We start from the raw sequence: 57671 nt of genomic DNA, 5'->3' as shown, positions 1-57671 counted from the left end.
AGGGCAGAGCGAAATGGAAGACTTGCTCAATGTGGAATTGGAAAAACTCGGCCGCTACAGCGCTCCCGAACCTAATCCTGTAGCTGGTTATTATTTCCGCTCAGACCACTTCAACTTTGCCAAAATCGGGATCCCGGCTTTGTATTTCGGAACGGGAATCGATCATTTCGAAAAAGGAAAAGAATACGGAAAATCACTGCAGGAAGACTATGTGGCCAATTATTACCACAAGCCAAACGAAGAATATGATCCCGAACGCTGGAATCTGGATGGAGCTGTAGATGATGTGCAGTTGCTTTACCACGTGGGAAAAAACCTCGCCAATTCAGACAAATGGCCGGAATGGAAAGCCGGGTCGGAGTTTAAAGCGGTAAGGGATGGGTATATGAAGAAATGAGCAATGGGCAATTCTCAATGACCAATGATCAAATTTTTGATACCCTTGAAAATTGTCCCGATGGTTCGGGATGAGTTTGAAAATTGGTCATTTCTCACCCCACCTTAATTCCCCATTTCCCCAACAATCCAGGCAAACCCTCCAAATCAAATCTGGCGCCTTTGATCCTATTGGTCTCAGGATCAAGGCGGTAGTTTTGGGCTTCACGGAAGTCGGCTTTTTCCAGATTGGTGCGGTCAAAAACGACTCCGCTGAGGTCCGAACCCTGAAAGTCTGCACCACTGAGATCAGCTTGGGAAAAGTCCACCTCCAGCATTCGGCAATTTTTGAAAATGGATTTTTTCAGTTTGAGGTTGAAGTAGTTGCAGTAGTCCAACTGACAGCCTTGAAAATTGAATTCCAGCAAAAATGGGTTGGCTACGTTGAAGTGCACACCGAGGATCTTGCAGGACTCAAATTTCACCTGCCTGAAACTGACCGAAGAGACTTTCGCATTGCTCAAATCACAGTTTCTAAACGTGCAATTCTCAAAGCTACTGCCTTGGAAATTGAAGTTTGAAAAGTTGCATCCGACAAAGGAGCAGGCCTCGTACTCGCCAATTTGGAAGTCAGTGGAGGAGAGGTTTTGGTAGGTTTGGTCGGAGAAAAAGGACATGTTTTTGTAATTATTTTTCTGAATCACTTCGCTATTCGATGTTCAACATTCGGCATTAATTAAAAAATATAGAATATCGAACGCTGAATGATGAATTCCGAAGATTACAATCCCGCCAAATCCCACTTCCTAATCGTCTCCTTGATCAATCCAGCGACCTTTGCATTCACTTTTTCGAAATATTCCTTGGCCTGTTTTTCATCAAAATTAGGATATCCCTGACCTTCCTGATACAATCCGATAGAAGAAGGAAAAGGAACTGCGGACCAAGTGCCTGTTTTAGGATAGGCTGTGGCTTGATCGGCGTTGTACCGCTCTTTGTGTACCAAAGTCGGGTCAATTGCCTGAATATAGGCTGTTTCATTCAGTCCGGCATGGCCACCGTCTTCTTTGAAAACTTCCAAGGTCACATCTGAGGCATAAGACCACCAGTTGATCACCAGTGTTCGGACCCCAAGTTCATTGGCAACTTCAGCGGCTACTTTTTGCAAAACCGCAGTTTGACCACCACCGTGTCCGTTGAGAATGATGATGTTTTTGAATTTGTTTTTCGCTAATCCTTTAAGGATATCACGAATAAAAGGAGCATAGGCCTCTTCAGAAATCTGAAAAGCGCCCTGATAGGCAGCCATCGAACCGGTGATCCCGTAATTCAGCGTGGGAGCGACCATTGCATTTAACTCCTCGGCAATGTCCAAAGCCATGGCAAAAGGTGCAGTGTTGTCTGCGCCATTATTGATGACACCATGAGGTTCGAGGGTTCCTGTGGGGAGAAGGACGGTCGTGATTTTTTCAGGAACAAATTCCGCAAACTCCATCCAATTGATCCGATTCATTTCTCGGGTAGAGAGTTGCTGCTGTGCAATAATCGAACTGGCAGTGAAGAGAAATAAAAAGGTAAACAAACAGGTTTTCATAGTTGAAGGAGTTGGCCTTAAAAGTAAATGCTTTCCCTCAAAATGTAGCTATCAGTCAAAAGGCATTTCGCGAATGCCTTGCTTGAAATCGGCGACTTCTTTTTTGGCAGTTTGCCACCTACGCCAAACCAAGAAAAACAAGCCCCCTCCGATGATATAACCTAAATATGAAATCACAAAAATGGCCAGTACACCCCCTAGTACGATCAAGGCCTGCATCCACAGATTGAGGAACATTTTATCGACCTCGTTTTCATCAAAGAATAGCTGATCAGTAGAGTGGTTTTTTACAGCGAGGTAGGATCCTTTGGACTTACCTTTTTTGATTCCCCAGAGGACACTCACTTGATTTCCTTTTCTACATGCCAAATTGAAATCCTGTAGCTGAAAGGAGCGCTCCTTGCCTTCGCTGTTTGTGAGGAAAAGCTGATCATGGATCACCGTAGTAGATGAGATGGAAATCGGAGCGCTGCCACCTGTGCCTTGATAGGTTGCACCACCGCCACCGCCGCCGCTAACTCGGGTTTCCATATTTTTACCGCTTTCCTCTACTATTCCGGAAAAGTGGTGTAGATCAAAGGCCGCTGTACTACTGGGATTGAACGTTTTCATTTGCAGTGATTTAAAATGTAAAAACTAACTTAAGCAGTGAGCTAAACCAAACTGGATGCGGTAGCTGCTGGGGTTTTGTGATTGGTTGCGGCAAAGAATTTATTATTCGACTTAGCTCATTTCCCAAGGATTTTTTCGGAAATATCCAAATCCCCTCAATCCAAAGAATCACACCACTTCGTAATTCTTTTAAATCAATCAAAGTCATGGATGAACCTGCTTTGATTTTTTGCAGAAAACGAAAACCGAGTGATTAACCTAAAACACACCAAAATGAAAAATGAACTGATCAAGCCACAGGGTTTGGTGAAAAATGCAAACAGACGTCAGTTTCTCAGAATGGGAACGATGACCGTAGCAGGGGCGGGCTTGCTTCTGATGGGATGTAATGATGACGATGACATGGTTCCGTCCATGCCGGGAATGGTCAATCTGGGCTCTGGTGATACAGGGATATTAAATTATGCGTATGCTTTGGAGCAATTGGAGGCTGCATTTTATGCCGCTGTACTGCAGGGGAGTTATTTCGCCAATGCCTCAGCAGAGGAAAAGACAATCATGGGAGACCTAGAGAAGCACGAGCGGGCTCACCGGGAGTTTTTTAAGGCAGCTTTGGGCGGCAGTGCTATCGGTGAACTCGAAGTAGATTTCAGTAGCATCGATTTTAGCAGCAGGACAGCAGTTTTGGCGGCAGCCAAGACGTTTGAAGATTTGGGTGTGGCTGCTTACAATGGAGCAGGTCAATTTTTGGAAAATCCTGATTTCCTTTTGATTGCAGGTAAAATTGTATCAGTAGAAGCCCGCCATGCGGCAGCTATCCGTGACCTGATTAATCCAGGTTCGGCTGATTTTGCAGGAGATGACATCATCGATGCCAACGGTCTGGAACGAACGCTGAACTTCACCCAGGTGCTTACTGCAGCCAGTACATTTGTCAAGACAGGTATTGATTTCAGCCAGCTACCTAGTTAATCCACACTTAAATCACATTAGACATGAACTTGATCAAATTATTAGATACGATGTGTCCTGACACAAAAAGTGCTGAGGACAAAGACCGATTTTATTCCCGTAGAGATGCTTTTCGCCAGTTTGGGGATTTCAGCAAAAAAGTAGCAATGGCTGCTGTACCTCTTGGGGTATTGAACGCCATTCCTCATGTAGCTAAAGCGAATACTGCCAGCTTGATCGGAGTGTTGAATTATGCGCTGACGCTCGAGCATTTGGAATACCGATACTATCAGATGGGATTGGATTCCAGCGTGATCGAAAATGCAGACCGCGTAATCTTTCAGAAAATCCGCGATCATGAATTGGCTCACGTGCTGTTTCTACAGGAAGTAATCGGAAACGTTTTGGGTGGCACCCCTGTCGCAGAGCCTGAATTTGACTTTACAGCAGGGGGCAATTTCATGCCGTTTTCGGATTACCCGACATTCTTGGCACTTGCCCAAGCTTTTGAAGATACCGGGGTAAGAGCATATAAAGGACAGGCCGCAGCGGTGCAGGAGAGTGACGTGGTGTTGACTGCAGCTTTGTCCATTCACTCTGTGGAAGCTCGCCATGCTTCCCAAGTCAGAAGACTGCGTACCAAAAAAGGTTTGGACACGGTGAAAGGTTGGATCACTAACGGTTCAATTGGTTCACTTCCAGCTGCAACCACAGCAATCTATGCAGGCGAAGAAAATCTAACACATGGCGGTGTAAATGTGTCCAATCTGACCGGAATCGATGCAGCAGCCGTCTCAGAAGGATGGGATGAGCCATTGAATATGGAACAGGTATTGGGAATTGCCTCGCTCTTTTTAGCTCCTTCCAACTAATAGCTGGGTTAGGGTTGGTGGAGTGGATGTCATCCTCGTCGAGGGGGTGGCATCTTTTTTTTGTCCATATTTTTTTTCACCACGGAGGTCAAGGAGAAAGGGAGAATTTGGAATCAATCCTCATCTTGATCCTTTGAAGCTGCAGATTCAATAAGACTTTTTTAAGGGCTCAGTGAGAAAAGCTTCGCTTTTTAGGTTAAAGAATCTGTGTTGATTTGCGACTTTTTCTGCGATGATCTGCGTGAAACTTTAACCGAGATGGTTTTTTGCCACGGAGAACACAGAGTAAATAGAGATTCAAGAATTAGTCCTTTTTTTGAACTTCAAAACTCCTGAGCTCAATCGGTCTTTTTCAAGGACACAGAGAGAAAGCTTCGCTTTTTAGGTTAAAGAATCAGTGCTGACTTGCCTGCTGCAAGCAGGTCTGAGACTTTTTCTGTGTTAATCTGTGGGAAATTAAAACCGATCAAAGGTTAATCCGATACAAGCTACAGCGCTGGATATCAGGGAAGCTATTGAGCTCTGAGTGGTCAAAGTCCTTCCAGAAGCTCATGCCGATCTTTTTCATGACCTGAATCGAGGCTCCATTTCCGATCGATGCCATGGACACCACCTCTTTTATTTGGTTTTGCTGCGCAAAGCTCAGGCAAGCTGACGCACCCTCTGAAGCCAGTCCTTGGTTCCAAAACTTTTTCCCAAGTCTCCAGCCGATGTCCACACAAGGCGTAAAATCCGATTCAAAGGTTTTCCAGCCCAGTCCAATTGTACCAATTAGTTCATTGGTCTCAAGCCAATCAACGGCAAAGTAACAATAGCCCTTTTCTTCAAACATCCGCTGCATGCGATTCATCATGGCTTGAGTTTCCTCGCGGGAAAGGGGCTTTTGGAAAAATCGCATCACTTCCGGATCTGAGTTGATAGACGCAAAATCATCTAAGTCAAACTCTTGCCAAGTGCGAAATCCAAGTCGGGGAGTGGTGAAGAGATAAGGGTTCATTGCATGCAAAATCTGTATTTCTTCGATCGAAATCGAAAATTTACAGGTTTATTTTCGGTTAGGATCGAGAATTTATACTTTTTGGATGTGGCTGAGTGATATTTTACAATTTAGAAATCAGGTTCCTAAACTGTGATAATTCCCATGCCTTGATTGACTAAATTACAAATCCTTTTTCCTACACCTCCATCCCATTAAAGGGATTAAACCGTCGTCTTCCCACACCCATGGCCACGGCTCGGCAGACGGTTTTTTCCCCGTATTTCACATTCAGCTTGTCGAGTGCCTGATAGAGGTTGATCTGCTCTTGGCTGTCTTCGAAGAGCTTGATCTGATAGTTGCCATACACGAGTGAGCTGAACCGCACACCGATCAGCCGGATCAGCATGCGTCGGCTGTAGAGTTTGCGAAAGAGCGCCTTCACCACAGGTAGAAGCGTATGGTCCGCCGAAGTGTAGGGAATGCGCTGCTGCACAGTATGCGTCTCAAAGTCCGAGTAGCGGATCTTCACACTCACGCAGGCGGAGAGTTGCCCTTTTTGGCGGAGTTTGGAGGCGAGCTGCTCGCACATGGCCGTCATTGTGGCTTCCAGTAGTTGAACATCGATGGTGTCTTGCTCGAAGGTATTTTCGGAAGAGATCGATTTGGCCTCGGAGTAGGGCGTGACTGGAGAGCGGTCGATGCCGTTGGCTTTTTCCCAGATCATCGTCCCGTTTTTCCCGAACGTGGCTTCCAGCAGTTCGGCGGGCATCTGCTGCAGGGTTTGGACTTTTTTGACGCCCATGTTGTAGAGCGTCTGGGAGGTTTTCTCACCGATCATGGGGATTTTACGCACGGATAGGGGAGCGAGAAAGGGCTTTTCCTGACCGAATGGAATCTGCTTTTCGTTGTTGGGCTTAGCTTCGCCGGTGGCCACTTTGGAGACGGTTTTGTTCTCGGATAGTCCCATGGAGATGTTCAGACCGCTTTGCTTGATGATTTTTTGGCGAAGCTCATGGGCCAGCTTGAAGCAGCCAAAGAAGCGGTCCATTCCTGTGAGATCGATGTAAAACTCATCCACGGAGGATTTCTCAAAGAGCGGAACACTTTCCCGGATAATCTCGGTGACCTCGTGGGATTTTTGGCTGTATTTCTCAAAATCCCCCCGCACGAGAATAGCTTCCGGGCAGAGTTGCCTCGCCGTCCGCATCGGCATAGCCGAGTGCACGCCAAACTTCCGGGCTTCGTAGCTGCACGAAGCCACCACTCCCCGGTCACCGGAGCCCCCGATGAGGATGGGTTTGCCATTCAGCCTGCTATCAAAAAGCCGCTCCACCGACACAAAAAACGTGTCCAAATCCATATGCACGATATTCCGCTTTCCTTCCATGACTTTTGTCTATATTATTAACAATTATTAGTCTATAAATTAAACAAAAAGAATAACTTTGGTTTCTTGAATTTTAAAGAATTGACCGAAGCTGTCTTATTTTATCGCTTATGTACCTCCATTCAAACATTAAGATTTTAAGAAAAAAGAAAGGATTGACTCAGCAAGCTTTGGCGGAGCGATTGGCAATCTCCCGATCCAAACTTGCTGGCTATGAATTGGCGATCTCTCCACCACTTGATGTGATCGTCCGCATAGCGGAGAACTTTAATGTCTCTATAGATACGCTGATCAAAGAAGATCTTGAGTCCTATTCTGAATTCAAACTCCGTGAACTCCTCGAGACGGATCAGTTTCTGCGTGGCAGGAAGCTGCGGATTCTGGCCACCACAGTCGATGATCAAGGACGAGAACTGATCGAAGTGGTCTCCCAAAAGGTCAAGGCAAGCTATTTGGCGGGATTTTCTGATCCGGAATTTATAGCCGAATTGCCCCGATTTGCACTGCCTTTTCTCCCGATGGATAAGAAGCACCGGGTCTTCCAAGTCGATGGAGACTCGATGCTCCCAATCCCAGACGGAGCCTGGATCGTCTGTGAATACATGGAGGATTGGACAGCCATCAAAGACGGAGAGCGCTATGTTATCGTCACCGAGCAGGATGGCGTCACGTTTAAGATCGTCTACAATCAGATCAAAGAAGCGCAGAAACTTTTGCTTTGCTCAGCCAATCCGATCTATGTCCCGTTTGAAGTAGAAGCAGAGCAGATCAGAGAAGTGTGGAAGTATCGACTCGCGATGAGTTGAGAAATGATCAATTATCAATGACCAATTAACCAATTAACCAATTAACCTTTTCATTTCATGCCCATCATCTTTTCCCCTTTAGGTAATATCCAAATGAGCTCCCGCGAAGGGTGTCTCTCTGAGCTGAAGTTTACCGAGGAGGAAACTGACGGGGAGATTTTGGATCAGGTACTTTTGAGTGCCAAACAGCAACTGGAGGAGTATTTTGCAGGAGAAAGGACGACTTTTGATATGCCGATCGGGTTGGGAGGAACTGATTTTCAGCGAAAAGTATGGCTGACGATGAATCAGGTACCCCTAGGTCAGACGACTACTTACCTGAAAATCGCTCAGAAGCTTGGCAACCCCGGTGCGATCCGGGCAGTGGGTGCAGCTATTGGAGCAAATCCTATTTTAGTAATTCTTCCCTGCCACAGAGTACTCGGAAGTGATGGCAATCTGGCAGGGTATGCAGGTGGTTTGGATAGAAAAAAGGCCCTCCTGCAGTTGGAAGGCCATGCTTTTCAGGGAAGTCTTTTTTAGTGCTCAGTTTGCAGTGGTCAGTATCCAGTACCATACCGGACGCTGATTACTGAGACTGCTTACTTATCTTCCAATTCCACAATCACCTCAATCTCCACCGCCATATTATTTGGCAATGAACCCACACCGACGGCGGATCGTGCATGTTTGCCTTTTTCTCCAAATACTTCTACCATCAAATCCGAAAATCCATTAATCACTGCGGGCTGTGCGGTAAACTCAGGAGTGGCATTGACCATTCCGAGCACTTTTACAAACTGCTTGATTCTGGACAGATCACCTGTAGCGGCTTTGAGTACGGCAATGATTTCCAGTCCGGTAGCTCGGGCGGCTTCATAGCCTTGCTCTGTGCTCAGGTCTCCACCGACTTTGCCATAGATCTTAGGTCCTGTGCCGGAGAGGTAGAGCAAGTTGCCCACTTGTTTCCATTTGACATAGTTGGCGATGGGTTGGCTTACCTCGGGTATGACTAAACCCATTTGCTTGATTTTTTCCTCTGGAGTTTGAGCCTGTGAGGTAAATGATGCACCTGTCAAAATCAGGACTAGACACATAAAAAGGATTTGTCTCATGAATTTCTGCGATTAGTTATCTGTCCTAAGCTAATTGATTCTTTACTATTTTGGTAGACTTTTTAGTCTGTAGAGGGATGGAAAACCGAAACCCTAATATTTATCAGCTTGTCTCCTGATTTTTAACAAGGGAATTTGGCTAATGAATGGGGAGATTTAAGGTCTTATCACAAAAATTCCCTCGCTATGAAAACCATTCTGGTTCCGTTCGATTTCTCCACCTATTCACTTGCAGCTTTCAAAACAGCACAGCGGATCAGCGATAAAAGTCAGGCAAAGATCATCTGTGTCACCGTGATTCCATCGGAGATAGATTGGGATCTGCTAGCTGATGAAGCCAAGCAGAAATATCCGCAACTCATGGAAGAGCGTCAGGAAGCCATCGATATTCTTCCCAATTACATGAAGTCGGTGGCGCCTGCAAAAGCCCAAATTGAGCAAATAGTAAAAATCGGTGTGCCCTTTGAGCAGATTCTGCGTGTCGCAGCACAATCGCTTGCTGATTTGATAGTGATCGGGGCCTATGGTAGAGGCTATGTAGAGGGGAATTTTGTCGGGTCAAATCTCCAGAAAGTCATCCGCTTTTCCTCCTGTCCTGTTCTGGCAGTAAAAAAGGCCTTAGATGGCAACGCATTCCGAAAAATTGCTTTTGCTACTGTATTCAATCCAGCAGGTAAATTGGCATTTGAAAAAATCCTACCCTTGGCTAAACTATTCAAGGCATCCATACACCTGCTTTTTGTAAATACTCAATCTAATTTTATCCAATCCTCACAGGCTGAATTGGAAATGGCTGAATTCGGAAAAGGACATGAGCAGTTTGTCATTCATCGTCATGTGTACAATCACAACGATGCCGAACAGGGGATTCGCGAGTTTTGTGATAAAAATGGAATCCAACTCGTCGGCGTCGTATCGGGTGATCACAGTCATGCTTCCATGTATGTCATCGGTACTACCGAGACCCTGATTTTCAAATCTGACCTTGGTATTTTGAGTCTAAAGGCTTGATTACCAGAATCTAAATCGTTTCTCGTTGATTCGGTTTCTGAAAATCCAGTTGTCCCAGATATCCGGGGAGAGGTAGATTTCAAGCCCTACACTGACAGTCATGTAGCCATCGTAGCGGTGCTCCAATCCGGATCCTCGCCGGATTCGGCCGTTATTTCTGAGGATGGCGTCCACATCGGGCTCCCCATTGTCGAGGACAAAATTAGGGTTTCTTATCGCTAACCGGAGTCGGTCAGGATTGGATCCATCCACATAATCTTCTACCAGATCCAGGTAAAATTCGCTCACATTGTATGCCGAGATGTCATCCATGTAATCGGTCAGCGTAAATCGATAATTTCCCTCAAACTTGAGGTCCATGTAGACATTTAGCTTGTATTTGAAACCCAGACCCATGGGGAAAACGATGATTTTGTCGTTGTAGGGGTTGTTTTCAAGTTGGAGTGGTCGTAAGTCTACCCAAGTTCCGTTCAGTTCAGCCTGTGGATTATTGGTAGACATTCCAACTCCAAAAAAGATGTAAGGATTCCAAAGGTGACGGGTGATGTTGTTTACTTTGACTGGATGCCAGTAGTATTCAACCAGGGCTGCTACTTCAATATTTGAGGCACGGAAGCTGAGATTTCTAGGAGTGCGGAAAGCCCGTGGATCAGAAGGCGGATCTGAACCGGACATCTTGTAGTATGTCCCTTCCAGTCGTGCTTTGAGGTGCGTGCCAAAGATATAATTCACCGCAAAATTTGCATGCCAATCCGGCTGAACGCCCTCGTTGTATTTCCAGAAGGAATACAATTCCCCAAAATATTGTGTAGGTCCTATACCGGCCGAAATCGACCAGGGTTCTTCAAATCTGTATCGATAGAAGCTTTGAGAATGAGCAGAGAAAGTCGCAAGAAAAAATAATAGAAGAAGTAATTTTTTCATCATGAATGTAATCGCAACTCTGCTAATAAGTTATTTGGCTGAAAATTAGACTAATTTCCCAATTTTTCAAACCCTGACTTCAGGTGAATATCGCGCTGTGGGAATGGTATTTCGACTTTTTCTGCAGTGAATCGCTCAAAAATAGCATAATAAAGTTGGCTCTTCAGCACTTTTGGTTTATTGACATAGTCACTGGTCCATACTCTCAGGTTGAAATTTAGACTATTGTCCCCATAGCTGTCAAATAGCACGTCGGGCTCGGGTTGCTGGAGAATACCCACATTTGCCTTGGCTACCTCGATCAAAATCTTTTTGATTTTGGCAGGATCTTCCTTATAAGAAACACCTACCGGAAAATTAAACCGGATCCGGTGTTCGTTATGTGACCAATTGATCACCTGACTATCAATAAACTGGCTATTGGGTACGATGACACTGATATTGTCATTGGTGACTACCGTCGTAGCCCGGGCATTGATCTGAACTACGTCCCCGGATACGTCGCCTACTTCAATGCGATCTCCCACTTTGATGGGTTGTTCGAAAAGGATGATCAACCCACTGATGAAGTTATTGGTGATATTCTGCAGACCAAAACCGATACCCACACCGATCGCTCCCGCCAAAACCCCAAAAGCACTCAGATCAATGCCCTGCGTCTGGAGAATTGAAAAAAATCCTCCCAGAATGATGACGTATTTTACGATCGTGCCGATGGATTCCTTGGTGCCCTGTGCGATTTGGGTTTTTTTCAAAACCTGTTTCACCAAGAATCTCCGTAGCCATTCAGAAATAATGAAAAGTGCCGTAAACGACAAGGCCAAGGTCAAAATCAAACCCACCGTCAATTTGGAATTACCCAGACTGATCAGATTTTCATTTAAAAGATTTTCGAGCCACTCCCAAAAGCTACCTTCCATTTCCATAGTTGAATCCTTTTATTGCTTTTGAAACAAGTTAATTACCTGAACCAAACCTTGAAACTATTTAAACAAAACTGATAAAACCAATTTTGTTCTTAATTCAAATGCAATTCGGTAGAATGTTTTGATTTATCGTATTCAAAGATTCAGTTTTGAAATAATTGATTGAATATTTTTAATTTTGATCCCATGAGTAAGCACAGAGAAGAATTAGAACACCGCCTTAGACTTCGTAACATCAAGCTTTCGGATTACGAAGATATTCGGGAGATCATGGTGTCAATCTATAAAAATCAAGGGGGAGCCTGGACCAAAGCTGAGCTGAAAAACCAGCTTAAGGTTTTTCCCGAAGGACAAATCTGTATTGAAGACAACGGAGTCGTGATTGCTGCCGCATTGAGTATTGTGGTGGATTATGCCAAATTTGGCGACAACCATACCTACGATCAGATTACAGGTTTTGGGAAATTTGACACCCATGATGACGATGGTGACACACTTTACGGAACGGATGTTTTCGTCCATTCCGAATACCGCGGAATGCGTCTCGGCCGTAGACTCTATGATGCCCGAAAAGAACTCTGCGAAAACCTAAATCTCCGATCCATCATCGCTGGTGGCCGAATCCCAGGCTATTCAAAATACGCCGACGAAATGACTCCAAGGAAATACATCGATCTGGTGAAAAGCCGCGAGATTTTTGATCCGGTGTTATCCTTTCAGCTTGCCAACGAATTTCACGTACGGAAGGTAATAACCAAATATCTGCCCGAAGATACCGACTCCCGTGCCTATGCGACTTTGCTCGAGTGGATTAATATCTACTACGAAAAGGACGAAAAACTCATCGGTAATAAAAAATCCATCGTCCGGCTGGGACTTGTCCAGTGGAAAATGCGTCGCTTCTCCAATGTGGATGACCTGATGCAGCAGGTGGAGTTTTTTGTGGATACCGTATCCGGGTACAAATCGGATTTTTGTCTTTTGCCCGAATTCTTCAATGCGCCTCTTCTGGCAGAATTCAATGACATGGATGCCTCCGAAGCGATCCGAAATCTGGCAGACTATACCGACGAGATCGTCGGTCGAATGAGCGAATTGGCCGTGTCATACAATGTCAATATCGTAGCCGGATCCATGCCGGAATACGATGGCAAGCGACTGCGAAATGTTAGCTACCTCTGCCGTCGGGACGGGACTCAGGATAAACAATACAAGCTGCACATTACACCGGATGAGGCGGCATATTGGGGGCTCCAGGGAGGTAATGGGATTCACGTTTTCGATACAGATGCCGGTAGAATTGGGATTCTGATCTGCTACGACGTCGAGTTTCCGGAGTTGGGACGAATCCTAGCCGAGCAGGAGATGGATATTCTTTTTGTGCCATTCTGGACTGATACCAAGAATGCCTTCCTTCGGGTAAATACCTGTGCCAGATCCCGTGCCATAGAAAACGAATGCTATGTGGCGATCACCGGATCCGTTGGAAATCTACCAAAAGTGGAGAACATGGACATCCAATATTCCCAAGCGGCGATATTTTCCCCCTCGGATTTCTCTTTTCCACACGATGCCATCGTGGCTCAGGCTTCAGAAAATGAAGAAACCATCATCGTGGCTGACGTGGATTTGGATCTATTGACCAAGCAGCGAAAAGCAGGAAGTGTAAGAAACTTGGAGCAGCGAAGACTCGACCTTTATTCCGTACAATGGAAACAGAAAAAATAATCAGCGAATATTTCGCGCATGTGCCCGAAGAGATTTTTGAGCGGGCAAAATCGATTAAGGTTTTGATCACAGACATCGATGGAGTATTGACCGATGGAGGAATCATCTATGATGACCTGGGTACGGAGTATAAAAAATACAACGTGAAGGATGGCTTGATAGTCTATTACCTTCGCAAAGCTAAATTCCTCGTAGGTGCCATTACCGGACGCGCATCTCAAGTGGTGGAAAATCGCTGCGAGGAACTCAAGTTTGACTTTCACTACCATGGGATCAAAGACAAAGGGAAAAAGCTTGCTGAAATTCTGCAAACCCTTGAGGTGAGTATGGAGGAGGTAGCCTACATCGGGGATGACATCATTGACCTGCCTATTTTGGTTAATGTCGGCTTGGCAGTCGCTCCGGCGGATGCGCTACCCTATGTGAAACGCCATTGCCACTTCGTTTCATCGTTCAATGGAGGAGCGGGAGTTTTTAGGGAGGTAGGAGATATCCTTTTGCATGCCCGAGGTCAGCTTATTCCACTTATTGAAACATTAGCCAAAAAGGAATTATGAACAGAAATACTCAGCCGATGCACATTCGTGAAGGCATCGTTTTAGGATCAGATAAACCCGTACTTTTCTCAGGACCTTGCGCAGTCGAGAGCTTTGATATTTGCCTGGAGATTGGGACCAAAGTAAAAGCTTGGGCAGAGGAGCACGGATTTTCCTACGTTTTCAAAGCATCTTTTGACAAAGCAAACCGTACCTCATCGGGGTCTTTCAGAAGTATTGGGATGGATAAATCGCTGGAGGTTTTGCAGCGGGTAGGAGAGGCTCTGAATGTGCCATTGGTGACAGACATCCATGAAAGCTATCAAGCTGCGGAAGTGGCTCAGGTCGTAGATGTGCTTCAGATTCCTGCATTTCTTTGTCGTCAGACTGACTTGCTTTTGGCCGCTGGCCAGACTGGAAAAGCGGTCAAAATCAAGCGTGGACAATTCATGGCTCCAGAAGATATGCAGTATGCTGTGACCAAGGTACGCTCCACCGGAAATGAAAATGTCTGCCTGACTGAGCGCGGATTTTCTTTAGGCTATCACAATTTGGTCGTGGATATGCGCGGATTGCCGATCATGCGACAGTTTGCTCCGGTGGTATTTGATATTACCCATTCCGTGCAGCAGCCGGGAGGACAGGGTGGCAGCAGCGGAGGACAGCGGGAATTTGCTCCTGTTTTGGCAAGAGCAGCCGCCGCTACCGGGATTGACGGTTTCTTTATCGAAACCCATCCCGAACCTGCCAAAGCTCTGAGTGATGGACCAAACTTGATTCCTCTACATCGGATGGGAGACTTTTTGGCCATGCTCAAAAAGGCCTGGCTGCTAGGAAGAGAATTTGAGGATTTTCAAGTTCAGTAAGCATTAATTCCCCGAAATTCAATTTGGTATTTCATCGGATGTAGCATTTGGCTTTCTTACTAGTTAATTTTGATTACAAAGGCGTTATCCCTCTTCCCAACTACGTATTGCTATGAAGATAAAACAGGTTTTCGGGGTGTTTTTCCTCTCTATTTTTCCTTTTTTGGTCCAGAGTGGACCCTTGTTTCAGGGAATTTATTCCGATCAACTGCGGACAATGCTAGAGGTAGAGAATCCTGGCAAAGGATTGACTGTGAAAGGATCCGCACTTTCCAATTCGGATGAAATTCACAGATTCTATGATTCGAGGTCATTTGAAGAAGCATGGTCAGAGCGTGGTATTTTGCTAGAAAAAGCCTATGCGCTACGGTTTGAAATCAAGCAGGCAAAGTATGATGGGCTCAATCCTGAAGATTATCATCTGGAAGTAATCGAAAGACTATTTTCCTCTTTTGAATCCAATAAAAAATCAGGTATTGCAAATGAAGCGGGCGATGTCGTCGAGCTAGATTTAATTCTGACTGATGCTTTTTTCAAACTTGCAACGCATTTGGAAATTGGAAAAGTAGATCCCAGTAAACTGAAAACTGACTGGGAAATCACGCCCAAAGCCCAACGAAAAGACCATGTGATGCTTCTCCATCAGGCGATCAACACCGGTGAAATACGACAAACTCTCGAAGAACTTTACCCTCAGTTTACTATTTATAAAAAAGGGCGTGAGGTAGTGCGGATGATGGATGAGCTTCAGAAAAAGGATACGCTGGACTGGAAACCTATCAAATTAGATCAATCCCTTAAAGTAGGACAATCAAATAATGCGATCCCTCAAGTAAGGCAGCGGTTTGCCTTCTGGGGATATGTCAGTCCCACTCCACCGGCTGACCCAAAGCTTTTCGATTCCACATTATTTGCAGGGGTCAAGCAATTTCAGCAGGCTAATGGAATGGAGCCTGATGGTACTATTGGCAAAAATACAGCCTTGGCGATCAGTAAATCTCCTGCTTCGCTGATGGATATGGCCTCTGTAAACTTGGAGCGATTGCGTTGGTTGCCTGACACGGTCAAAGGAGCCGAGTTTATCCTCGTAAATATTGCCAATTACCAACTGGATTACCTGAATAAACTGGACACTCTCCTCTCTGCTCGTGTGATTGTAGGGAAGCAATATCATGAATCTCCAATCTTTACTGCCCAGATGAGTTATATCGTCTTCAGTCCCTACTGGAACATACCAACGTCGATTACCCGCTCCGAAATTATTCCTTCGGTAAGGAAAAACCCATCCTACCTGCAGCAGAAGAACATGGAAGTAGTGACTACCTCTGGCAAAGTAGTAAATCCTTCATCCATTGACTGGAACTCCAAATCCTTCCCTTACATGATCCGGCAAAAGCCCGGAGGGAATAATTCGCTGGGATTGGTCAAGTTTATGTTTCCAAATAGCCACAGTGTGTACATTCACGACACTCCAGCCAGAACGCTTTTTGACAAAGAAGATCGCGCCTTGAGTCATGGATGCATTCGGATTCAGAATCCGGCCAAATTTGCTCAAGTGCTGCTGAAGGATGATCCGAAATGGACTCCTGAACGGATCGATCAAGCCATGCATCAAACTACAGAGCAGATCGTCTCACTCCCTAGAAAAATCCCGGTTGTTCTGGTCTATTTGACCTTCTGGGCTGATTCTACCGGTAAGGCCCATTTCCGTCAGGATATTTACAATCGAGACGCTGAAGTTTTGGCCTTGCTTCGAAATTAATTCAGGGTTGGATGAGCTCCGATCGGCTCAAATAATCCTCATCCTGCCCGAAGATGAAAAGTAGGCTGCCTTCCTTGATCAGATCGATCACTTCAGCTGATAAGGCAGAAGGAAGTGCAGGACATCCTAAACTTCTACCCAAGCGACCCGTGGATTTTGCAAATTCTTCATTAGCATAATCTGCCCCGTGGATCACAATAGCCCGAGCTCGAGCCTTGTCGTTGAATCCATTTTCCAACCCATCCAAACGTAGGGAATACCCATGTTTTCCTTGATAGGTCTCGGCAGTTTTGTAAAAACCTAGGCTACTCTGGTAGGATTCCGGTTGGTTGGAAAATTTCTCTGCCATTAAGTTGCCTGAGTTTCTTCCGTGTGCCACTACCGTATTCAGGAGGATTTCCTGAGTTTCGACATCAATAATCCACAGCCTTTTTTCAGTGGAAGGAAGCGAAAAATCGATCACTGTCAGCAAGGGCTTTTCTAGTGTGTCCTTCAGCTTATCCCAGCCCTCTAGTGCAAAATTAAATGCTTCAAGTGTAGGGATGTTTGGATGTCTTTGGGCTAAAGATTGGAGAATTTCCGAGGCGGAATCAAATTTTTCGGACGTAAGGACTGCCTCGCTGGGAGCAGGGACCGGTTGACGGAATGTCAGAGCCCAAACTAAGGGTAATAAAATTCCCGGTGAAATCATGTCCTAAATGCTTATGCTGAGATGAGTTGCAAAATTACTTCAATAACCCGGTAGACAAAAATATTGCCGGACCTCAGGAGGTGATTTTAATCATTTTTCACAGAAAGAAAAATGGAACCATCTGGGATGTTTCTTGGGTTTTGTGTGATGTTGTCTCAGTAGATTTTGGGAGCCTATCTTAAATCCCTATTTTCGCAGCCCAAAAATTAATAAATTGACTTGCAGAGATTTGGCTTATTTGTTTAAAGAAAAAATGTAATAATTAAACAAAAATAAAAGTCCTGCTGTTTCTACCATCAATGAAAGTATCAGTTTATCGCAAAGAACATTTCAACGCCGCACACCGTCTGAATAATCCTCAATGGTCCGATGCAGAGAATGAATCCATATTTGGCAAATGCAATAATGCCAATTATCACGGTCACAATTATGATCTTATTGTCCAATTGAAGGGAGAAATCGATCCCAAGACCGGATATGTTTTTGACATGAAAGTACTCAGCGACCTGATCAAGGAATACGTTTTAAATAAGTTTGACCATAAAAATTTAAACCTGGATACCGATGAATTCAAAAGTCTCAATCCATCTGCTGAAAACATTGCAGTGGTTATTTGGAATATTTTGAGGGAAAAAATTGATCGGAAATTCGAATTGACGATTCGTCTTTATGAAACAGAAAGAAACTTTGTTGAGTACGATGGGAATTAATATTTCCAGAGCTTCATTCGAGGATATCGGAGAAGAACATGTAGGCACCTCCCTGGAGACTCCCTTGAGAGAAGACGCCTTTGAGATGGATGATGAGCTCAAAGTTGAATTGATCGAAAAACATTTTCGTGAAATTATGCACATCATGGGGCTGGATCTCACGGATGACAGCCTGAAAGGTACACCTCACCGCGTGGCCAAGATGTATGTGAAAGAAGTTTTCAGCGGGCTAAATCCCAAAAATAAGCCTGTAGCCAAGCTTTTCGAAAACAAGTATAAATACAACCAGATGCTGGTGGAAAAGGACATTACGTTCCATTCACACTGTGAGCATCACTTCGTACCGATCTATGGCAAAGCACACGTAGCCTACATCTCCAATGGTGCAGTGATAGGCTTGTCAAAGATCAATCGGATTGTTCAGTATTATTCCCAAAGACCGCAAGTTCAGGAGCGATTGACGATGCAGATTGGGAACGAATTGAAAGAAGCACTGGGGACAGACGATGTCGCCGTGGTGATGGACGCATACCATATGTGTGTAAGCTCCCGTGGAGTGAAAGACACCAACAGTTCGACAGTCACTTCTTTTTTCTCTGGAAAATTTGAATTAGACGAGCAATCCAGAAACGAATTTCTGAAATATATCACCCTAGAGAAGTAATTTTCTCTGATAAAAAACCATGAAACCGGGCAAAACGTCCGGTTTTTTTTTGGCTTTTTCTAAACAATCCAAAGCCTCAATTGATTTCAAGAGATATCCAAACAGACTAATGAAAGATAAAAATATTGTCCTCATCGGAGGGAATTCAGGTATCGGAAAAGCCACCGCTACTATCCTAAGGGAGGCGGGAGCCAATCTATTTTTGTATTCCAAAAGCGGAAATGATACCACAGAATTGGACACCACTGCTGATTTTTCGGAAATCCCAGACTTGCCAGAGGTAATCGATGGAGTGGTGTATTGTCCGGGTACAATCCATCTTAAACCTTTCCACAGGATATCCATTTCGGATTTTCAAAATGAAATGAACGTCAATTTCTTTGGGGCAGTTCGAGTCCTGCAGGCGTGCCTGAAAGGCTTGAAGAAGTCATCTGCGCCTTCTGTGGTGCTTTACAGTACAGTAGCTGTCCAGACAGGAATGGGCTTTCATGCAGGCATAGCCTCTGCCAAAGGAGCAATCGAAGGATTGACCCGCTCACTTGCCGCTGAATGGGCACCAAACAAAATCAGAGTCAATGCCATCGCGCCCTCTTTGACCGAGACTCCTCTCGCTTCTACTTTACTTTCCACTCCTGAGAAAAAGGAAGCTTCAGACAAAAGACACCCGCTGGGCAGAGTCGGCAGTTCTGAGGATATTGCTGAGGCGACAGTTTTTTTGCTTTCTCCCAAATCCTCCTGGATGACAGGTCAGATCCTTCATATAGACGGAGGAATGTCAAATTTAAAATAGTCTTAAACAATTTAACCGTTCATTTTGTCTTAATATCTGGGTACGGTCCCGAGATGAATGTGCTGTGATTATGAAAACTCCACCTGAATCATTCCTGCTTTTCAAGGAAGAATTGAGGAAAGCCCAGCTTGAAAAAGAGCGGCTCAAACAACATTACGAAGAGAAACTGTCTGATGTCAATCGGGAATTATTCCGACTGAAGGAGCAAATCCAGTCTCAACAGGATATGATGCGCACCACGTTGGAATACGCCTCTGTGCTGGAGCAGCGATTGTCTGAGTTCAAAGAAGAAGTAGCGCATGCCACTTCCCAGCGTAAAAATTCCGTTTACTAAGCTTTACCTCCAATAGCTATGACTGAAACATTAAATCCATCCGAAACTCAAAACTTCGAGGTAGCCTTTGAGGAAAGATATGCCAGAGTTTTGATTAACCTAGAAAGGAAAATCATTATCTGTGAGCTCCTCGCAGACTATATCCCAATTGAAGATTTTAAGGAGACATTCACCCAAATCGGAACAATCATCAAGTCCGGTGATTACCAGAAGTTCATCTTCGATAAAAGATCCCTGAGGGCCTTTCATCAGCCTACCATGGAATGGTATTTTATCCATTGGAAAAAAGATATGCTTGAATATGGACTGAAAACCCATCGCAAAATCCTTCCTGCTGAAAAGTGGTTTGAAAAAATGGTCCAAATAGCCAAACAGCAAATCTTGGAAACCTATCCAGACAACATCATTGACCAGTTGGATATCCAATACTGCGATTCGATTGAAGCGGCTATCAATTTATGATCAAGCACTTCAATTCGGAAGAAATTATGGCAGCAGATTCCTTTTTTCGAAGGAATCTGATCAATTGCTTATCTGGATTTAAAAGCCTAAACCTCATCGGTACCCAAGATGGAGAAGGTAAAACGAATCTCGCTCCTTTTTCACAGGTGTTTCATATCGGAGCGAATCCGCCAATGGTAGGAATTTTGTTTCGGCCAACTACCGTAATTCGGCACACCTTGGATAATATTTTGAATACCGGAGTGTTTACTTTGAACCACGTCACTTCAAAATTTTATCAAGAAAGTCATTGGGCTTCTGCAAAGTGGGAAACCTCCGAATTTGAAGCTACAGGAATTGTACCTGAGTACTTGAATGGTTTCAAAGCTCCATTTGTCAAAGAAAGTCCGGTTAGACTAGCCTGTTCACTTTTGGAAACACAGACCCTTAAGGTCAATCAGACAATCCTCATGATTGGCAGCATTGATTCGATCTATATTGAAGAAATAGGACTACGAAAAGATGGCTCACTGGACCTCAATGCGCTGGACACGGTAACAGTTTCAGGATTGGATGAATATCATGTCGGGAAAAAGCTGGGCAGACTTTCCTACGCAAAGCCGCAAACCAAGCCTGAAGAAATTTGATATTGCCTTCATTTTTTCGCAAAATCATAAATTAAAATTGCACTTTTAGAATCAGTGAAACTTCTGGAATTAACAGATTCGGGACTGTACTGTCCACCTGCAGGGATATTTATTGATCCATGGAAACCTGTGGATTTGGCAATAATTACCCATGCACATTCGGACCACGCTAGATGGGGAATGAAGCATTATTTGGCTCATCATTATTCGGCTGAAGTCATGAAGCTCAGATTAGGAGCTGAAATCAGTCTGGAGACAGTCGACTATGATCAGTCTCTTGAAATCAACGGTGTCAAAATTTCACTACATCCTGCAGGACATATTCCGGGGTCGGCACAGGTTCGTTTGGAATATAAGGGACAAGTTGCAGTAGTAAGTGGGGATTATAAAGTGGAAAACGATGGACTCTCCACTCCATTTGAACCAATCAAATGTCACGAATTCGTATCTGAATGCACTTTTGGACTTCCGATTTATAAATGGGAATCGCAAACTGAAATTTTCAGGCAAGTCAATTCCTGGTGGAAAGAGAATGCTGCCGAAGGAAGAAACTCGGTACTTTTTGCCTACTCACTTGGAAAAGCTCAGCGAATTATTCAAAATCTTGACAAAACCATCGGGCAGGTTTTTGTCCACGGGGCAGTATGGAACACCAATCAGGCTCTCATTGCCAATGGAATAGATCTTTGGGATGTTCCTAAAGTAACTCAGGAAATGCCCAAATCCCTTTTCAAAGGTTCATTGATCATCGCGCCTCCCTCCGCGATGGGAACTCCATGGATGAAGCGGTTTGGCTCCTACCGTACCGGGATTTGTTCGGGCTGGATGAGTGTGAGGGGTACGCGTCGAAGAAGGGCAGCTGATCGGGGCTTTGTGCTCTCAGATCATGCGGACTGGGAGGGTTTAATCCAGGCCATTGCGGCTACAGAAGCCGATAAAGTGTACCTGACTCATGGAAGTACGGCTTCTTTTGGGAAGTTTTTGCAGGAGGAGAAAGGCATCGATGCGGTAGAACTGCAGACACTATTTGGGGCTGAGGAGGTAGAATAAGGGATTTTAGAAAGGATTAAAAAATTGGAGGATTGAAAGATTGAAAAATTGATGATCCACAGATACCTTGAGTTTAGATTCAAATCTACTCTTTATGTCCAGGTTTCTGATTTCTATCATTTTAAGTCTTATTTTGGCATCCTGCCAAAACCCTCCATCAACTACCATAGAAAAGACGATTAATTCGGTCACCGGATCGGTTTCAATCGATTCGCTGGGGCTTACTTTGATTCATGAGCATATGCTCGTCGATTTTATCGGGGCGGATTCGATCAGTCCCGATCGCTGGAATCGGGATTCCGTAGTGATCAAGGTCCTTCCGTTTCTTTTGGAAGTCAAAAAGTATGGGGTCAGGACAATTTTAGATTGTACACCTTCTTTTCTGGCAAAGGATCCACTTTTGCTCCAAGAACTCAGCAAAAAATCAGGAATTCAGATTTTGACCAATACTGGATATTACGGTGCCGTCGGGGGGAAGTATTTGCCCAAGCATGCTTATTCCGAATCAGCAGAGGAGCTGTCTGTACGCTGGATTGCTGAATTTGAGAATGGAATTGAAAACACGGGAATTAAACCGGGTTTTATCAAAATATCAGTAAATGAAGCCGACACACTTTCTGAAATGGATCAAAAGCTGGTCAGAGCAGCAGGTTTGACTCACCAGAAAACCGGATTAACCATTGCCTCACATACCGGAACTTGGAAGACAGCGGCTCAGGAAGTGAAGATCCTTCAAACAATGGGAGTAGAGCCATCTGGATTTGTGTGGGTTCACGCCCAAAATGAGCTGGATTTCAATACGTATCGGGAAGCTGCTGAAATGGGAGTTTGGATCAGCTTGGATGGGATCGGTTGGGCTGTTGATCCGTATATGGACCGACTTCTTTTTGCCAAGGAATTCGGATTTTTGGATCAGATTCTTATTTCTCATGATGCCGGTTGGTATGATCCTGCCAAGCCGGGTGGAGGGGAATTTCAGCCATTTACCAATATCTTCGATAAGCTGAAACCCGAGCTCAATTCCAAAGGATTTACTGAAGAAGACTGGAATTTACTATTAATCGAAAATCCCAAGATTGCATTTAAAAATCGTTAAATGATTGGTTTTCAAAATTTTCCAATTTTCCAATTTTTTAATCTTTAAATCTTCCCCCAAATTTTCTTTGCCATATTTTAGTAAGCCACCTTGCCTGATTACCTTTGCGCATGGCAGAACAAATCCTCATCCTTGATTTTGGTTCTCAGTACACCCAGCTCATCGCACGAAGAGTAAGAGAACTGAATGTTTATTGCGAAATCCACCCTTTCAACAAAGTCCCAGAAATCACCGCTGACATCAAGGGAATCATCCTTTCGGGGTCTCCGTGTTCGGTACGTGACGCAGGGTCACCTGACTTAGACCTTGATGCGTTTCGTGGAAAACTTCCACTATTGGGGGTTTGCTATGGTGCACAGCTTTTAGCGAGCAAATATGGAGGAGAGGTACTTCCATCCACCATTCGCGAATATGGACGTGCAAATCTAGATCGGATTGACCTGCATCATGACTTGCTCAAGGAAATGACCCATGGCTCTCAGGTATGGATGTCGCATGGCGATACCATCAAGTCCCTTCCGTCTGGATTTGAAATCATCGCGAGCACTTCTTCTGTGGAGGTAGCCGCTTTCAAAGTAGAAGGGGAGAAAACCTACGGAATTCAATTTCATCCTGAAGTCACTCACTCCACGGAGGGCAAAAATCTATTGAGGAACTTTGTAGTCGGCATTTGCGGCTGTGCACAAGACTGGACATCTGATACATTTATTGATTCAACTGTCGCAGCACTGAAAGAAAAAATCGGAAGTGACAAAGTGGTGATGGGCTTGTCTGGAGGGGTTGATTCTTCTGTAGCAGCTACGCTGATCCACCGTGCGATAGGAGAGCAGTTGACTTGCGTATTTGTAGATAATGGGCTGCTTCGCAAAAATGAATTTGAAGAAGTCCTGGATTCTTACAAGCACATGGGCTTGAATGTGATCGGAGTGGATGCCAAAAAGCGTTTTTACGATGCGTTGGAAGGGTTGACTGATCCAGAAGCTAAGCGGAAAGCTATTGGAAAAGCTTTTATCGAGGTTTTTGATGAAGAAGCACATAAAATTGATGGAGTAAAATGGCTAGGCCAAGGCACAATCTACCCGGATGTGATCGAATCAGTTTCTGTGAAAGGTCCTTCTGCCACGATCAAATCGCATCACAATGTTGGCGGTCTTCCAGACTTCATGAAGTTGTCTGTCGTAGAGCCGCTGAATACGCTGTTTAAAGACGAGGTACGTGAAGTGGGACGGGCATTGGAGATTGTAGAAACGATCATCGGTCGCCATCCTTTTCCTGGACCAGGTCTTGCCATCCGGATTTTGGGAGACATCACTGAGGAGAAAGTGAAAACGCTTCAAGAAGTAGATCATATTTTTATCCAAGGGTTGAAAAATCACGGACTTTACGATCAGGTTTGGCAGGCAGGAGCAATTTTGCTACCTATCCAATCCGTAGGAGTAATGGGGGATGAGCGTACCTACGAGCGGGTAGTCGCTCTCCGTGCCGTAGGATCAGTGGATGGGATGACTGCAGACTGGATTCACTTACCTTATGACTTTCTGGGCAAAATGTCCAATGAAATCATCAATCGAGTAAAAGGAGTCAATCGAGTGGTTTATGATATTTCATCCAAACCACCGGCAACGATCGAGTGGGAATAAGTCTATCAAGGACATCTTAATTGGATCCTTACAGCGAGAAAATCTTTTAATAAATGTGAAACCCGAAGCTTTGGCTTCGGGTTTTCTTTTTCTTAACCCGATTGGCTCAAACTTTGGGTTTGAAAATAATGGGTTAAATTTGCCTAGCTTCAATCATCCCGACTCTTCTGGAATTATGCGAAATATCTTTCTTTTATTATCCCTACTTTTTTCCATTCAATTTTCCAATGGTCAAGGACTGCCGCCTGAATATCAAAAGGCGAAAGCAGCCCTTCAGAATAAAGATTACTGGGAGGCTATGAATGGGTTTAAACAACTAACAGACGCCAATAAATATGGCAATCTGGCCAACTATGCCGCATTTCATTTGGCTGAAGCAGCCTTAGGGGCCAATCAGCCAGCGCAGGCAATCGGTGCTTTACAGCCCCTTTATGGACAGAATTGGAACAAATCCGACGAGGCCAAGTACCTTTTGGCTGTTGCCTATTTTCAAAATAATCAAAATACAGAAGCACTCAGAGTAATAAAAAGCATCAAAAAAGAACAACTGCTCGAGCAGTCCTATAATCTTTCCTTTGAGTATTTAAAAAAAGCCACTTCAAGTTTTTTAGTGGCAAACTTGGACGAATTCAAATCTAATGAAGGCTATGTGTCAGCCTTGGCGGCTGTTTTACAGAAGCAAACTATCATGTCTGCCAGTGAAATAGAGGCGCTTAACCTGATCAAAAGCTCTACTAAAGGTAAGAATGTAGTTAAAGACGATGTACTGGATGTGGTGCTGATCCTGCCTTTTACAGGAGTGAACTCAAGTTCTGTATCTGGCATAAGTTATTCCGACTTTATGTTTGAACTTTACCAAGGAATTGAAATCGGTGTGGATCAGATGAAGGGTGAGGGCCAAAAAGTTACGCTGAATACCTTTGATTCAAAGCGTGATATCGCGCACCTGACTAATCTGCTAAACGACCCGACCATAGCCCAAGCTGATGTCATCATTGGGCCGATTTATCCTGAGGAGACTGATCTGGTCAGTGCATTCGCAGAACGAAAACAAATTCCCTTTGTGCATCCCCTTTCCAATCTGGGTGAGCGGTTCGAAAAGTTTTCTTACAGTTACCTTTTCCGACCTTCTGTCATGTCCCTTTCAAAAGGAATTATTTCCAGTTTAAAATCTCAAAACTGGGGCAAAAGAGTGGCTGTAGGATATAGCGGAAGTTCAAGGGATGAAAATTTGGGGTTTTTACTTCAGGCGGAATTAGAGAAAGCAGGTTTTGATCTGGTGAAGATTCAAAAACTGGATGCTCGGAATGCATCCACTTTCCTGCAAGGCCTAGGCGTGAGCAGAGGAAATAACCCATCCGTAGATCAGGTAATTTTACTTTCAGATGATCCGGCCATTGCCCAATCTGTTTTTTCCCTGATGGAAAGTATCTCCACCTCAGTTCCTGTTTTGGTGATGGATTCGTGGTTGGGCTTCAATTTTGCCAATTATGAGATGATGGAGGTTCCAAATTTCTATTTCATCTCCAATAATACACCGAAGTTTGATACCGAGGCCATGTCCAAATTCCGAAGTCAATTCTATGACAGGTACTATAGCTATCCAGGGATGAACTCTATCCTCGGTTTGGAGTTAGTTTATTGGTTAGGATCCAATGCAAAGCCGACATTCGGGTATGATTTGAGGCGGAGTCTGGACCAAAGTTCCTTTCAGCCAGGTAAATTGACCTGGGGTTTCAATTTTCAAAATTCAAACAATAACAGCTACACCCCAATTTTCAAATTTCAGGGGGGTGAGTTGATTCCATTAAATTAAACCATGCAAATTTCTGAAAGCAAGCGGCTATTTGCCCATGCTAAAAATTTCATTCCAGGGGGAGTCAATTCTCCAGTACGAGCTTTTCGTGCAGTTGGAGGTGAGCCCATTTTCATAAAGAGAGCAGATGGGGCCTTTATCTATGATGAGGATGACAATGCTTACATTGAACTGATCAACAGTTGGGGACCAATGATTCTGGGACACAACCACCCCATGATCCGAGAAGCAGTAATCAAAGCGATGGAAAACGGGACTTCATTTGGAGCGCCTACAGCCCGTGAGGTGGAAATTGCTGAGCTGATTGTGAGCATGGTCCCTTCAGTGGAAAAAGTCCGAATGGTCAACTCCGGAACGGAAGCGACGATGTCGGCTATCCGAGTGGCACGGGGATACACTGGTCGGGATAAATTCATCAAAATGGAGGGGCATTACCACGGTCATGGCGATTCTTTTTTGATTTCTGCAGGTTCTGGAGCCATTACGATGGGACATCCCGATTCTCCGGGAGTGACCGTTGGAACAGCCAAAGACACCCTATTGGCTCCTTATAACGATCTGGAAGCAATAGAGCGCCTAGTCGAATCAAACAAAGGAGAGATCGCAGCCCTGATTTTGGAGCCAGTGCCCGGTAATATGGGGTTGACTCTTCCTCTTCCGGGCTATTTGGAAGGATTGCGAGAGATCTGTACCCGAGAGGGCATCGTACTGATTTTCGATGAAGTGATGACAGGATTTCGCTTGTCGATAGGCGGTGCTCAGGAGCTTTTTGGCGTAACTCCGGATATGACCACACTGGGTAAAATTATCGGAGGGGGCATGCCTGTGGGTGCCTATGGTGGCAAAAAAGAAATCATGGAGTTTGTCTCTCCTGCAGGACCTGTTTACCAAGCAGGTACGCTTTCGGGTAATCCGATCGCCATGGCGGCTGGATTGACAATGCTGAATTACTTGAATTCTCATCCGGAAGTTTATGCACGTCTTTCGGGTATCGGAAGAAGCATTGCCGAAGGGATTACCAAAATCAACCACAACCTAGATCTAAACTATACCATCAACCATCTGGGGAGTATGTATTCACTTTTCTTCACGAATGAACCAGTGACGGATTTTGAATCTGCCAAAAAATCAGATACGGAATTATTCGGAAAATACTTTCAAGCCATGCTCAAGCGAGGTGTCTATTTAGCCCCCTCTCAGTTTGAAAGTCTCTTCCTATCCACTGCATTGACAGACGATCTTGTTGGAAAAATCCTCCAAGCACATGAAGAAAGTATGAAAGATATTTTATAAGAATAAAGAAGAAAAAGAAATGTCAATTAAAGTCTACGGAATCAAAAATTGCAATACCATGAAAAAGGCATTTGACTATTTGGAGTCAAAAGGCGTAGCTTATGAATTTATCGATTATAAAAAGCAAAAGCCCTCTCCGGAACTTTTGAAAGGATTTTTAGAAAGAACGCCCTTGGAAACTTTGGTCAATAAACAAGGAACTACTTACCGAAAAATGGATGATGCGCAAAAGGAAGCTTTAGAAAAGACTGAAACAGCTCTTCCGATTTTGAGCGAAAACTCAAGCATGATCAAGCGACCTGTGATCACCTACCCGGATGGGAGTTTGACTTTGGGGTTTGATCCTCAAAAGATTGAGGAAAGACTATAAAACTAAAAACCCGATTCAATCTGAATCGGATTTTTTTTAATACACAATCGTATCTGTCGGCAATTTGGGGAGTTGGAAGTTTCCGACTTCGAGTTGAAAAGGAAAAGTGAGGCCTTCAGATACCGTCCATTCCTTTGCAGCTGGGGTATCAAAAGCGAATACTTTTTTTAGCGATTGGCTCTTAGCCAGCATTTGAATCTCCCTCAAAGTAAAAGTGGTATTATTCATGTACAGCAATTTCAAATGTGCCAATGCAGTCAATGCTCCCAAATTTGATCCTGAAATCGCTGTCTCGTTTAGCTTAAGCACTGTCAGATTGGGTAATTCCACGATGCTGTTAATGATCTCGCTACTTATTTTTGTCCCGCTCAGATCTAGATAAGCTATTCTATTCTTAAATGGAGCAAGCTTATCCCAATCCGAATTCTGAAAATCAGGAAAGTTAATGCAAGTCACTTTCAGTAATCCCGAACCCGACTCCACTGCCTCTGCAAAGAATCCGAAGGATTTCAATTCAGCTAATGAATCTGTGGAAATTGCCGGAAAGTCAGTGATTGGGTAAAAGGGTTTCTCATTTTTGGCAATAAACCGCTCAATCAATTTTCGTGGAATACCGGCCCCTGCCAGTGTTTGGTTGTCTTTTGCGCCGCTTTTGATCCAACTTTCAATCAACGCAATTTCCTCTTTGGAAGGTTGAGGCTTCCCGGAAGGGGGCATGTGCTTTTCATCCTCCTTTGGCAAGATAAGTCGAGCGAAAAGCTCACTGTGTTCTGCATCCCCAGCAGTTAAAATCAGTCCGTCTTCACCTCCAGCAAGCAATGCCTTCATAGAACTGAGGTCCAGTTCGCCTTTTTTATTCCGAGGATTGTGGCAGCTTTTGCAATTTTGATTCAGGATGGGTTGGACGACTTCGGAATAGAAAACTGCCTCTTCCCAGCTTTCTTCTGCGAGTTCCGGGCCTTTTTCAGGTTGGATTTCTATCCCCAAAAAGGATTGAAGTTCCTGTGGAAGAACTTCTGTGAAATAGCTTTCTCCATGGGTGAGATTTCCTCCCAAATGCCCTGTGATAATCAGAACCAAAGCCAATCCCAATACAAAAATCTTGCTCTTCAGTTGGATCTTTTTTAGGCTTTTTAGATGAAAAAAAACACCAAAGCTTCCCAAAGTAGTCAGGATACCACCAAAAAGATGGATCCGCACATCCTCCCAAGCAAATCCCTCGAATTGATACTGAAGAAAACCGCTGATTCCAGCACTGAGAGCGGCGATTCCTCCCAGAAGAAAAGCCAGTCGAATGGACGGAAGTAGAGGATTTTTTTTCTTCTGGGGAAAAAAGCAAAGCAGGATACCAAATACTAGAATTCCAATCGGAAGGTGAACCAAAAGTGGATGCATGCGGCCTAAAAGTGGCCCAAGGAATTCAAGCATAGCGCAAAAACTTGTGAAGGATTTTTGGTTTCATTGAAGATGATTTAGGCAAGTACTGCATGGATCAATTCTCCGTGAACATCAGTCAGTCGGAAAGGTCTGCCCTGAAAATCATAGGTAAACTTCTCGTGATTGAAGCCCATCAGCTGAAGAATCGTGGCATGAAGATCATGAACTGAAACCCGCTCATCGACCCCCGAAAACCCAAAATCATCCGTGATGCCATAGCTCGCACCTTTCTTTACTCCACCACCGGCCATCCACATCGTGAAGGCATCCACGTGATGATCGCGTCCCATAAATCCCTGCACTTTTCCTTCCCGGTTTTCCTGCATCGGCGTCCGCCCAAACTCTCCACCCCAGACAACCAAAGTTTCCTCGAGCAAACCCCGCTGCTTTAAATCCAACAGCAATGCAGACATGGGTCGGTCGATTTCTCGGCATTTGTTCCTCAAACCCATGTCGATTGAACCATCGTGATCGGTACCGTGTGTATCCCAACCCCAATCGTAGAGCTGAACGACTCGCACACCTTTTTCTACCAGTTTTCTGGCTAATAGACAGTTGTTTGCAAAAGACTCCTCACCGGGCTTGGTGCCGTAAAGTTCATGGATATGGGCTGGTTCGTCGTTGATGTTCATGACTTCAGGCACTTCAATCTGCATGCGATAGGCCATTTCGTACTGATTGATACGGGCGAGAATTTCTGGATCGCCAAAAGTCTCAAAATCCTCCTGATTGACCTGATTGATCGCTGAAATGACGTTTTTCTTCAAATCTCTGGACATTCCCGTCGGATCCTCGAGATAAAGAACTGGATCGCCTTTGGATCGGCATTGGACACCTTGATAGACTGAAGGCAAAAAGCCCGAACCCCAGACACTTTTGCCTGCATCTGGCGTTTTACCACCTGAAGTCAAGACGACAAACCCCGGAAGATTTTGATTTTCTGTGCCCAATCCATAAGTCACCCAACTTCCCAAACTTGGTCTACCAAGCCTAGGTGATCCTGTCTGCATAAATAATTGAGCTGGACCATGGTTGAACTGATCGGTGTGGACAGCTTTCAGGAAAGCCACTTCATCGGCGACTTTGGCGAAGTGCGGCAAGTAATCCGAGACCCAAGCACCAGATTTTCCATGTTGGGCAAATTTGGCCTGTGGGCCAAGCATTTTCGGCACACCACGAATGAAAGCAAACTTCCGTCCTTCCAGCAAGCTTTCCGGACAGTCCTGATTATGGTATTTGGCTAATTCAGGTTTGAAGTCAAAGAGTTCCAATTGACTTGGTGCACCTGCCATGTGGAGGTAAATGATGGATTTGGCTTTTCCGACAAATGGTGGAGGCAAAGGAGCCAAAGGATTCAAATCCCGCTCACTGAGATTCAAGCCTGATGATGATTTCATCAATTGCTCAGGTTCGCAACCAAAAAGTAGCGGTGCCAAAGCCAAACCTCCGACTTTACTGACGCAATCCATCAGGAAATGTCTGCGGGTTTGATTTTGCAGCTTTTGGACTGCAAGTTCGGCGAAGAGTTTTTCTAGATGCTTCATCAGGGTTTCGTTAAAAATTCATCCAAATTCATCATTGCATTGGCAACTACCGCCATCGCGGCTTCTTCTGGTTTAGCTTCAGGGAAGAAATCCGCCAAAGCAGCAGGGTTTGCTGTGAATTCTGCTTTTGCAGAAGCAAATAAATCCATCAGCGTTTTCTTTTTTCCTTCGGAAATCGGGCTCAGGATTAGATGTTGATAGGCTGTAGCAATTGCCTTTTCAGGATTTTGGTTTCCTTTTCCCCATGCATTTTTCCCAAGATTTTTAGCAGCTTCAAGGAAAACCGGATCATTGAGCGTGACCAAAGCCTGAAGTGGCGTGTTGGTCACCAATCGTTTGCTCAGGCAGACTTCCCGACTCGCCGCATCGAAGGTGATGAAGGAAGGGTAGGGGCTGGTTCGTTTCAGGAAGGTATAGATGCCGCGTCGATACTTGTCTTCGCCTTCGCTTTCAGTCCAGGATTCTCCATTGTACACCGTCTGCCATATTCCTTCCGGTTGGTGAGGTTTGACTCCGGGACCGTACATTTTTGTACTGAGCAAGCCACTCACTGCCAAAGCCTGATCTCGTACTTGCTCTGCAGAAAGTCGGAATCTTGGCCCTCGGGAGTACCATTGATTTTCTGGATCCTTTTCAAAAACCTCGGGAGAAAGAACAGAAGATTGCTTGTAAGTGGCGGAAGTGACGATCTCTCGAATCAAGGCTTTCATGCTCCAGTCGTAATCAATCATCGTCTTCCAAGCCAAATAATCCAGCAAGTCAGGATGGCTAGGGGGATCGGATTGACTTCCCATATCTTCCAAAGTTCGGACAATTCCTCTGCCGAATAGCTGATCCCAAATGCGATTCACGAGTGTCCGTGCTGTCAGAGGATTTTCCGTCGAAGTCAGCCAATAGGCGAATCCGAGTCGGTTTTTAGGCCATTCTTCCTTCCATCCTCCAAATTCCTCAGGAGTTTTTGGACTGACTTCCTGACCCAAGACCATCCAGTTTCCCCGCTCAAAAACATGTGTTTCTCGAGCCATGTAAGGGGGATTTTCAATTAGAATCGGAAGTCGGGTTCCTCGGAATTTCAGCAACTCCTCCCAGTCTGACTCTACGTCTTTGAATCCCGGTTTATCTTTTCCTTTCAGACTTGGCAAAAAAGCAAACCATACAATGGTTGAGGTGTTTTGCTGTGGACCTGCAGAAGGATTTTTGGCTTCGATATAAAGGTTAAACTTTCCCGAAATAGGCTTGAACGGAATCTGCTTGACTGTTTCCCCTTGGGTTTTGTTGATGACAAATGAAGCGAGAATTTCACCTTCGGGGCCATCTTTCCGGATTGTCATTTGCGTACCATCCAGTCCAGTCCAATAATCCAACAGCAACTGGTCCGAACCTTGGGTGTCGATGTTTTTGTATACGGCCGAACCTCCAGACCAGAGTCCCAGCCATTTGGTATCAATCAACTCAGCTCTATTGAAATCCGTAGCTAAGTGCGCGGCATACTTGGGTTCGTAGAATTTGAGGAAATCAGCACGGGCTTTTGCGGCTTTTTCACCTTCATTTTCTTTAGCCCAGGTAATTACATTTTCGACTTGACCGAGTTGTTCTTCTTCATAGAATCGCAGTCGTGGTTCTTCGTCGTGGGTGTCTTCATCCCTTGTATTGTTGAAAAATGCGGCGGATTGATAGAATTCCTCGTGGCGGATCGGGTCATAGGTATGACTGTGGCACTGCACACAGGCCATGGTGGTACTTTGCCAGACTTCATAAGTCGTATTGACTCGATCGAGAACGGCTGCGACACGGAATTCCTCATCCTCGGTTCCTCCCTCGTCATTATTCATGGTATTCCGGTGGAAAGCTGTCGCTGTCAATTGATCCTGAGTCGGATTGGGCAGCAGGTCTCCCGCAAGCTGCTCGATGGTAAACTCATCGAAAGGTTTGTCTGCATTGAAGGCTCGAATCACCCAATCCCGATAGGGCCACATCGTGCGGGAGACGTCTCTCTCGTAGCCTTTGGTGTCGGCATATCTGGCCAGATCAAGCCACCAGGTTGCCCACTTTTCTCCATACGAATCAGCTTCCAAAAGCTGATCAACTGCTTGTTCATAGGTGATTTTGCCTGAAGAAAAATTAGATACCAAAGTCTCAGATGGAGGCAAACCTGTCAAATCCAAAGCTACTCTCCGAAGCAAGCGAAGTGGATGTTCCTGAGCCGAAGGTTTCAAACCTTTTTCTTCCAGTTTTTCCTGAATAAAATAATCGATGGGCGAAAGCTTGACTTCAGAATCTCCACTTCCCATGCCTGCAACTTGGGTCTGTGAGGGAATTTCAGGTTTCTGGACTGGCTGATAGGCCCAATGCTTTCCCCATTTGGCACCTTGTCTGATCCAGGTTTTGAGCAAGTCGATTTCTTCTTCTGAAAGCATGGGCCCCTGATAGGGCATCCGAAGTTCTGGATCGGAATGGGTGAGTCGCTTGATCAGTTCACTGGAATTGGGACTGCCGGGAACGATAGCAGGTAGTCCGGATTCATTCAAAGCAAAAGCTTCTTCTTCGAAAAGAATACTGAATCCCCCGTTTTTCTTTACCCCACCATGGCAGGTGATACAGTGTTTATTGAGAATGGGTTTGATCTGGGTGCTATAATCCACTTCTTTTTCAGGTCCAAAAAAGAAAAACCCAATGAGGGAAATCCCAATTAGAAGGCTAAGAAGTAAGACGAGCTGATTCCGATTCATTTCCAATGGACTAGACTGGAAAATAGCCATTTTCGAAATAGAATGGAAACCAAAACCGTCGGCTGGCAATTAAAAAAAGCAAAAGCTTCCTTGTGGGCAAAGAGGCTTTGGTGGATTTATTTTTTTGGAGGAAAGTAACTCGGGAGATTATCGAGAATGTCCTTCGTCATTGCATCCAAATCATAATCAGGTTTCCATCCCCAATCCTGTTTTGCACAGCTGTCATCAATGCTGTCCGGCCAAGAGTCTGCGATGGCCTGACGGAAATCCGGCTTGAATTCAATCTCAAATCCGGGGACATGTTTTTTGATACTTTCGAAGATTTCTTTTGGAGAAAAACTCATCCCTGAAAGATTGTAGCTGGAGCGGATTTTCACAGATTCCCGCGGGGCATTCATCAGATCTAGCGTCGCCTTGATCGCATCGGGCATGTACATCATCGGCAAGTAGCTATCTTCTCTAAGGAAACAGGAGAACTTTTCACCAGCTAAAGCTTTGTGATAGATGTCTACCGCGTAGTCCGTCGTGCCGCCTCCGGGTAGTGATTTGTATCCGATCAATCCCGGATAACGCATGCTGCGAACATCCACATTGTATTTTTGGAAATAGTATTCACACCATCGTTCACCGGCTTGCTTGCTGATGCCATAGACCGTGTTGGGTTCTTTGACGCAGTATTGTGGGGTGTTGATTTTTGGAGTATTTGGTCCAAAGACAGCGATGGAGGACGGCCAATAGATTTTATCCAACTTCATTTCTTTGGCAAGCTCTAGGACGAAAAGCAGACTTTCCATATTCAGATGCCATGCAAACTTTGGATTTTTCTCTCCTGTGGCAGAAAGGACCGCTGCCAGATGATAAATCTGCGTGACATTTTCCTCTTTGACCAAATCATGAAGCGCCTCCTTATTCATCGCATCCAAAACTTCAAACCGGCAATAGTCAAACTCCAAACGAGCTGAATCTCTGAGGTCTGTGGCGATGACTTGTTCTCCGCCAAACTGATCGGCGAGTGAGCGGGTGAGTTCTGAACCAAGCTGTCCGGCAGCGCCGATGATAAGGATTTTTTCCATGAGAAGTTCTTTCGAAAAACGCTCAAAGTGCCCTTGAGGGTTTTTGTTTATATTTGGGTTTGCTGCGCAAAAGTAGCAAAAATCACCGCTCTGTCGCAGATTTTTGACCAGCGGAAAATCATTCCATTTGAGTATCAATTTTAAAAAATAAAGCATGTACGATCAGCTTAGACCCAAATTAGAACAAGAGTTAAAATCCATCGAAGAAGCGGGACTATTCAAAAAAGAACGGATCATCACTTCTCCCCAATCTGCAGAAATCACGATCACAGGTGGACAAAAAGTGTTGAACTTCTGTGCCAATAACTACTTGGGCCTGTCTTCCCATCCCAAAGTCATCGAAGCGGCCAAAGCTGCGATTGATACCCACGGTTTTGGAATGTCATCTGTCCGGTTTATTTGCGGTACACAGGATATTCACAAGGAGCTGGAGCGAAAGATTTCCGAGTTTTTGGGTACTGAGGATACCATTCTGTATGCTGCAGCATTTGATGCGAATGGGGGAGTGTTTGAACCGATTTTTGGTCCTGAGGATGCGATCATTTCAGATGCCTTGAACCATGCATCGATCATCGATGGGGTCCGTCTTTGCAAAGCCATGCGCTACCGCTATGAGCACAACAACATGGCTGATCTGGAAAAGCAGCTTCAGGATGCCATTGCCGCAGGTGCCAAGCAAAAAATCATTGTAACTGACGGCGTTTTTTCAATGGACGGCACAATCGCTCAGTTGGATAAGATCGTCGCTTTGGCCGAGAAATACGAGGCTTTGGTGATGTCCGATGAATGTCATTCGACTGGATTCATGGGCAAAACAGGCCGAGGCGTGCACGAGCATTGCGGCGTCATGGGCAAAATCGACATCATCACTGGAACGCTTGGTAAAGCTCTGGGTGGAGCATCTGGAGGTTTTACCTCAGGAAGAAAAGAAATCATCGAGCTGCTTCGTCAGCGATCCAGACCGTACTTATTTTCCAATACGTTGGCACCATCGATCACAGGTGCATCTATTGCAGTTTTTGATTTGCTTTCGGAGACCACTGAATTGAGAGATAAGCTGGAAGAAAACACCAAATACTTCCGTTCAAAGATGACCGAAGCGGGTTTTGACATCAAGCCGGGTGAGCATGCAATCGTACCCCTGATGCTCTATGATGCGGTGCTTTCCCAGAAAATGGCAGAAAAAGTCCTTGAAAAAGGCATCTACGTTATTGGATTCTATTATCCTGTCGTGCCAAAAGGCCAAGCCCGAATCCGGGTTCAAATCTCAGCTGGTCACGAAAGACATCATCTGGATCAGGCCATCGCTGCATTTATCGAAGTGGGAAAAGAACTCGGCGTGATTAAATAAGGATCTAATCTTTAGTAAAAAAAGCATAAAAAAGCCGATAGGAAACTATTTTCTTTCGGCTTTTTAGTTTCTACTCTCATTGGGATTTTCCTGTGAGCGCAAGATTCCGTTTGGTGGTCATGTCATATTCCGACAAGTTTTCAAATCGATCGTCCAAATCTTCATTATTCAGGTAGTCATTGATGATTTCTCTGATTTCTTGAAAAGACAGGTTGTGCAGCACTTTCCCGTTTTTCATCATCGATATCTGTCCTGTTTCTTCGGAAACGACCAGAATCAGCGCATCGGTTGCTTCTGACATGCCTATTCCAGCACGGTGACGAAGACCAAATTGGGCGGGAACTTCGCGTTCTGTTACTGGCAAAATGCAGCGTGCCGCCTTGATTCTGCCCTTGTGAATGATCACTGCACCATCGTGGAGCGGGCTGTATTTATTGAAAATAGAGATCAGAAGGCGCTTAGAAAGCTCGGCATCCATGATATCTCCGCTTTCTGCATAGAATTTAAGTTCGGTACTGCTGGAGATGACCATCAAGGCTCCGGTGTTGCTGCCGGCAAGAATCTTGGATGCGTCAATGATTGGGCTGATGTTGAAGGCTGAATTTTCCTTTTTTCTCCAGAAAAACAGGATGTCTTTGAGGATATTATCATCTGAGAAAATTGAAGATCGACCTACGATCAGCAAGAATTTACGGATTTCTGGAGCGAAAATAATAATAGCTGCAATGACCCCAACTCCCATAAATTGTCCCAAAATGGCGGATAAAAGTTCCATTCGAAGAGCACGAACCAAAAGATAAATCAAATAGAGCGATAAAAATCCGAGGAAGATTTTGATGGCAACACTGCCTTTTAGAAGCTTGTAAACTTGATATAAAAGCGCAGCCACCAACGCAATATCGATCATATTGACGATGGAGATGTCTAAAAATCCTATTTTGAAAAGTAAGCTCAAGGGTATAGTTGTTCGTATAGGTTTATCGTTTCTTTAGCTTCCTTAACGTCATGCACTCGGAGTAGGTTCGCGCCTTGCATGAGCGCAACCATATTCAATGCAGTAGTTCCGTTTAGTGCTTCAGCGGCACTGGATTGCAAGGTTTTATAGATCATTGATTTTCTAGAAATACCCACCAACAACGGTAATCCAAAAATTTCAAAGCTTCTAAGATTTTTCAACAGAAAAAAATTCTGTTCAGTCGTCTTGGCAAATCCAAAGCCTGGATCAATTATTACATCTTTGATGCCAAGTTTTGTAAAAAGATCCACTTTTTCCGCGAAATAATGCAGTATTTCTACGCAAATGTCAGAATAATCTGACAGGGACTGCATATTTTGAGGATTTCCTTTCATATGCATTGCTATGTAAGGAACTCCGAGCCGGGCTATTGTCGGCAACATATCTGGATCTAACTCTCCGGCAGAGATATCATTGACTAGTGTCGCGCCTGCATTTACTGCTTCAAGGGCAACTTTGGATCGAAATGTATCCACGGATAGGGGAATGTGTGGAAATTCATACCGAATGATTTCAATTGCCGGAGCCACTCGGTCAATTTCTTCTTGTATAGAAATATCCGTAGCACCAGGCCGGGTACTATACCCTCCAAGATCTAGAAAATCAGCACCTTCGCTGATCATTTGCCTTGATTTGGACAAGATCGATCCCAACGTGTTAACCCTACTGCTTTCGTAAAAAGAATCGGGAGTCAGGTTCAAAATCCCCATTATTTTAGGTTTATCTAGGGTTAATAGCCTTCCCTTGATTTGAAGTGTATATTTTTGGGGAAATAATTTATCTTCGGACGAAGAAGACGGATTTGATCCGGTCAACATTTAACTAATTTATTTTGGAGACTAAAACCACCAACGAATATAAGCAAGTAATTGCCCGATGTAAAGAATTGTTTCGAAAGAAAACCCTTGATTACGGGACTGCGTGGCGGATTTTGAGGCTTTCATCGATTACTGACCAGATTTTTATCAAGGCACAACGAATCCGCTCGATCCAAGAAAAAGGGAATCAAAAAGTGGCTGATCCCATCGTAGATGAGTTTGTGGGGATCATCAATTATTGTCTCATTGCATTAATACAAATTAGTCTAAAAGATGAGGATCGAATGGAGATTCCATTTGCTGAGCTGGAACCGATTTACGATCACTGGTCCGAAGCTACCCGTAATCTATTGGAAAATAAAAACCATGACTATGGTGAGGCTTGGCGTGAGATGCGTATTAGTTCAATAACTGATATTGTCCTGATGAAGCTATTGCGAGTCAAACAAATAGAAGATAACCAGGGAGTTACGCTAGTTTCGGAAGGAATTGAAGCAAACTATCAGGACATGATCAACTATTCGGTTTTCTGCCTGATTAAACTAGGGTATCATCAGAATTAAGTAGAAGCGAATTTTCATACAGGCTAATACTATGCATCAGTGTTGTCGAACAAAAAGATGGTTTTCGCTTTGAAAAAGTGAATTAACAGGTTTAAAATCAATGGATATATGAATAAGCAAGCTGTACTTTGGATTCTCAGACTTTTGGTAGGGGGTCTTTTTATTTTTTCGGGGTTGATTAAAGTCAATGACCCGGTCGGAACAGCCATTAAACTTGAGGAGTATTTTGATGTATTCTCCAATGACATTGCTGGTTTCTTCTATTATTTCAAGCCATTTGCATTGTATATAGGCGTAGTTTTGGTCGTCGCAGAGGTGGTTTTAGGCGTCATGCTGATTATTGGGGTCAAGTTAAAGCAAACCGTTTGGGCATTGGGACTCATGATTTTATTTTTCACCTTTTTGACTTTTTATTCAGCCTATTTTAACAAAGTGACAGATTGTGGCTGTTTTGGAGATGCCATTAAATTGACCCCTTGGGAGTCCTTCTACAAGGATATTATCTTGTTGGTGATGATTTCCTTCCTTTTTATTTTCAGAAAAGATCTTCCCGAAGAAACCCCCAAATGGGCAAGTGCTACTTCAATTATAACCTTAGTGCTTTCTCTGGGAATTGCCTATTGGGCGATTCAAAATCTTCCATTTATTGACTTTAGAGCCTATAAAAACGGAGTGAGTATCCCCACAAACATGCAACCCTCAGCTCCGCTTCAATATAAGTACATCATGAAAAAAGGGGAAGAGACAGTTATTTTTGATCAGTATCCTACAGAAGAAGGCTACGAGTTTGTTGAGATGGTCTTGCAAAATCCGGATGCACTTCCAAAAATCTCCGATTTTGCCGCATGGAATAATGAAGGTGACCAATCTGAGTTTTTGTTCGTAGGGAACAAAGTCGTTATTCTTAGTAGCAACATGACCAAAATGAGTGAGGCGAATTTGGATGAATTGACTGCTTTGGTTAAATCGATGGAAGGTGCCCCAGTAGATGTGGTCTTCATGGCTGCAGCTACTCAGGAAGAAATCGATGCCTTTCTTTCTAAGAACAATTGGAGTGTGATAGGCTTGCAGGCCGATGCTACTGTTGTCAAAACTATCATGCGTGCCAATCCAGGGGTTATGATTTTGAAAGATGGTGTAGTGATGGAAAAGTACCACCATAACAATACCCCAGATGCAACTGATGTTTTAGACTTTTTCTTATGAGCAAATGGCTGAAAGTGGTTTTGGTAGGTTTACCAGGAAGTGGGAAAAGCACATTTGGACGCCAGCTAGCCCAAGAGCTACAGTTTCCGTACTTGGATCTGGATCAACAGGTTGAGGATGCTAGTCAAATGAAGATTCCGCAGATTTTTTCGATGTTAGGCGAAGGAAAATTCAGAGAGCTTGAGACTGAAATGCTGTCAGAATTACTTTTTCGAGATGAGTCTTTTGTCTTGGCTACAGGAGGTGGAGCGCCTTGCTTCAATGATAATATGGACCTGATTAATGAGAAGTCCATTTCTGTATACCTGGATGTCCCCTTAGATACCATTTCTGAAAGACTGCGTGTATCAAAAATTCAAAACCGCCCCATGTTTTCAAATTTGGATCAAGGAGAAATCACACTAAAACTTAAAAGCTTACTTTTTCAGCGGGAGTACTTTTACAATCAGGCAAAAATTAAGCTCAGCGGGGAAGATTTTTCCGCTGAGCTATTAATGTACGAGTTGATTAATCAACTCAAAAGTTAAACCCGAGGGTGAGGACTCCTGAGGTGATACTGTTTTCGAGTTGTGTCCCAGGGCCGTAATTGTTGTTGTTTTCATCAAGGACTTGATAGCTCCGATAGAGTCCATTGTATTTTTGATTAACCAAGGCAAAATCCAGAGAGATCGAATTGAATTTTACTCCAAACCCTCCACTGAGTTGTTGGGTGCTTTGATCCACTCCGGAAGCATTGGTAAATGGGTCTCCAAAAAAAGCATAACCAGCTCTTAATCTAAATTTATCAATTCTAGCTTCTCCACCAAGTCGATAATTTATCGTGCTGGTGTACGTGTCACGGATAGCCTGATTGTCTGGGCCTTCATCAAAATCGCGCGAATTGATCCGTCCGGCACTGTAATCGACCCAATCTACATCAGCCGAGATAAAGCCATTTTTCCCGATGAAGAAGGTCGCCCCACCTCCCAACTTAAGTGGGGTATTTAATCCGTAGTTGCTAATAATTAAGTCAGACAGAGCCGTTTGGTTACCAAGTGTAATATCTTCTTGTTCGAAATAATAATTATTGTAATTGGCAGTCATTCCTGCCTCATATTCTTCATTCAAGCCATACCAAGTCGGTGATTGGAAGACAAACCCGAGATTGATGTAATCTATGGGTTTGTAGATCAAACCCAAGTTTAAGTTGACTCCAATACCATTTATAAATAGATTTTCATTTAAGCTGGAATTAGCCAATGGCTGATCAATGAATTCTTCCTGATAGGTCTTAAATGACGAAAAGGAAAGTGTTCTAATTCCTACTCCACCACCTACAAATACCTTATGATTGAAGTTAGCACCGTAAGAAAAAGTCATCTGGCTTGCACTTCCTTCTTGGGTGATATTTTCATCTTGAAATGGAAAACCTAAAACAAACGAATCGTAAGTATTTGGATTTTGAATGGGGTTTCCATCTTGGTCAAAAGCGATAGGGTTGATTTGGTAGGTTTGGTAAGCCAATCCAGTCAGGCCGAAGTTTTCGATTTGGTTTTCGGGTATTCCGAAAGCGTCCTGCAGGTAAAAATCAATTATGGAGCTTTGACCAAGCTCGTCTGAAAAGTATCCAAACTCGGTGTTGAAATTGGCGATCCGCTGAAAGCTAATTCCAAATGCCCCTCCTTTAAATGCTCCAGATTCGAGATTGCCTTTAGGGTTGGCCATAACATAACTCATGTTTGGCACATTAAAGTTGCTGGTATTATAAGTTCTGTCCTGATTGAGAAAGCGAGTATCAACTCTCCAATCTGTATAACCTAGACTTATACTAGCCTCTGAAGAACGAAAGAAACCAAGGCCAGCCGGATTGCCAGCAATATTGGAAACATCGCCTCCAAGTGAATATTGAGTCCCACCAATTCCGATTATTCTGGCGGAACCAGCAGGGTTTGATCTACTGAATCGATAGGCATCTTCGAAATAACCGCTTTGAGCGAATGCACCTGTAATAGTGAGTGTGCTGAGGGTAAGGAAAACTGTCAAAATCCTCATTAAATCATTGTTTTGGTTGTATCAAATAAACGTATGCACTGTTTTTTTGTGCTAAAATTCCGAAAAAAAAAGGGGGAAATTAATTCCCCCTTCCTCCTCTGGATCCGCCAACACTTCCGCCGGAAGATCCTCCTGAGCTTCTGCTCGGAGCACTAAAACTACTTCCACCGCTTGATCTGCTTGGTGCGCTGAAAGACGGTGAATTATTTGATCTACTTGGTGTGACCGTTCTGTTAGTAGGACTTGCACTTCTGTTATAAGAAGGAGTAGAAGACCTGTTATAGGACGGTGCCGAATTTCTATTGTAGGAAGGACTTGTTCCTCTCATGTTGTAAGAAGGACTTGAAGTTCTACCATTATAGGCAGGGGAAGTACTTCTTGATGGAGATCTTAACGAAGAATTTGAGCTGTAAGCATTGGTACTTCTGGCAGAAGGAACTGCGCTTCTGGATGATCTGGTGGTCGCCGTTCCCCTGTCAGTTACTGGAGAATTCATGTTTCGAGTGGTAGCGACTCTGCTTCTCGAGGAATTATAGTAATCATTTTGGGAGTTGCCAAAATCTCTTGACGCTACTCTGGAGTTTCCAGAAGACACCAGTCTTCTTGCAGAAGGACTGGAAGCAGTAGTGGCATTAGCTCTTGCTTGAGCTCTTGAAGTACTTGGCATGAGGCCTGCTTGACTGGAACCGATTCCACCACTTGTCATAGAAGAACCTCTGGTTGGTCTAGCTCCTGCTACTACTCTTCTGTCACCGTATTCACCTCCTGGCAATACATAGATGGGTCGTCCCGCATAAATAGGTCTTCCCCATCCGAAACCTGATCCCCAATATGGATTACCCCAAGCCATGTATGGATTACCCCAAAATGGATCAACCCAAGGATTTCCCCATCCAAATCCCAATCCGATAGAAAGACCAGGTCTGAATCCCCAAGGTCTATATCCCCATGCGGGACCCCAGAATGGATCATAGAATCCCCAAGGACTCATCATCATTCCGCCATATCCAAAGCCCAATCCGAAGTTGAAATTGATATTGGATCCGGATGATCCGTTACCATTTTGTGCGACTGAATAATTGTCGTAAGCATTAATGTTTCCTGAAGTCTGCTGAGATGCACCTTCGTCAAAATAGACTACTTCATCGCCAGCGGTGTTTGAGTTTTCAGTTGTCTGGTATCGAGAAATATATTCTGGATTGACATTTCTGGCACTGAAGTTTTGTTCTATCAGTTCAGGTTCTTGTGAAATATTCTCAAAGGACTCTGGATTGTTGTTGTCTACGGCATACTTAGTAGCCAATTTCACATCCGATGCCATGAAATAGAGGTTGTCGTTCGTGGCACTTGCAATCATTTTATTACTACTGCAGGAGGAAAGAGCTACTGATCCAATTAATAAAGAAGCGGTAATGAGAGGTAATTTCTTCATGGTTGAAGTTGATTGTTGCTTTGTTATACGAACTGACAATCCCTAGGTTATACTTTTTGGATTATATTTGCCAGCCCTATTTAAGCAAAAATAAAGACATTTTAATATTTTATCCAACAGATGAGCAAAGGACTTCCAAAGCGCAGTGAAGATTATTCACTGTGGTACAATGAATTGGTGAAAAAAGCAGATTTAGCCGAAAATTCCGCGGTTCGTGGATGTATGGTGATTAAGCCTTATGGCTATTCGATCTGGGAAAAAATGCAGGCGCAACTGGACAAAATGTTCAAAGAAACTGGCCATACCAACGCATATTTCCCGCTTTTCATCCCAAAATCATTTCTGAGCAAAGAAGCCAATCATGTGGAGGGTTTCGCGAAAGAATGTGCTGTGGTAACGCATTATCGACTTAAGAATGCCGAAGACGGTTCAGGCATAATTGTAGATCCGGACGCCAAACTGGAGGAGGAATTGATCGTTCGTCCAACTTCTGAGACTGTTATCTGGAGCACATATAAAAACTGGATTCAATCGTACCGTGATCTTCCTTTGCTGGTCAACCAATGGGCAAATGTCGTCAGATGGGAAATGAGAACCCGACTTTTCCTTCGGACTACTGAGTTTCTCTGGCAAGAAGGGCATACCGCCCATGCTACATCCAAAGAAGCAATGGATGAGACTGTTCAGATGATGAATGTCTATGCGCAATTTGCAGAGGAATTTATGGCTGTACCGGTGGTGAAAGGGAAGAAAACTGAAAATGAGCGTTTTGCAGGAGCTGATGAAACTTTCTGTATAGAAGCGATGATGCAAGACGGTAAAGCGCTTCAGGCCGGTACATCACATTTTTTGGGTCAGAACTTTGCCAAGGCTTTTGATGTGAAGTTTGCTACAAAAGAAGGTGGTTTAGACTATGTGTGGGGAACATCATGGGGAGTAAGTACTCGACTCATGGGAGCTTTGATCATGGCACATTCGGATGATAACGGGCTTGTGCTTCCTCCAAAATTAGCTCCGATCCAAGTAGTAATCGTCCCGATTTATAGAGGTGAGGCAGAATTGGAAGCTATTTCAGTCAAGGTGAGTGAGATCGTGGCTGAACTGAAAAAGGCGGGAATTTCTGTGAAATATGACAATCGGGATACTCAAAAACCAGGATGGAAATTTGCGGAATATGAACTCAAAGGAGTACCGGTACGAATAGGAATCGGCCCTCGGGATTTGGAAAATGGTACGATCGAAATTGCAAGAAGAGATACTCTGACAAAAGAGACGTTTGCGCTTGACTCACAGCCCATCGCTGAGAAAATCTCGACACTATTGGACGATATTCAGGAAGGAATTTTCAAAAAAGCCTTGGACTTCAGAACCTCCGTTACTACCGAAGTCAATACATGGGAAGAATTCCAGCATGTGCTTGAAAGTAAAGGTGGATTTCTTGCCGCACATTGGGATGGGACCCCTGAAACCGAGGAAAAAATTAAGGAGCTAACCAAGGCAACGATAAGATGCATTCCTTTGGATCGTAAAGAAGAAGAAGGCTCATGTATCCTGACTGGAAAGCCATCTTCAGGCAGAGTTTATTTTGCAAAAGCCTACTAAAATCAAAACCCGGAAAATCAACTTCCGGGTTTTCTTTTTATGCACATGTGGGTTTCATCTACTATTCTTGTATTTTAGGCTAAATTCTATTCTTTTCTAAGGCCATGACAATCCTGATTTTATCCAGCCTCCTGATTTTAGGTGTTATTTTAATTTTAATTGAGGTTTTTTTTGTGCCTGGAACTACCGTGGTAGGATTCCTTGGCTTGATGGCTGGTTTGGGAGGGGTCTACTTTGCTTTTTTATCTTTTGATTTAATCACCGCTCAATGGATTGCAGGGATTACAGCTTTGGTTAATGTAGGAGTTATTTGGTATGGCTTTAGTTCTAATATTTGGCAACGGTTTGCCCTAAAAGGAAAAATAGAAGGGGGGGTATTCGATAGTCGAACTTTAGGTTTGGCTGTGGGTATGGCAGGAAAGTCTATCTCAGATATTAAACCTTTCGGAAAAGTAATTTTTGGAGATCAAGTTTATGAAGTTAAATCAGAAAGTGGCTTTATTGAAGTAGGAAAATCAGTAAGTATTATTAGAATCGAAAACAATAAAATATTAGTTAAATAAATAGTTATGGATCCAAATAGTTCATTATTCTTGTTGGTAGCTGCATTTTTGGCTATCGTTGTCTTATTTATATTTCTCTATTTTGTGCCTGTTGGATTATGGATTACAGCCATTTTTTCAAATGTCAGAGTGGGGTTGTTAGAACTCGTTGGTATGAGATTCAGGAAAGTCCCGCCAAGTATTATTGTCAACTCTTTGATCACTGCTACCAAGGCTGGTCTTCATTTGACTACTAGTGATCTTGAAACCCATTATTTAGCGGGTGGAAATGTTCCAACAGTGATTCGAGCTTTAATCTCAGCAGACAAAGCCAATATTAGTCTTTCTTTCAAACAAGCCACTGCTATTGACCTCGCGGGTCGGGATGTATTTGAAGCAGTCCAGATCTCTGTCAATCCCAAAGTGATCAATACACCAAATGTTGCTGCAGTGGCCGCAGATGGGATTCAGTTGATTGCTAAAGCAAGAGTGACAGTAAGGGCAAATATCGCCCAACTAGTAGGTGGAGCAGGAGAAGAGACTATTTTGGCCAGAGTGGGTGAGGGGATTGTGACCTCTATCGGGTCTTCAGCCAATCACAAAACAGTGTTGGAAAACCCTGACCGAATTTCAAAATTAGTGCTGCAGCGTGGATTGGATGCAGGTACAGCATTCGAAATTCTGTCAATTGACATTGCTGATATTGATGTAGGAACTAACATAGGTGCAAAACTCCAAATCGATCAGGCCTCTGCCGATCTTAAAGTAGCTGAAGCAAAAGCTGAAGAAAGACGTGCGATGGCTGTAGCCTTAGAGCAGGAGATGAAAGCGAGAAATGTAGAAATGCGGGCAAAAGTAATTGAAGCAGAAGCAGAAGTTCCAAGAGCTCTAGCCGAAGCCTTCCGATCAGGTCAACTTGGAGTAATGGATTATTATCGAATGGAAAACATCAAGTCGGATACTTCGATGAGGGATTCGATCGCCACTTCGGACAAAGATTCGAAAGATTCCGGGTCGGGGAAATCAGAAAAGAAATAATTAAAAAAGGGAGCAGTTAAGCTCCCTTTTTTCTTTTTCCAGTGGTTGGTTCCTCCAGTTGAATCACCACAGGTTTGTAGAGTTCTTTTACCAAAATCTGATTTCCCGCCCAATCAGCCACGATTTCTTTGTAATTGATCGGGAAAATTGCCTCTGCTTTTTCATTTAGCGCTCCAGTAGATCCGTCTTTGGTCACGATGAAGAAATCGGATTTTTCTACTTGAATATTGTCAAATTCTAATGGGAGGATCACTTCTCCTGAGGTATTCCATAGCCCACGCTTTCCCCCCTTTTCTACTAAAAAATATCCCTCTTTTAGTCTACAGATTTGATCCAAACCTTCTTCATTGATCACCTGACCATTTTTGTTTAAAAGAAAATATTTTCCTTCTGCCTTGGCTACTGCCATTCCAGCTGAGAATTTTTTTATCTCATCCCATTTGGCCTCACTGATGATTTTGCCATCAGTTCCGATCAGCCCCCACTTTGGTGAATTTCTGAAGGAAGCAATAGTTTCATTGAAGTTTTCCACTTTCGCATAATTGGGCTCAATCACCCATTTTCCCTCTGAATTGACAAATCCGCTTTTACCATTTTTGCCTGCCGGAAAAAGACCCTCTGCACCCGGATTGATCCAGTCAATTCCAACGGTAGGTTTTACTTGCCATCCATTTTCTCCCAATAAGCCAATGGTAGAATCCCTAAAAGCAACGTTATATTGCTTTTTGCCTACTACTTTGACAGATTCCATTCCCACGGCATCCAGCAGAATTCCATCTTCTTCCATGACTCTTCTCAGTTTCCCATGGATAAATTCAAGTAGCAGATCGCCTTCCTTGGTTATTTTGTGATAAGAATTGTAGGATACATCTGATTTGATGAAGTCTCCTTTGATCAACAGATATTGATTTTCATCAAATCCATAAAAATAATCTCCTGTGGTATGCTCCAGTTGCGATAAGATGGGTTGCATCACATAGTTTCCTTCGAAGTTTAAGATTCCGAATCCTGTGGATTCTTTTGCCAAAAGATAGCTTCCTTCGTTTTCCTCGATTAGGTCAAATCTCCGTTCGGGATCTTTGGATAAGGGTAAAAAATAGCCTCCATTTTTTTGACCGATCAAAATCCCATTTTTACTGAATTTTAAAGAATCCCATTTTCCCAAAGCTGTGGTCTTGCCATTTCCTTTGTCGAAATACCAAAAATCGCTGCCTTTGCGACCGAGTAAAAAATTGAAATACGTATTGATTTCGTCGTATTCCAATGGCAACGCCTGCAGCCCGTATTCGTGGAAAGCACCGATTCCATTTGGTCCCTTTACGAGGATCCAAGGCGCTAGGTATTGGAAGACCTCGTCACCTTTAAGGTCTACCAATGGATTCAATTCCCGGGAGAGCATCGCAAGGCCCTGTTCATTTTTTCCCACGATGACAGTCTCACTTAAAACTTTGATTCGGTCATAGATCGCCAGGGACTTGAGATTGCCCTGAAGATCATAGACTTCCCAGGTTTGGGCAGAAAGTGACGGGGCCAAGGCCAATAGCGCAAATGAGAATAAGAGGATTCGCAGTAGATGTGAGACCATTTTTTGGGATTAAATGCTAGCGGGGCTAAAGATAAAATGACCAAAGGATTCTGTTTGATCCTCTGGTCATTTGTATTTGCAAAAACCTGAATTATTTTTCGATTTTGACCTTTTCCAAGTCAAAGATGTCCGAGATGATTTCGATCATTTCCTCTGCTTCATCACGTTTGCATGCTGCTCTGAGCTGTACCACAGGCACTTTAAGAATCTTTTGCATCATACTTTTGGTGATTTTATCGATGAGGTCAAATTCTTTTTGATCGGCTTTTTTAAGAAATCTGGCCAACTCTTCCTGACGAATTTGCTCCAGGGATTGCTTGAGTTTGTTAATGGTGGGGGAGACCATCATTTCCTTTTTCCAGCTATAGAATTCCTCGATACTTTCGTCTATGATGTCTTCTACTTTGGGAATTGCGGCAAGGCGCTTTTCCAATGCCTCTGAAGCTTTGCTTCTGATATTGTCTACATTGTATAGAACTACTCCTGGCACATCTTCCACTGAGGTCTCGATGCTTCGGGGAACAGAAAGGTCAACTAGCAGTTTATAACTCTGGATATCAAATTGTTGGACAAGTTCTTTGGTGATAAAGGGCTCATTTCTCATGATGGAGCAGATGATGACATCTGCCTCTTTCATCGCCTGACGACAATCTTCAAAAGGAACTACTTCAAAACCCATCGGTCCTGCTATATCTTCAGCTTTAGATTGGGTCCTATTGGTTATTTTGACTTTTGCCTCTGGCAGGTGAACCATATTTTTGGCAACATCTTCACCGATTTCTCCCACACCAATAAGCAATACTCTGGGCTGATAGATATTGGAAGTCAAGCTGTCAATCAACTCTATCGTAGCATAGGAAAGTGATGCTGCACCATCTCGAAAAGCTGTCTCTTGGACTATTCTTTTGTTGGTGAAAAAGATCGTATGCATCAGACGATGCAAAAACGGCCCTGCCATATCCAAGTCCGCAGCGGTCTGGTATGCGCGTTTGACTTGGTTTGAGATCTGAATATCTCCCACAACCTGAGCTTCGAGCCCGATAGCTACTCTGAAAAGATGGGAAATCGCTTGGCGATCTTTATTGAAAACCTCAAAATACTCCAGATAATTGATCACATCACTCAGTCCTTTTTCCAGACCGATCAGCTTGATGATCTCTGTACTTAAGTCTAACTCGTGGCTGTAATATACCTCGGTTCGATTGCAAGTGGATAAAATGAGTGCGTCACCTAAACTGAAGAACTCCTTCAGCTTCAGTAGTATTCGGTGAATAGACTCTTCGTCCAGTGATATCAATTCTCTGATCTGAACTGGAGCAGTTTTATGTGATAAACTTAAAGCTCTAAACTTAGTGTGCATCTTATAAAGTCTTGCAACGCAAATTTAACAGACTATGTCCCCTCAAAAGTTTATTTCGTGTAATAGCTGTTTAATTTAGAATTTGTCTAAATAGTAGTTTTTTATTCGGATACAAAATTGGCAGAAATTGGAATATAAATTCAATAGTTTTAACTTATCAGTTATACGCTTTGTCCATAACTTTTTGGGTCATGAGAAACGATTTTTTCTATTGGCTGAAGTCTTACCTTGGATTTTCCAGAAAGGAATCCAAAGGCTTCGTTTTGTTGATCCCGTTTTTGATCCTTTTTGGATTACTACCTTCTGCACTTGCCTACTTCAAAAACCGAAAAGCTGAAAACCTATTCCTCTCGTATCAAGGACGATTGGACAGTTTGGAGGATTTGGGTGTCCAGCTAGTATCCTCGCCACTGCCCACTTTCAACCCACAGGACACTGTCAAGTCAACTAGGAATCAAAGGCAGTTGGAAAATATCAACCGGATTCCATTCTCAGAGGCTGATTCCATTACACTTCAGATAGTACCCGGAATAGGTCAGGCTACCGCTGGGAGAATTATAAAATACCGTGAGAATCTAGGAGGATTTCACAGCAAAAGTCAATTGAATGAAGTATTTGGGGTCAATGGAGAAACTGCTGAAGCACTTTGGGAGTTTTTTGAGTTCCAACCCGGAATCTATCGAAAGATCAATATTAATGACTTGGCGGTAGAGGACTTGGCCAAACATCCCTACATCAGTTATGGTGAAGCGAAAGTCTTGGTTGCTTTTCGTAAGCAACACGGCCGCTTCACCTCTGCAGATGATTTGCTTAAAGTGAAGATTTTCAAGCAGGAATGGGTTGACAAGATTCAACCTTACCTGAATTTCGATTAAGATTATTTTTCTGGTAGGATGACCAATTTATTTTTTGGCATCTTTGTGCATGAGTACTGAGTTAATCAATAAAATTAGTCTTCCGGCCCTGAATCTCCCTCATTTTGAGCCTCAGTTGCAGCAAGTAGATGGCAAGCTTTATATTTTTGATTTTCTCAGAAAAAAACATCTGCTTCTAACACCCGAAGAGTGGGTACGCCAACATTGGATCAACAATTTGATCCACCATCATCAGTATCCCCGGGGGTTGTTCTCCCTTGAAAAGGGATTGAAATACAACAAGATAAGGAAAAGAACTGACCTTGTGGTCTTTGATCGGCAGCACAATCCGTACCTCTTAGTGGAGTGTAAAGCGCCGAACATTGCCATCGATCAAAAAGTGCTAAACCAAATCATGACATATAATTCAACCCTCAATTGTAGCCACCTTATTCTGTCAAATGGGCTAGTACATGTATATTTGGAGTACTCAAAGGAACAGATGAACTATGTACAGCGAACTAGCTTGTCAGAATGTCCGAAATAAGCCGTTTTTTTATGATCTTGATCAGTGATTTTTTATATTAACCAGTAATTAGACTAGCAAAAGTAAATCATGCCCAGCCAGACTCATAATACTCCTTGCGAACTATGTTCTAGCAGAAAGTATTCGCTTTTCTCAGATCTTCCGGAATCTCAGATTTGTACGATATCAGAACATAAAAATCTGATTTCTCACAGAAAAGGCCAAATTCTTTACAATGAAGGCACGAAGCCATTGGGTATATTTTGCATTAATGCCGGGGTAGTGAAGGTATATAAAACTGCCTCAAATGGAAAAGAGCAAATTATCCACTTGTCCAAAAAGGGTGATTTTTTAGGTTATGCGGCGTTGCTGGGAGAAGAGAATTATTCTAATTCCTCCATGATCGTCGAAGATGCCAAAATTTGCTTTATTCCAAAGGAAGCCTTTATGAATTCTCTCCTCCATAATACCGAGTTCTTACGGAGAATCACCAAATCATTGAGCCATGAGATCGGAGTCATGGAGGAGAAATTGACAGATGCCACTCAGAAAAGTATTCGAGAGCGACTTGCTTTTGTACTATTGCAGCTTGGTAATTCCTATGGAGTGGAGGGTGGTGAAAACCAGCCCATCGATCTGATTTTGAGCAGGGAAGAGATTGCAGGTATCGTAGGAACCGCCACAGAATCTGTCATTCGACTTTTATCGGAGTTTAAAAAAGACAATCTGATCGATCTAGATGGTAAAAAGATCATCATCAAAGATAAAAGAGGTCTAGCCAGACTCTCTGATTTCTATGCCTGATCGAACTATAAAAGTTCTTTTCAGGTTTTTTACTCATGGTTTACCTTACTTCTTTCCACAGGCCAATTCGCTTCCTTCTTCTAGGATTTAGTGTATTATTTTTCGCGTCTTCATCTGGTTTTTCGCAGTCTCTGGCCTACAAGACCCTTTTAGACGGACTCTACGACGATGATTTTCCCGTGATCAAGCCAAATCAGGTCATCGATCTAAGTCAATTTCAGGTCTTGGATACGAGGGAAAAGGAGGAGTATGAGGTCAGCCACCTAGATGGAGCCATTTGGGTGGGTTACGATACATTTACCCTTCAAAATGTAGCAGATTTGGATAAAACTAAGCCTGTGTTGGTGTATTGCACCGTAGGGGCTAGATCACAGGATATCGGTAAAAAACTCCAGGCAGCTGGGTTTACTCAAGTCTACAATCTCTATGGAGGGATCATTCATTGGTCTAATGAAACCAAACCACTCGTAGCAGGTGGCCAACCGACGCAGAAAGTCCATACCTATTCCAAGACTTGGGGGATTTGGCTGCAGAAAGGTGAAAAAGTTTATTGATAGCCACACGCATGTCGTTTATCCGACACTTTGAAGAGCCGTTTCATCTTACCTTCATGTTACTGCGTAGTTGTAATAAAAAAGACCATGAAAATTTTAACTGTATTCTTTCTCGCCCTTAGTTTTCTGATGCTTTCCTGCCAAAGTTCTTCCTTAGGCATGGCAAACACTACGCCGCCAAGTCATGCGATCTGGGATCAACTTGTGAAATCCCACGTGAATGCGGATGGAACTGTAGATTATAAAGGATTCATCAAGGACAAGGCAAAATTGGAGCAATACACCAAACTGCTCTCTGAAAATGCTCCTGATCGAAAAACCTGGTCCAAAAACCAACAGCTAGCCTATTGGATCAATGCCTACAATGCATTTACCGTCAAGCTAATCGTGGATAATTATCCTGTGAAAAGCATTCGTGATCTCGGACCAGCCTTGAAAATTCCGCTTGTGAAAGACGTATGGCACTATAAGTTTTTCAAAATTGGAGGAGTGGAGTCCAGTCTGGATGAGATCGAGCATTCCATTTTGCGTAAGGAATTTGATGAGCCTCGCATTCACTTTGCCATCAATTGTGCTTCCGTATCCTGCCCTCCATTGCTGAATGAAGCTTTTGTGGCAGAAAAGATCGATGCACAGCTTACAAAAGTTGCCACTAGTTTTATCAATGATCCTACACGGAACAAGATCAAAGCTGATCAAGCTGAAATTTCCTCGATTTTCTCTTGGTTCAAAGGCGATTTTACCAAAAAAGGAACGCTAATCGATTTTCTGAATTTGTATTCCAAAGTGAAAATCAAACCCAATGCGAAAATTTCTCACTTGGATTACGACTGGAATCTGAATGAATAGCTGAGCACTTTTCGCTAACTTATCCCAAACTTTTTCACCCAAATGAATCAAAATCGTCATGTAGTTATACTCGGCAACGGAATCTCCGGAGTCACTTGTGCCCGCCATGTGAGAAAGTTGGATTCCAATTGTCAGATCACCTTGGTTTCGGGTGAATCCAAGTATTTTTTCTCAAGAACGGCACTGATGTATGTCTACATGGGACAGATGAAGTTTGAACATACCCAGCCGTATGAAAATCATTTTTGGGAGAAAAACAGGATCGGACTCAAAGAAGCCTGGGTAGAAAAAGTTGATTTCGATAAAAAATCGCTGGTTTTTAAGTCTGGAGAAAGCCTCGCTTACGACATCTTGGTAATCGCTACTGGATCCAAACCCAATAAATTCGGATGGCCTGGGCAGGATTCAATTGGTGTGCAGGGACTTTATTCCAAGCAGGATTTAGAACTCATGGAGGCCAATACCCAGAGTGAAATCAAGCGCGCGGTCATTGTGGGAGGAGGTTTGATAGGAATAGAAATGGCCGAGATGCTGGCATACAAAAAAATACCGGTGACTTTCTTGGTCAGAGAAAATGGCTTTTGGAATAATGTCTTGCCAAAAGAAGAGTCAGATCTTGTAGGTAGACATATTCTGGAGCATCACATAGATCTGAGGTTGGGGACCGAATTGAAGGAAATCCAAGCTGGTTCGGATGGGAAAGTTATTGCCATTATCACCTCTAAAGGTGAAAAAATTGACTGCCAGTTTGTTGGATTGACCGCCGGAGTGAGTCCAAATATTGATTTCCTCCGAAATACAGCGCTTGAAGTCAATCGCGGGGTAAGAGTAGACGAATTTTTCCGCACCAATCTACCCGATGTCTATGCCATTGGGGATTGTGCGGAGTTTGACAAGGCTCCGGCAGCAGACCGTCGCCCGATCGAGCAAGTCTGGTATACTGGTCGGATGCATGGAGAGACTTTGGCTTACAATCTCTGCAAAACTCCAGTTCCTTACCGTCCAGGAGTATGGTTCAATTCTGCAAAGTTTTTGGATATCGAATACCAAACCTACGGCACTGTGCCACCTGTTTGGGAGGAAAGTTTAGTCAAAAACTTCTACTGGGAGCACCCTTCGGGCAAAGTGGCATTTCGGATGCTGATGAGACAGGATGGGTCACTTTATGGGGTCAACAATTTTGGTTTTAGGCTTCGCCATGAGTTTTTTGACCGAGCGATTTCAGAAAACTGGTCTGGTGAAAAGGTAATTGCAAAGCTCGATCAGGCCAATTTTGATCCGGAGTTTTTTGCTCCGTATTATATCGAGATTCAAAAGGCTTTCAAAGCTGAGTTTGGGGGGAGTTTCAAACCGGCCAGAAAAACATTTATTCAGAAACTTTTCGGAGCTAGGGTATGAGCATCATTCAAAAAATAGGTTTGGGAATGTTTTTGATTGGTTTGACCGCGTTCATCATCATTCCATTTATCGGGAAATATGGGATTTCAGAAGAGCTGGTTTTAGCCAATACCAAAGATATTCATCAAGAAAAAATGGCTGAAATTCTTGCCCCAATGTATGGCCAGGAGTACGGATCCAACTTTGCTTTTCTCAGCGTTTTTAGTGAAAACTTCAATTCTTACAATGACGAGTTGAAATCTCAGCAGCTTTGGGATCAGGTCATTTGGGATGATTACAGTTTTGCTTTGGCAAAGGCTGGATTCCAAAGTCCCGTACGGGATAATCCTTGGTTATTTTTTATGCTTTCCATCGGCTTGGCAGTCCTTGGAGGATTTTTGTATAATTTCAGAAAGCATGAAGACGAGCCAGCCGGAATCAAAAACAACGGGATTTTTCATTCTTCCCTGAAGAACCGGGGAATCTTGGGGATGCTGACGGGTACATTTCTGATCGTCTTTTACATCGTTTTATATTGGTTTCCGGCCTATATGGTAGCCTTGGTGTGGATGGTCAATCCGATCTCGGAGTTGATTTCCGGCAATCCTGCCAGTCAGTGGTTTCTCTACGGGCTGATCTATACCTTGGCGATTATTGTCATGGGTATCCGCATGTTCCGCAAGTATCGCGGCAATAAGTACCAACAGCTTCGCACGGCTTCTGTGATGTTTTTTCAGACGGCTTTTGCCTTTTTAATCCCGGAAATCCTCGTTTTGCTCAATCAGCCTTATTTTGACTTCAAGAATATCTGGCCGCTGGATTACGATTTCTTTTACGATTACCAGATTTCCACCTTCCTTTCAAATGGCAGTGTTGGGATGTTTATGCTGGTTTGGGGGATTTTGTTGATCGTGGTTGGTGTACCAGTTTTCACCTATTTCTTTGGCAAAAGATGGTATTGTTCCTGGGTTTGCGGTTGCGGGGGATTGGCAGAGACAGTTGGAGATCCTTTTCGGCAGCTTTCGGATAAGTCTGTGAAGGCTTGGAAATATGAACGATGGATTATCCACTCTGTATTAGTCCTGGCTGTCCTCATGACTGGGGTCACGCTTATTAATTACTTTTCAGGCTTTAGCTTATTGGGAAATGTGACGAACCAGTTACATTCGTTTTATGGTTTTGCTATCGGGTCAGCATTTGCAGGAGTGGTCGGTACCGGGTTTTATCCCTTCATGGGCAATCGGGTTTGGTGCCGCTTTGGCTGTCCTTTGGCCGCTTATCTTGGAATAGTTCAGCGGTTCAAATCTCGCTTCAGAATCACCACCAATGGCGGTCAGTGCATTTCTTGCGGCAATTGCTCCACGTATTGCGAGATGGGAATCGACGTGCGCTGGTACGCGCAGCGGGGACAGAACATTGTTCGATCATCCTGTGTCGGCTGTGGGGTATGTTCTGCAGTCTGTCCTAGAGGAGTGTTGAAGTTGGAAAATGGGTCCGAAGAAAACCGAATCAATGAATTGCCGATCATTATCGGCAATGATTCCATCAAGATCAACATGTAAATGATTTTCCTTTATATTCTCTGCGGGCTGTATTTTCTGGGCATGCTTTTCATCCTGATTTACAGTTTGGCGCAGGGACATTTATTGTTCCATTTTCTTAAAGCCAGAAAATCTTGGGATAAAATTCCGCATGAGATCCCAGCTGCCTGGCCAAAAGTCACCGTTCAGCTGCCAGTCTATAATGAGTGCTATGTGGTGGAGCGCTTGGTAGATGCGGTCGCAAAGCTAAAATACCCCAAAGAACTACTGGAGATTCAGCTGCTCGATGACAGTACTGATCAGACAGTGGATTTGATTCAGGAAAAACTTAAAGACTACCCTGAAATCAATTTCAAATACATCCATCGAATTGATCGGCACGGCTTCAAAGCAGGAGCCTTGCGGGAAGGGCTAAAAGTTGCTTCTGGTGAATTCATAGCCATTTTCGATGCCGATTTTGTGCCAAATCCTGACTTTTTGCTGCAGACGATTCCCTACTTTTCTTCCGAGAAAATCGGCATGGTTCAGACGCGATGGACACACTTAAACCGGAATTTCTCCCTGTTGACACGTCTTCAAGCTTTTGCTTTGGACGCTCATTTTTTCATTGAGCAGATGGGAAGAAATCATCAAGGCGCATTTATCAACTTCAACGGTACGGGCGGAATCTGGCGCAAAAGCTGCATCCTCGATGCGGGCAACTGGCACGATGATACCTTGACCGAAGACTTGGATCTAAGCTACCGGGCGCAACGCAAAGGCTGGAAATTCGTCTACAGGCCAGAAATCGAATCTCCGGCTGAACTCCCCCCGATCATGTCGGCGATCAAATCTCAGCAGTTCCGCTGGACCAAAGGCGGGGCAGAGTGTGCAATGAAGCATGCAGGAGCTGTCAGCCAGGAGGACCTTTCTTTTCGGGTGAAGTTTCATTCCTTCGCTCACTTGTTCAATTCTGCGATTTTCATCGCTGTGTTGGTGACAAGTCTGAGCAGTATTGGCGTTTGGTGGGCGGGAGCACTGGGGCTTATTCCAGAAGCTTTAGTTCGGTTATCTGGTATTTTCTTGGTAGGATTTGTGCTGATTGCTGGAGTTTATTTGGTCTCTTATTTTTATGGAAAGCGATCCTTTGTCAGTTCAGCTTTGGGAGTGATTTGGCAATTGCCGCTGTTCTTGTCCGTTTCTATGGGACTTGCACTGCACAATGCCCAGGCTGTTTGGGAAGGTCTTTCCGGGAAAAAATCACCTTTCATCCGGACCCCAAAATTCAACTTGGAAGCTGGGAAAGAGAAACTTTCGGGCAACAGTTATCTTTTGCGAAGCATGCCCGTGACGACTTGGTTTGAGGGAATTTTAGCATTGGTTTTTTGGGCAATGGTAGGTTTGGCTTTCCGCGAGGAAAACTTCCTTTTTCTTCCCTTTCATGCCATGCTTGCTTTCGGCTATAGCCTTGTTTTCATCACCTCATTCAAATCCTACGGCCTTGGTCGTTAATACTGATTAATGCAAAATCCACTCCTCATCGACGTCATCATTCCAGCCTATAATGAAGAGCAGTCGATCCCCAAAGTAATCGCAGAGATACCCAAAATCGTGCGTCACATCGTGGTAGCGAATAATAATTCCACCGACAGAACTGGAGAAGTCGCCAAGTCTGCGGGTGCTGTGGTCGTCTTTGAACCGCAAAAAGGCTATGGCAAAGCCTGCTTAACAGCGATGGATTGGATCAAACGTCAAGATGTCCAACCGGATATTGTGGTATTTTTGGATGGGGATTACAGCGATTATCCAGAGGAAATGCTGGATTTAATTCAGCCCATTCGTGAGGGAAAAGCCGATATGGTGATAGGTTCGAGAGCTCTTGGAGAGCGGGAGAGG

57 protein-coding genes (2 of these 57 only partly in view) are annotated in these 57671 nt (G+C 43.9%); 38 read left to right on the top strand and 19 right to left on the bottom strand.

Annotated features, from left to right (window positions below):
• On the top strand, positions 1-397 hold the end of the coding sequence (locus DK188_RS08935; RefSeq protein ID WP_111670469.1) for a M28 family metallopeptidase. Its footprint begins 1244 nt before the window's first position; only the last 397 of its 1641 coding nucleotides appear in the window; its start codon lies off the left edge, out of view; the stop codon is at positions 395-397.
• 94 nt (positions 398-491) lie between these two features.
• Here the strand turns inward: DK188_RS08935 and DK188_RS08930 are convergent, their stop codons facing one another.
• The 3 genes from DK188_RS08930 to DK188_RS08920 form a co-directional block, all read right to left on the bottom strand.
• On the bottom strand, positions 492-1052 hold the full coding sequence (locus DK188_RS08930; RefSeq protein ID WP_111670621.1) for a pentapeptide repeat-containing protein: 561 nt from the start codon (positions 1050-1052) through the stop codon (positions 492-494).
• A 104-nt stretch (positions 1053-1156) separates the two neighbouring features.
• Positions 1157-1969: a creatininase family protein gene (locus DK188_RS08925; RefSeq protein ID WP_111670468.1), complete on the bottom strand. Its 813-nt coding sequence runs from the start codon at positions 1967-1969 to the stop codon at positions 1157-1159.
• Positions 1970-2020: 51 nt separating this feature from the next.
• Positions 2021-2581 (bottom strand): hypothetical protein, encoded by a 561-nt coding sequence (locus tag DK188_RS08920; RefSeq protein WP_111670467.1) that lies wholly within the window; start codon positions 2579-2581, stop codon positions 2021-2023.
• A 273-nt stretch (positions 2582-2854) separates the two neighbouring features.
• Between DK188_RS08920 and DK188_RS08910 the strand changes: the two genes are divergently transcribed.
• Both DK188_RS08910 and DK188_RS08905 read left to right on the top strand, forming a co-directional pair.
• Positions 2855-3553: a ferritin-like domain-containing protein gene (locus DK188_RS08910; protein WP_111670620.1), complete on the top strand. Its 699-nt coding sequence runs from the start codon at positions 2855-2857 to the stop codon at positions 3551-3553.
• A 23-nt stretch (positions 3554-3576) separates the two neighbouring features.
• Positions 3577-4404, top strand: a complete 828-nt coding sequence (locus DK188_RS08905) for a ferritin-like domain-containing protein (protein ID WP_111670465.1) — start codon at positions 3577-3579, stop codon at positions 4402-4404.
• 466 nt (positions 4405-4870) lie between these two features.
• Here DK188_RS08905 and DK188_RS08900 read toward each other — a convergent pair whose 3' ends face one another.
• Positions 4871-5401 (bottom strand): GNAT family N-acetyltransferase, encoded by a 531-nt coding sequence (locus tag DK188_RS08900; protein WP_111670464.1) that lies wholly within the window; start codon positions 5399-5401, stop codon positions 4871-4873.
• A 178-nt stretch (positions 5402-5579) separates the two neighbouring features.
• Positions 5580-6770 (bottom strand): DNA polymerase IV, encoded by a 1191-nt coding sequence (gene dinB, locus DK188_RS08895; protein ID WP_111670463.1) that lies wholly within the window; start codon positions 6768-6770, stop codon positions 5580-5582.
• 110 nt (positions 6771-6880) lie between these two features.
• Here dinB and DK188_RS08890 point away from each other — a divergent pair, with 110 nt between their 5' ends.
• Entirely contained in the window at positions 6881-7576 is a 696-nt protein-coding gene (locus DK188_RS08890) for an XRE family transcriptional regulator (protein ID WP_111670462.1), read from the top strand.
• A 57-nt stretch (positions 7577-7633) separates the two neighbouring features.
• On the top strand, positions 7634-8098 hold the full coding sequence (locus DK188_RS08885; RefSeq protein WP_111670461.1) for a methylated-DNA--[protein]-cysteine S-methyltransferase: 465 nt from the start codon (positions 7634-7636) through the stop codon (positions 8096-8098).
• A gap of 59 nt (positions 8099-8157) precedes the next feature.
• Here DK188_RS08885 and DK188_RS08880 read toward each other — a convergent pair whose 3' ends face one another.
• Complete coding sequence (locus DK188_RS08880) at positions 8158-8670, bottom strand: RidA family protein (RefSeq protein ID WP_111670460.1); 513 nt, start codon at positions 8668-8670, stop codon at positions 8158-8160.
• Positions 8671-8856: 186 nt separating this feature from the next.
• On the opposite strand from DK188_RS08880, the gene DK188_RS08875 reads away from it, so the two are divergent.
• Positions 8857-9681, top strand: a complete 825-nt coding sequence (locus DK188_RS08875) for a universal stress protein (protein WP_111670459.1) — start codon at positions 8857-8859, stop codon at positions 9679-9681.
• Here DK188_RS08875 and DK188_RS08870 read toward each other — a convergent pair whose 3' ends face one another.
• Both DK188_RS08870 and DK188_RS08865 read right to left on the bottom strand, forming a co-directional pair.
• On the bottom strand, positions 9682-10605 hold the full coding sequence (locus tag DK188_RS08870; protein ID WP_111670458.1) for a hypothetical protein: 924 nt from the start codon (positions 10603-10605) through the stop codon (positions 9682-9684).
• A 50-nt stretch (positions 10606-10655) separates the two neighbouring features.
• Positions 10656-11531, bottom strand: coding sequence for a mechanosensitive ion channel family protein (locus DK188_RS08865; RefSeq protein WP_111670457.1), 876 nt, complete (start codon positions 11529-11531; stop codon positions 10656-10658).
• A 186-nt stretch (positions 11532-11717) separates the two neighbouring features.
• Between DK188_RS08865 and DK188_RS08860 the strand changes: the two genes are divergently transcribed.
• The 4 genes from DK188_RS08860 (at position 11718) to DK188_RS08845 (ending at position 16423) form a co-directional block, all read left to right on the top strand.
• On the top strand, positions 11718-13259 hold the full coding sequence (locus tag DK188_RS08860; protein ID WP_111670456.1) for a carbon-nitrogen hydrolase family protein: 1542 nt from the start codon (positions 11718-11720) through the stop codon (positions 13257-13259).
• Positions 13241-13816 carry a KdsC family phosphatase gene (locus DK188_RS08855; protein WP_111670455.1) on the top strand — a complete coding sequence of 192 codons (576 nt, stop codon included), beginning with the start codon at positions 13241-13243 and terminating at the stop codon, positions 13814-13816. Before DK188_RS08860 ends, DK188_RS08855 begins: the two co-directional genes overlap by 19 nt.
• Positions 13813-14661, top strand: a complete 849-nt coding sequence (gene kdsA / locus DK188_RS08850; RefSeq protein ID WP_111670454.1) for a 3-deoxy-8-phosphooctulonate synthase — start codon at positions 13813-13815, stop codon at positions 14659-14661. The genes DK188_RS08855 and kdsA overlap by 4 nt, the downstream gene beginning before the upstream one ends.
• Positions 14662-14773: 112 nt before the next feature.
• A complete protein-coding gene (locus DK188_RS08845) occupies positions 14774-16423 on the top strand; it encodes a L,D-transpeptidase family protein (RefSeq protein ID WP_111670453.1) in 1650 nt (549 codons plus the stop codon).
• A 1-nt stretch (position 16424) separates the two neighbouring features.
• On the opposite strand, the gene DK188_RS08840 is transcribed toward DK188_RS08845, so the two are convergent.
• Positions 16425-17114 (bottom strand): murein L,D-transpeptidase catalytic domain family protein, encoded by a 690-nt coding sequence (locus DK188_RS08840; RefSeq protein WP_111670452.1) that lies wholly within the window; start codon positions 17112-17114, stop codon positions 16425-16427.
• A gap of 299 nt (positions 17115-17413) precedes the next feature.
• On the opposite strand from DK188_RS08840, the gene DK188_RS08835 reads away from it, so the two are divergent.
• From DK188_RS08835 to DK188_RS08780, 12 genes are all read left to right on the top strand, one after another.
• Positions 17414-17824 (top strand): 6-pyruvoyl trahydropterin synthase family protein, encoded by a 411-nt coding sequence (locus DK188_RS08835; protein WP_111670451.1) that lies wholly within the window; start codon positions 17414-17416, stop codon positions 17822-17824.
• On the top strand, positions 17784-18488 hold the full coding sequence (gene folE, locus DK188_RS08830; protein WP_111670450.1) for a GTP cyclohydrolase I FolE: 705 nt from the start codon (positions 17784-17786) through the stop codon (positions 18486-18488). The genes DK188_RS08835 and folE overlap by 41 nt, the downstream gene beginning before the upstream one ends.
• Before the next feature lie 109 nt (positions 18489-18597).
• Positions 18598-19278, top strand: coding sequence for an SDR family NAD(P)-dependent oxidoreductase (locus tag DK188_RS08825; protein WP_111670619.1), 681 nt, complete (start codon positions 18598-18600; stop codon positions 19276-19278).
• 70 nt (positions 19279-19348) lie between these two features.
• Entirely contained in the window at positions 19349-19612 is a 264-nt protein-coding gene (locus DK188_RS08820; RefSeq protein ID WP_111670449.1) for a hypothetical protein, read from the top strand.
• Positions 19613-19630: 18 nt separating this feature from the next.
• On the top strand, positions 19631-20074 hold the full coding sequence (locus DK188_RS08815; RefSeq protein ID WP_111670448.1) for a hypothetical protein: 444 nt from the start codon (positions 19631-19633) through the stop codon (positions 20072-20074).
• Entirely contained in the window at positions 20071-20700 is a 630-nt protein-coding gene (locus DK188_RS08810; RefSeq protein ID WP_111670447.1) for a flavin reductase family protein, read from the top strand. Before DK188_RS08815 ends, DK188_RS08810 begins: the two co-directional genes overlap by 4 nt.
• 54 nt (positions 20701-20754) lie before the next feature.
• Positions 20755-21750, top strand: coding sequence for a ligase-associated DNA damage response exonuclease (locus DK188_RS08805; protein ID WP_111670446.1), 996 nt, complete (start codon positions 20755-20757; stop codon positions 21748-21750).
• A gap of 94 nt (positions 21751-21844) precedes the next feature.
• The gene (locus DK188_RS08800) at positions 21845-22846 is read left to right on the top strand and encodes a phosphotriesterase family protein (RefSeq protein ID WP_111670445.1); all 1002 of its coding nucleotides are present in this window, start codon (positions 21845-21847) and stop codon (positions 22844-22846) included.
• Positions 22847-22956: 110 nt separating this feature from the next.
• Positions 22957-24486: a glutamine-hydrolyzing GMP synthase gene (gene guaA / locus DK188_RS08795; RefSeq protein WP_111670444.1), complete on the top strand. Its 1530-nt coding sequence runs from the start codon at positions 22957-22959 to the stop codon at positions 24484-24486.
• Positions 24443-26302, top strand: coding sequence for an ABC transporter substrate-binding protein (locus DK188_RS08790; RefSeq protein WP_111670443.1), 1860 nt, complete (start codon positions 24443-24445; stop codon positions 26300-26302). Before guaA ends, DK188_RS08790 begins: the two co-directional genes overlap by 44 nt.
• Before the next feature lie 3 nt (positions 26303-26305).
• Entirely contained in the window at positions 26306-27595 is a 1290-nt protein-coding gene (gene hemL, locus DK188_RS08785) for a glutamate-1-semialdehyde 2,1-aminomutase (protein ID WP_111670442.1), read from the top strand.
• Between the two features lie 19 nt (positions 27596-27614).
• Positions 27615-27965 (top strand): Spx/MgsR family RNA polymerase-binding regulatory protein, encoded by a 351-nt coding sequence (locus tag DK188_RS08780; RefSeq protein ID WP_111670441.1) that lies wholly within the window; start codon positions 27615-27617, stop codon positions 27963-27965.
• Positions 27966-28001: 36 nt separating this feature from the next.
• Here DK188_RS08780 and DK188_RS08775 read toward each other — a convergent pair whose 3' ends face one another.
• The 4 genes from DK188_RS08775 to DK188_RS08760 all read right to left on the bottom strand — a co-directional run bounded on the left by DK188_RS08775 (position 28002) and on the right by DK188_RS08760 (position 34748).
• Positions 28002-29393 carry a c-type cytochrome domain-containing protein gene (locus DK188_RS08775; RefSeq protein ID WP_111670440.1) on the bottom strand — a complete coding sequence of 464 codons (1392 nt, stop codon included), beginning with the start codon at positions 29391-29393 and terminating at the stop codon, positions 28002-28004.
• A gap of 44 nt (positions 29394-29437) precedes the next feature.
• Complete coding sequence (locus DK188_RS08770; RefSeq protein WP_111670439.1) at positions 29438-30946, bottom strand: DUF1501 domain-containing protein; 1509 nt, start codon at positions 30944-30946, stop codon at positions 29438-29440.
• Positions 30946-33675, bottom strand: a complete 2730-nt coding sequence (locus DK188_RS08765) for a DUF1553 domain-containing protein (RefSeq protein ID WP_111670618.1) — start codon at positions 33673-33675, stop codon at positions 30946-30948. The genes DK188_RS08770 and DK188_RS08765 overlap by 1 nt, the downstream gene beginning before the upstream one ends.
• A gap of 116 nt (positions 33676-33791) precedes the next feature.
• Entirely contained in the window at positions 33792-34748 is a 957-nt protein-coding gene (locus DK188_RS08760) for an NAD-dependent epimerase/dehydratase family protein (protein ID WP_111670617.1), read from the bottom strand.
• 154 nt (positions 34749-34902) lie between these two features.
• On the opposite strand from DK188_RS08760, the gene kbl reads away from it, so the two are divergent.
• Positions 34903-36099: a glycine C-acetyltransferase gene (kbl, locus tag DK188_RS08755; RefSeq protein WP_111670438.1), complete on the top strand. Its 1197-nt coding sequence runs from the start codon at positions 34903-34905 to the stop codon at positions 36097-36099.
• Between the two features lie 76 nt (positions 36100-36175).
• On the opposite strand, the gene cdaA is transcribed toward kbl, so the two are convergent.
• Positions 36176-37054 (bottom strand): diadenylate cyclase CdaA, encoded by an 879-nt coding sequence (gene cdaA / locus DK188_RS08750; protein WP_111670437.1) that lies wholly within the window; start codon positions 37052-37054, stop codon positions 36176-36178.
• Entirely contained in the window at positions 37051-37824 is a 774-nt protein-coding gene (gene folP, locus DK188_RS08745; RefSeq protein WP_317046866.1) for a dihydropteroate synthase, read from the bottom strand. The genes cdaA and folP overlap by 4 nt, the downstream gene beginning before the upstream one ends.
• A 122-nt stretch (positions 37825-37946) precedes the next feature.
• Here folP and DK188_RS08740 point away from each other — a divergent pair, with 122 nt between their 5' ends.
• From DK188_RS08740 to DK188_RS08730, 3 genes are all read left to right on the top strand, one after another.
• A complete protein-coding gene (locus DK188_RS08740; RefSeq protein WP_111670435.1) occupies positions 37947-38495 on the top strand; it encodes a DUF1599 domain-containing protein in 549 nt (182 codons plus the stop codon).
• Positions 38496-38603: 108 nt separating this feature from the next.
• Entirely contained in the window at positions 38604-39701 is a 1098-nt protein-coding gene (locus DK188_RS08735; protein ID WP_111670434.1) for a BT_3928 family protein, read from the top strand.
• Complete coding sequence (locus DK188_RS08730) at positions 39698-40228, top strand: shikimate kinase (protein ID WP_111670433.1); 531 nt, start codon at positions 39698-39700, stop codon at positions 40226-40228. Before DK188_RS08735 ends, DK188_RS08730 begins: the two co-directional genes overlap by 4 nt.
• On the opposite strand, the gene DK188_RS08725 is transcribed toward DK188_RS08730, so the two are convergent.
• Together DK188_RS08725 and DK188_RS08720 are read right to left on the bottom strand one after the other, a co-directional pair.
• Positions 40218-41732, bottom strand: a complete 1515-nt coding sequence (locus DK188_RS08725) for an OmpP1/FadL family transporter (protein ID WP_111670432.1) — start codon at positions 41730-41732, stop codon at positions 40218-40220. The genes DK188_RS08730 and DK188_RS08725 overlap by 11 nt on opposite strands.
• A gap of 79 nt (positions 41733-41811) precedes the next feature.
• Positions 41812-43164 (bottom strand): hypothetical protein, encoded by a 1353-nt coding sequence (locus tag DK188_RS08720; RefSeq protein ID WP_232825698.1) that lies wholly within the window; start codon positions 43162-43164, stop codon positions 41812-41814.
• A gap of 120 nt (positions 43165-43284) precedes the next feature.
• Here DK188_RS08720 and proS point away from each other — a divergent pair, with 120 nt between their 5' ends.
• The 3 genes from proS to floA all read left to right on the top strand — a co-directional run bounded on the left by proS (position 43285) and on the right by floA (position 46346).
• Positions 43285-44766, top strand: a complete 1482-nt coding sequence (proS, locus tag DK188_RS08715; RefSeq protein WP_111670431.1) for a proline--tRNA ligase — start codon at positions 43285-43287, stop codon at positions 44764-44766.
• 104 nt (positions 44767-44870) lie between these two features.
• Complete coding sequence (locus DK188_RS08710) at positions 44871-45329, top strand: NfeD family protein (RefSeq protein WP_111670430.1); 459 nt, start codon at positions 44871-44873, stop codon at positions 45327-45329.
• Between the two features lie 6 nt (positions 45330-45335).
• On the top strand, positions 45336-46346 hold the full coding sequence (gene floA / locus DK188_RS08705; protein WP_111670429.1) for a flotillin-like protein FloA: 1011 nt from the start codon (positions 45336-45338) through the stop codon (positions 46344-46346).
• A gap of 16 nt (positions 46347-46362) precedes the next feature.
• On the opposite strand, the gene DK188_RS08700 is transcribed toward floA, so the two are convergent.
• Positions 46363-47931 (bottom strand): WG repeat-containing protein, encoded by a 1569-nt coding sequence (locus DK188_RS08700; protein ID WP_111670428.1) that lies wholly within the window; start codon positions 47929-47931, stop codon positions 46363-46365.
• Positions 47932-48022: 91 nt separating this feature from the next.
• Positions 48023-49291 carry a glutamyl-tRNA reductase gene (gene hemA / locus DK188_RS08695; RefSeq protein ID WP_111670427.1) on the bottom strand — a complete coding sequence of 423 codons (1269 nt, stop codon included), beginning with the start codon at positions 49289-49291 and terminating at the stop codon, positions 48023-48025.
• Between the two features lie 191 nt (positions 49292-49482).
• On the opposite strand from hemA, the gene DK188_RS08690 reads away from it, so the two are divergent.
• The 9 genes from DK188_RS08690 to DK188_RS08650 all read left to right on the top strand — a co-directional run.
• Complete coding sequence (locus DK188_RS08690) at positions 49483-50166, top strand: ComEA family DNA-binding protein (RefSeq protein ID WP_111670426.1); 684 nt, start codon at positions 49483-49485, stop codon at positions 50164-50166.
• Positions 50167-50215: 49 nt separating this feature from the next.
• Positions 50216-50692: a type I restriction enzyme HsdR N-terminal domain-containing protein gene (locus tag DK188_RS08685; RefSeq protein ID WP_111670425.1), complete on the top strand. Its 477-nt coding sequence runs from the start codon at positions 50216-50218 to the stop codon at positions 50690-50692.
• Positions 50693-50761: 69 nt separating this feature from the next.
• Positions 50762-51475: a Crp/Fnr family transcriptional regulator gene (locus tag DK188_RS08680; protein ID WP_111670424.1), complete on the top strand. Its 714-nt coding sequence runs from the start codon at positions 50762-50764 to the stop codon at positions 51473-51475.
• A gap of 35 nt (positions 51476-51510) precedes the next feature.
• Positions 51511-52029, top strand: coding sequence for a rhodanese-like domain-containing protein (locus DK188_RS08675; protein WP_111670423.1), 519 nt, complete (start codon positions 51511-51513; stop codon positions 52027-52029).
• A gap of 87 nt (positions 52030-52116) precedes the next feature.
• Positions 52117-52878, top strand: a complete 762-nt coding sequence (locus DK188_RS08670) for a DUF547 domain-containing protein (RefSeq protein WP_111670422.1) — start codon at positions 52117-52119, stop codon at positions 52876-52878.
• Positions 52879-52920: 42 nt separating this feature from the next.
• On the top strand, positions 52921-54276 hold the full coding sequence (locus DK188_RS08665) for an NAD(P)/FAD-dependent oxidoreductase (RefSeq protein ID WP_111670421.1): 1356 nt from the start codon (positions 52921-52923) through the stop codon (positions 54274-54276).
• On the top strand, positions 54273-55817 hold the full coding sequence (locus DK188_RS08660; RefSeq protein WP_111670420.1) for a 4Fe-4S binding protein: 1545 nt from the start codon (positions 54273-54275) through the stop codon (positions 55815-55817). The genes DK188_RS08665 and DK188_RS08660 overlap by 4 nt, the downstream gene beginning before the upstream one ends.
• Complete coding sequence (locus DK188_RS08655) at positions 55818-57287, top strand: cellulose synthase family protein (RefSeq protein WP_111670419.1); 1470 nt, start codon at positions 55818-55820, stop codon at positions 57285-57287. It abuts the gene before it with no gap.
• A gap of 9 nt (positions 57288-57296) precedes the next feature.
• A protein-coding gene (locus tag DK188_RS08650; RefSeq protein WP_111670418.1) for a glycosyltransferase family 2 protein crosses the window boundary here: on the top strand, positions 57297-57671 show its 5' portion. The gene runs 318 nt beyond the window's last position; only the first 375 of its 693 coding nucleotides appear in the window; the start codon lies at positions 57297-57299; its stop codon lies off the right edge, out of view.

Source organism: Algoriphagus litoralis (assembly GCF_003259255.1).
In the GTDB taxonomy this organism is placed as follows: Bacteria; Bacteroidota; Bacteroidia; order Cytophagales; family Cyclobacteriaceae; genus Algoriphagus; species Algoriphagus litoralis.
The sequence above is the reverse complement of the archived record's forward strand: the minus strand, read 5'-3'. Positions and strand labels throughout refer to the sequence as shown.

Coding starts and splice junctions, on each gene's coding strand:
- DK188_RS08885 (WP_111670461.1), top strand. CDS start 7,634: ATGCCCATCATCTTTTCCCCTTTAGGTAATATCCAAATGAGCTCCCGC.
- DK188_RS08865 (WP_111670457.1), bottom strand. CDS start 11,531: ATGGAAATGGAAGGTAGCTTTTGGGAGTGGCTCGAAAATCTTTTAAAT.
- floA (WP_111670429.1), top strand. CDS start 45,336: ATGGATCCAAATAGTTCATTATTCTTGTTGGTAGCTGCATTTTTGGCT.
- guaA (WP_111670444.1), top strand. CDS start 22,957: ATGGCAGAACAAATCCTCATCCTTGATTTTGGTTCTCAGTACACCCAG.
- DK188_RS08700 (WP_111670428.1), bottom strand. CDS start 47,931: ATGGTCTCACATCTACTGCGAATCCTCTTATTCTCATTTGCGCTATTG.
- DK188_RS08665 (WP_111670421.1), top strand. CDS start 52,921: ATGAATCAAAATCGTCATGTAGTTATACTCGGCAACGGAATCTCCGGA.
- DK188_RS08770 (WP_111670439.1), bottom strand. CDS start 30,946: ATGAAGCATCTAGAAAAACTCTTCGCCGAACTTGCAGTCCAAAAGCTG.
- DK188_RS08685 (WP_111670425.1), top strand. CDS start 50,216: ATGAGTACTGAGTTAATCAATAAAATTAGTCTTCCGGCCCTGAATCTC.
- DK188_RS08835 (WP_111670451.1), top strand. CDS start 17,414: ATGAAAGTATCAGTTTATCGCAAAGAACATTTCAACGCCGCACACCGT.
- DK188_RS08790 (WP_111670443.1), top strand. CDS start 24,443: ATGATATTTCATCCAAACCACCGGCAACGATCGAGTGGGAATAAGTCT.
- dinB (WP_111670463.1), bottom strand. CDS start 6,770: ATGGAAGGAAAGCGGAATATCGTGCATATGGATTTGGACACGTTTTTT.
- DK188_RS08690 (WP_111670426.1), top strand. CDS start 49,483: ATGAGAAACGATTTTTTCTATTGGCTGAAGTCTTACCTTGGATTTTCC.
- DK188_RS08825 (WP_111670619.1), top strand. CDS start 18,598: ATGAAAGATAAAAATATTGTCCTCATCGGAGGGAATTCAGGTATCGGA.
- hemL (WP_111670442.1), top strand. CDS start 26,306: ATGCAAATTTCTGAAAGCAAGCGGCTATTTGCCCATGCTAAAAATTTC.
- DK188_RS08890 (WP_111670462.1), top strand. CDS start 6,881: ATGTACCTCCATTCAAACATTAAGATTTTAAGAAAAAAGAAAGGATTG.
- kbl (WP_111670438.1), top strand. CDS start 34,903: ATGTACGATCAGCTTAGACCCAAATTAGAACAAGAGTTAAAATCCATC.
- DK188_RS08815 (WP_111670448.1), top strand. CDS start 19,631: ATGACTGAAACATTAAATCCATCCGAAACTCAAAACTTCGAGGTAGCC.
- DK188_RS08925 (WP_111670468.1), bottom strand. CDS start 1,969: ATGAAAACCTGTTTGTTTACCTTTTTATTTCTCTTCACTGCCAGTTCG.
- DK188_RS08820 (WP_111670449.1), top strand. CDS start 19,349: ATGAAAACTCCACCTGAATCATTCCTGCTTTTCAAGGAAGAATTGAGG.
- DK188_RS08720 (WP_232825698.1), bottom strand. CDS start 43,164: ATGAAGAAATTACCTCTCATTACCGCTTCTTTATTAATTGGATCAGTA.
- DK188_RS08920 (WP_111670467.1), bottom strand. CDS start 2,581: ATGAAAACGTTCAATCCCAGTAGTACAGCGGCCTTTGATCTACACCAC.
- DK188_RS08675 (WP_111670423.1), top strand. CDS start 51,511: ATGGTTTACCTTACTTCTTTCCACAGGCCAATTCGCTTCCTTCTTCTA.
- DK188_RS08730 (WP_111670433.1), top strand. CDS start 39,698: ATGAGCAAATGGCTGAAAGTGGTTTTGGTAGGTTTACCAGGAAGTGGG.
- DK188_RS08840 (WP_111670452.1), bottom strand. CDS start 17,114: ATGATTTCACCGGGAATTTTATTACCCTTAGTTTGGGCTCTGACATTC.
- DK188_RS08710 (WP_111670430.1), top strand. CDS start 44,871: ATGACAATCCTGATTTTATCCAGCCTCCTGATTTTAGGTGTTATTTTA.
- DK188_RS08845 (WP_111670453.1), top strand. CDS start 14,774: ATGAAGATAAAACAGGTTTTCGGGGTGTTTTTCCTCTCTATTTTTCCT.
- hemA (WP_111670427.1), bottom strand. CDS start 49,291: ATGCACACTAAGTTTAGAGCTTTAAGTTTATCACATAAAACTGCTCCA.
- DK188_RS08800 (WP_111670445.1), top strand. CDS start 21,845: ATGTCCAGGTTTCTGATTTCTATCATTTTAAGTCTTATTTTGGCATCC.
- DK188_RS08855 (WP_111670455.1), top strand. CDS start 13,241: ATGGAAACAGAAAAAATAATCAGCGAATATTTCGCGCATGTGCCCGAA.
- DK188_RS08860 (WP_111670456.1), top strand. CDS start 11,718: ATGAGTAAGCACAGAGAAGAATTAGAACACCGCCTTAGACTTCGTAAC.
- folE (WP_111670450.1), top strand. CDS start 17,784: ATGAAACAGAAAGAAACTTTGTTGAGTACGATGGGAATTAATATTTCC.
- folP (WP_317046866.1), bottom strand. CDS start 37,824: ATGGGGATTTTGAACCTGACTCCCGATTCTTTTTACGAAAGCAGTAGG.
- DK188_RS08810 (WP_111670447.1), top strand. CDS start 20,071: ATGATCAAGCACTTCAATTCGGAAGAAATTATGGCAGCAGATTCCTTT.
- DK188_RS08655 (WP_111670419.1), top strand. CDS start 55,818: ATGATTTTCCTTTATATTCTCTGCGGGCTGTATTTTCTGGGCATGCTT.
- kdsA (WP_111670454.1), top strand. CDS start 13,813: ATGAACAGAAATACTCAGCCGATGCACATTCGTGAAGGCATCGTTTTA.
- DK188_RS08905 (WP_111670465.1), top strand. CDS start 3,577: ATGAACTTGATCAAATTATTAGATACGATGTGTCCTGACACAAAAAGT.
- DK188_RS08910 (WP_111670620.1), top strand. CDS start 2,855: ATGAAAAATGAACTGATCAAGCCACAGGGTTTGGTGAAAAATGCAAAC.
- DK188_RS08735 (WP_111670434.1), top strand. CDS start 38,604: ATGAATAAGCAAGCTGTACTTTGGATTCTCAGACTTTTGGTAGGGGGT.
- DK188_RS08760 (WP_111670617.1), bottom strand. CDS start 34,748: ATGGAAAAAATCCTTATCATCGGCGCTGCCGGACAGCTTGGTTCAGAA.
- DK188_RS08930 (WP_111670621.1), bottom strand. CDS start 1,052: ATGTCCTTTTTCTCCGACCAAACCTACCAAAACCTCTCCTCCACTGAC.
- DK188_RS08680 (WP_111670424.1), top strand. CDS start 50,762: ATGCCCAGCCAGACTCATAATACTCCTTGCGAACTATGTTCTAGCAGA.
- DK188_RS08900 (WP_111670464.1), bottom strand. CDS start 5,401: ATGAACCCTTATCTCTTCACCACTCCCCGACTTGGATTTCGCACTTGG.
- DK188_RS08880 (WP_111670460.1), bottom strand. CDS start 8,670: ATGAGACAAATCCTTTTTATGTGTCTAGTCCTGATTTTGACAGGTGCA.
- DK188_RS08660 (WP_111670420.1), top strand. CDS start 54,273: ATGAGCATCATTCAAAAAATAGGTTTGGGAATGTTTTTGATTGGTTTG.
- DK188_RS08725 (WP_111670432.1), bottom strand. CDS start 41,732: ATGAGGATTTTGACAGTTTTCCTTACCCTCAGCACACTCACTATTACA.
- DK188_RS08870 (WP_111670458.1), bottom strand. CDS start 10,605: ATGAAAAAATTACTTCTTCTATTATTTTTTCTTGCGACTTTCTCTGCT.
- proS (WP_111670431.1), top strand. CDS start 43,285: ATGAGCAAAGGACTTCCAAAGCGCAGTGAAGATTATTCACTGTGGTAC.
- DK188_RS08765 (WP_111670618.1), bottom strand. CDS start 33,675: ATGAATCGGAATCAGCTCGTCTTACTTCTTAGCCTTCTAATTGGGATT.
- DK188_RS08775 (WP_111670440.1), bottom strand. CDS start 29,393: ATGCTTGAATTCCTTGGGCCACTTTTAGGCCGCATGCATCCACTTTTG.
- DK188_RS08780 (WP_111670441.1), top strand. CDS start 27,615: ATGTCAATTAAAGTCTACGGAATCAAAAATTGCAATACCATGAAAAAG.
- DK188_RS08875 (WP_111670459.1), top strand. CDS start 8,857: ATGAAAACCATTCTGGTTCCGTTCGATTTCTCCACCTATTCACTTGCA.
- DK188_RS08670 (WP_111670422.1), top strand. CDS start 52,117: ATGAAAATTTTAACTGTATTCTTTCTCGCCCTTAGTTTTCTGATGCTT.